This is a genomic window from Kitasatospora nipponensis (assembly GCF_039528135.1).
Classification (GTDB): Bacteria; Actinomycetota; Actinomycetes; order Streptomycetales; family Streptomycetaceae; genus Kitasatospora; species Kitasatospora nipponensis.
In genome coordinates this window covers 1-56,588 of the sequence record NZ_BAAALF010000022.1, presented here as the reverse complement: position 1 = coordinate 56,588, position 56,588 = coordinate 1, and the positions used below count along the sequence as shown (strand labels likewise).

Here is a 56,588-nt window from a genome sequence, read left to right as displayed (position 1 = left end):
TGGTGATCGCCCCCGGCCCGACCGCCAACGGCGACCTGCACCTGGGCCACCTGGCCGGCCCCTTCCTGGCCGCCGACATCTGCGCGCGCCACGCCCGCGCCGCCGGTCAGGACGTGCTCTTCGGCACCGGCGTGCACTTCACCCAGAACTACATCGTCACCACCGCGCGCCGCCTGGGCGTGCGACCGGAGGACCTGCGGGTGCGCGCCGGCGCCGAGGTCGAGCAGACGCTGGCGGCGATGGCCGTCACGCCCGACGGCTTCGTCCAGTTCGACGAGCGCTACGTCGCCACCGTGCGGGCCTTCTTCGAGCGGCTGCACGGGCGCGGCCTGCTGCGCCTGCGACCGGTGGCCTTCCCCTACGCGCCGCGCACCGGGGAGTTCCTGACCGACGCCTACGTGCGCGGCGGCTGCCCGGTCTGCCTGGCCGACGGCTGCGCCGGGCTCTGCGAGACCTGCGGGACCTGGATCGCCTCCGGTGAGCTGATCGACCCGCAGTCGACCCTGCACCCCGGGGACCCGGTCGAGCTGCGCGAGCGGCAGGTGCTGGTGCTGCCGCTGGAGGAGCACCGCGCGGCGCTGACGGAGTACTTCGCGGCCCAGCGCGCCACGATGCGCCCGCGGCTGGCGCAGCAGGTCGAGGAGGTGCTCGCCCGGCCGCTGCCGGACTACCCCGTCACGCTGCCGATCAGCTGGGGCATCCCCGCGCCGTTCCCCGAGGTCCAGGGCCAGGTGATCTACTCGGACGCCGAGACCATCGCCTGGAGCATGCACTGCACGGCGCTGGCCGCCGGGCGGCGCGGGCCGCGGAGCGCCGACGACGACGAGGAGTCGTGGCGCGCGGGCAGCGGCACCAGGGTCGCGTACTTCTTCGGTTCGGACGCCGGCTTCGCCTTCGCCGTGGTCGGGGTCGCGATGCTGCTCGCGCTCGGCGACCGGGTGCTGCCCGAGCAGTTCGTCACCAACGAGTTCTACGAGCTGGACAACGACAAGTTCTCCACCAGCCGCGGCCACGTGGTGACCGGGCGGCAGCTGGCCGCCGAGGTCCCCCGCGACCTGATCCGGTTCTACCTGGCCGCCACCAGCCCGGAGTTCCAGCGCACCAACTTCACCCGCGACTCGCTCGTGCGGGTCACCGGCTCGCGGCTCGTGCAGCCGTGGAACCGGGTGGTGGACAAGGTCGACGCCTGGGCCGGGCGCGGGCCGCTGCCGGTCTCCGCGCAGTCGCGGCAGGCGGCCACCCGGATCGTGGAGCGCTTCGCCGCGGCCTGCGAGCTGCGCCGCTTCAGCCTGAACGCGGCGGCCTTCACGCTCACCGAGCAACTGGCGCGCCTGGACGGGTGGCAGGTGACGCCCGAGCGGGCCGGCGACTTCTGCCACGAGGTGGACGTCTTCCTGCGCTGCGCGGCGCCGATCCTCGTCGACCTCGCCGACAAGGCGCTGCCCGACCTCGCGATCCCGGCCCGGCCGCAGGCCTTGACGGTGACCCCCGGATGGTTGCCGCGGCTGGCCGAGTCCGCGCGGTGAGCGGGCCGGCCGCCGGTCGAGGGGTTCGCCAGGTGGTGGTCGTGGGCGCGGGGGTCAGCGGCCTGCTGACCGCGCTGGAGTGCGCGCTCGCCGGTCACCGGGTGACCGTGCTGGACCGCGGCCCGATCCCCAACCCGGCCGCCGGCTCGTACGACCAGCACCGGGTGATGCGGGTGTTCGTGCCGGACGACCCGGTGGCGACCGGGCAGCGGCTGGCCGCGCACCACCGCTGGCTGGAGCTGGAGACCCTGCTGGGCACCGCCTTCTACCGGCGGGTCGGCGTGCTCACCGGCTGGCCCCGTGAGCGGGTCGCGCAGGTGTCGGCGCAGGCGGCCGCGGCGGGCGTGCCGCTGCGGGAGGCCGAACCGGCGCAGCTGGCGCAGCTCGAACTGCCGGCCGGCGTGGTGGGTCTGCGGGAGCCGGTCGCCGGCGTGCTGCTGGCGCAGCGGGTGCTGCGGGCGGCGGCGCGGTGGCTCGCCGGGCACGGCGCGGTGACGCTGCGGCCGGGCTGCGCGGTGACCGGGGTCGACACCGAGCGTGCGGCGGTCGTGCTGGCCGACGGCGAACGGCTCGGCGCCGACCTGGTGCTGGTCGCGGCCGGTGCCTGGGGCCGGGACCTGGTGGCGCACCCGGTGGTGCTGCACCGCCAGACGATGCTCTACCTGTGGCCGCCGGAGCAGCTGCTGCGCTGGTGGCGCGGTGCGCCGGCGGCCGGCGGGCTCGGCGCGGACGGGCGGGCCTGGGCGGTGCCGCCGGGCGACGGCACCTTCCTGAAGATCAGCTCCGACGCGGTCCGCCGCGAGGTGGCCGACGCCCGCAGCGAGGCCGAGAGCCAGGCGCCCTGGGTCGAGCAACTGCTCGGCGCGGCCGTGCTCGCCGGCATGGACCGCTACCGGGTGGCGGCGGTGAAGGCCTGCCACTACGTGACCGACGCGGCCACCGGCGGGGCGCTGCTCACCCGGGTGGGGCCGGCGGTCTGGTCGCGGGCGGCCTGCGGCGGCAGCGGGTTCGGCACGGCCCCGCTGGTCGCGCGAGAGATTGTCGATGCGTTGAGGGAGAGGGCGGCATGAACGACGATGACCCGATCGGGGTGTTCGCCACACTGAGGGCGACCCCGACTCCGGTGCGCTACCTGCTCGGTGGCGTGCTGATCAACCAACTGGGCGCGTTCGTCCAGACCTTCCTCCTGCTGTACCTGACCGTCCGGGGGCACTCGGTCACCGCGGCGGGCCTGTGCCTGGTGGCGTACAGCGCGGGATCGGTGGTCGGCACGCTGCTGGGCGGGGAGTTCACCCAGCGGTTCGGCCCGCGCGGCACCATCGTGCTGGCCATGGGCACCTCGGCCCCGCTGGTGGCCTCCATCTCCTGGCTGAGCCGGCCGGGGCTGTTCGGGCTGCTGCTGGTGGTGGTCGCGCTCGCCGGCCTGTGCACCCAGGCGTACCGGCCGGCGGCCGCCGTGCTGCTCAGCGACCTGATGCCGGAGCGGTTCCAGGTCATGGCGTTCTCCATGATGCGGATCGCCCTGAACACCGGTGCCGCGCTGGCGCCACTGATCGCGGCGGGGCTGATCCTGCTCGACTGGAACGCGCTCTTCTGGGTCGACGGCGCCACCGCGCTGCTCTACGCGGCGCTGGCCTTCGCGCTGCTGCCGCGCGCGCACGGGCCGGCGCAGGACGAGGCGGCGCAGGACGAGGCGGCGCAGGACGAGGCGCAGGCCGGTGGGGCCGCTCGGGACGGCGGGGCGGTGAGCGGGCGCGCGGTGTACGCCGCGATGCTGCGCGACCGGCGGTTCCTCTTCTTCCTGACCTCCGTGCTGATCGGCACGATCACCTACACGCAGTCCACCATCGCGCTGCCGCTGGAGGTGGTCGCGGACAAGTACCCGACCGGCCTGTACAGCGCCGTGCTGACGCTCTCGTCCGTCGTGCTGATCACCTGCGAGCTGAAGATCACCACGTACATCACCCGGATGCCGACGCATCTGGCGGTGATCATCGGCCACGTGGTCAACGCGCTCGGCTTCGTGGTCTACGCGCTCGCCGCCCGCTCCGGGGCGTTCGTGCTGATCGGCGCGGTGCTCGCGGTGAGCGGGCTGATGATCGCCGGGCCCAGCATGTTCGCCCACCCCGCGACCTTCCCGGCCGCCCGCAAGGCCCGCTACATCGGCACCATGCAGGCGGTGGCCGGCCTGGCCTCGGCGATCGGGCCGCTCTTCGGGGTGTACGCCTGGAGCCGGCTCGGCAGCGGCTTCTGGGTGCTCTGCGGGGCGCTCACCGGTGTCGCCGGGCTGCTCGCCTGGGCGGGTCTGAAGCGGGCGGTCGAGGTGGACCCGGGCGCGGCGGCGGACCCGAGCGCCGAGGGGGAGCCGGAGCCGGTCGGGGGCCGGGCGTGAGCGGGCAACCGGTGGGCGCGACGTCGAGGGACGGCCAACCGGCGCCCGGGCGTCCGGTGTTGGTGGTCGGCTTCGTGGGCGTCACGCTCGCGGCGATCGGCACCTTCCAGCCGGATGACTCGGTGATCTACATCGAGGAGCCGGACGTCGTGCGCAAGCGACACGTCCGCGAGGCGCTCGAAAAGGTGCCGTTCGCCCGCGAGTTGATCGAGTGGGAGTACCACCTGGAGGGCCGGGCCGACGAGTTCTACCTGGCCCACCGGGACCTCGACCCCCTCGCGGTGGTGCCGGCCATCGAGTACGCGACGCCGTTCGCCGCCCGGCTCGCGGAGCGCTACGGCCTGCCCGGCGCGACGCTGGGCGCCGCGCGGATCCTGCGGGACAAGGCGCTGTTGCGGCAGGTCAGCGCCGCCGCCGGGATCGCCAACCCGGCCAGCGTCCGGGTGCGCGACGCCGAGGAGGTACGGGAGTTCCTGGCCCGCGGGACCGGGCCGATCGTGCTCAAGCCGGCCAACCGCCAGGCGTCGGTGGGCACCCAGGTGATCCACCACGCGGCCGAGGTCGAGTCGGCCTGGTCGGCCTGCCTCGCCCAGGACGAGGGCGTCTTCGTCCCCGACCGGCCCATCGAGCTGTCCATGCTGGCCGAGGAGTACGTGGCGGGCGAGGAGTTCAGCGTCGAGATGCTGGTGCGGGCCGGCGGCGCGCTCTTCGTCAACGTCACCGGCAAGCAACTGGTGCCCGGGGCGCGGCCGGTGGAGCTGGCGCACATCGTGCCCGCCGACATCCCCGGAGAGTTGGCGACGCTGCTCGGCCGGCAGACCGCCCAGGTGGTCGAGGCGGTCGGTTTCCGCGACGGGATCGTGCACTGCGAGTGGATCGTCTCGCACGGCGTGCCCCACCTGGTGGAGTGCGCGGGGCGGCTGGCCGGCGACGGCATCGTCGACATCATCGAACTGGCCTATCCGGTGGAACTCCTGCGCTGCTACTACGCGGTGATGCAGGGCCGGGAGCTGCCGGGGGAGCTGCCCCGGCAGGCCGCCGGCGGTGCGGCGGTGCGCTTCCTGACCACCGAGCCGGGCGTCGTCGAGGGCGTGCGGGGCCTCGAGGAGGCCCGCCGGGCGGCCGGGGTGGTGCTGGTCGACGTCGCGCTCGCGCCCGGTGACAGCTTCGCCGGGCTGCGCAGCTCGTGGGACCGGGTGGGCATCGTGATGGTCACCGCCGACAGTCCGGCCGAGGCGCTGCGGCGCGCCGAGGCCGCCGCCGGCCTGGTCCGGATCGACCTGCGGGCGCCGCTGACGGGAACGGGAACGGAGATTCCCGGGCGATAGGGAACGGTTCCCCTATAGGACGGGAATAGCCACTCTCTAGCCTGATGGCGCTGCGTCCGGCGGGCCGGAAAAGGCCCGCCGGTGCGACCGGTTCGACGTATTCCGCTGTTGTCCGCGCACGGTGTCGCTCTCATCGAGGGGGAAATGTGGCTGACCGAGAGGTCGGAGTTCTGGCGATCGGCGCGGGTCCGGCGAACCTGGCGCTGGCAGCGGCCGTCGAGGAGTCGGGGTCGGACGAACTGGCTGATGAAACACTGCTGTTGGAGCAGTTCCCGGACACCAAGTGGCAGCGCAACCTGCTGATGCCCTGGGCCCGCAGCCAGGTGTCCTTCCTCAAGGACCTGGTGACGCTGCGCAATCCGCGCAGCCGGTTCTCGTTCCTGAGTTTCCTGCACGGGCAGGGCCGGCTCGACCAGTTCGTGAACCTGGGGACCTTCCACCCGTTCCGCTGGGAGTTCTCGGAATACCTGCAATGGGTGGCCGGATCGCTGGAGCGGGTGGGAATCCGCTACGGCGCCCAGGCGGTGCGGATCGACCCCGTGCGGGACGCGCAGGGGGTGGTCACCGGCTGGACCGTGCTCCTCGCGGACGGCGACACCGTGCGCTGCCGCGACCTGGTGGTCGGCGGCGGGCGCGACCCGCGCGTGCCGGAGGTGTTCGCCGGCCTGCCCGCCGAGCGGGTGATCCACAGCGCGCACTACCTCACCCGGATCGCGCAGCTGCCCAAGGAGGCGCCGACCAGGGCCGTGGTGATCGGCGGGGCGCAGAGCGCCGCGGAGATCTTCTTCGCGCTGCACGAGGACCTGCCCGCCAGCCGGCTGACCATGGTGGTGCGGTCGGTGGCCCTGCAGAACTACCAGACCAGCAAGTTCATGAACGAGCTGTTCTTCCCCTCGTACGTGGACGAGTTCTACGACAGTCCGGCCGAGGTCCGCGCGCAGATCCTGGACGACATGCGCTTCACCAACTACGCCGGGCTCGCCCCGCCGTTCCTGGACGAGCTGTACACCATGCTCTACCGCCAGCGGATGCTCGGCCCGCAGCGCTCCAGCGTGCGGGCGATGACCGAGGTGGTGGCCGCCCGGGTCGAGGGCGAGGGCGCGGGGGAGGAGATCGTGCTGGACCTGCGTGACGGCAGGAGTGGCAAAGTCGAGCCGCTGGCCTGCGACCTGGTCCTGCTCGGTACCGGCTATGACTCCCAGATGCCGACCCTGGTACGGGAGTTGGCCCAGCGGATGGCGCTGGAGGAGATCGCGGTCAGCCGCTCCTACCGGGTCGACCTCGGCGCGTCGGCCCGCGGCGCGCTCTACCTCCAGGGCGTCAACGAGCAGACCCACGGCATCGCCGACTCGCTGATCAGCGTGCTCGCCCACCGCTCGCACGACATCGTCACCGACCTGCTGGCCCGCCGCGCCGTCCCGAGCAGAGGAGCCCTCTGATGCCCCACCAGTCGCAAGCCCCGGGAGGAGAGGCATGAGCACCGGCAACGGTGTGCTGCTGGTGATCGGCAGCGGGCTGAAGGTCTACCGCGAGTACCTGGTCGCACCGATCCACCGCCGGGCCCGCGCGGCCGGCCTGGACCTGGTGCTGGTCAACAACCTCAAACCCACCTGGCAGCGCGAGTACTTCGACGAGGTCGTGGTGGCCAACGTCTTCGACACCGAGGTGATGGGCGCCGCGGTGCGCGAGGTGGCCGGGCGCCGCACGGTCGTGGGCCTGCTCTGCTGGGACGAGCCGCTGGTGCTGGACGCCGGCCTGCTGGCCGCCGAGCTGGGCGTGCCGGGCCTGTCCGCGTCCGGCGTGCGCGGCTGCCGGGACAAGGAGCGCACCCGGGCCGAGCTCACCGCCGCGGGCCTGCACCAGCCGGGTTTCGAGCTGACCACCACCGTCGAGCAGGCCAGGGCGGCGGCCGCCCGGATCGGCTACCCGGTGGTCATCAAGCCCCGCGCGATGGGCGCCAGCATCGGCGTCGTCTTCGCGGCCGACGAGGCCGAACTGGACCGCGCCTTCGAGGTCGCGCTCGCCGCCAGCCGGGTCGACCCGGGGCCCTACCGCGCCAGCGCCATCGTGGAGGCGTACGCGCCCGGCCCGGAGATCAGCGTGGACGGCGCGGTGTACAAGGGCGAGTACCTGCCGATGTTCCTGGCCCGCAAGCAGAGCAGCGACCACCCCTACTTCGAGGAGGTCGGGCACCTGGTGGACGCGGGCGACCCGCTGCTGGAGGACCACGAGCTGATGAGCACCGTGGCCCGGGCGCACCGGGCGCTGGGCATCGAGGACGGCATCACCCACAGCGAGGTCCGGTTGACCGACCGCGGGCCGCTGATCATCGAGATCAACGGCCGGCTCGGCGGCGACCTGATCCCCTTCCTCGGACGGACCGCCACCGGCATCGAGCCCGGCGAGGTGCTCTTCGACGTGGCCACCGGGCAGCGCCCGGACACCACTGCGACCCGGCGCGCGGTGGCCGGCATCCGCTTCGGGTACCCCGAGCAGGACTGCCTGCTGCGCTCGGTCGTGGTGCCGACCGCGGCACCGGGCCTGGTCGCGGCGGCGCCGATGGCCGAGCCCGGCACCACGCTGCGGCTGCCGCCGCGCGGCTACCTGGCCCGGCACTCGTTCGTGGTGTGCGAGGCCGAGGACACCGGGAGCTGCCTGGACCGGCTGGCGGTGGCCGCCGCCCTGGTGACGGTGGAGGCCGAGCCGGTCGGGCCGCCCGCGCCGGACGCGCCCTTCGCGATGCCGGCCGGGCTGCTGGACGTGGACGAGTGAGCGGCGCGGACGTCGAGTCGAAGGGCGCGGAGATGACGATGGAGCAGCAGGAGGCGGCCGCGATGCCGCAGAACGCGGCGGAGCTGCTGGCCCGGGCCAGGGCGCTCGCCCCGGTGCTGCGCGAGCGGGCCGAGTCCATCGAGCAGGCGCGCCGGCTGCCGGCGGACCTGGTCGAGCTGCTGCGCGAGGCCGGGGTCTTCCGGACCAGCGTGGACCGCGCCGACGGCGGCCTGGAGCTGACCTCGGTGGAGCAGGTCGAGGTCGTCGAGGCGCTGGCCCACGGCGACGCCTCCGCCGCCTGGTGCGCGGCGATCGGCGCGAACACCGGGATCTACCGGGCCTTCCTGGACCCGGCGGTGGCCGGCAAGCTCTTCCCCGGTCCCGACCTGATCACCGCCGGGGCGCTGCAGCCGGCCGGCCGCGCCGAGTGGGTGCCCGACGGCAGCGGCTTCCGGCTCACCGGCCGCTGGTCGTTCGGCAGCGGGATCGCCCACAGCGACTGGGTGACCTCGGGGGCCTTCGTCTACCGGGACGGGCGGCCCTACGCGAGCCCGGACGGCAGCAACCCGCACGAGTCGCGGCAGTTCCTGGTGCCCCGCGCGCAGGTCGAGGTGGTCGACAACTGGCGGACCACCGGCCTGTGCGGGACCGGCAGCAGCGACTACACGATCACCGACGTGTTCGTGCCCGAGGAGCACACCTTCACCTTCGACGCCGTGCGCGGCCGGCCGGGCCCGCTCGCCCAGCCGGACGCCTTCCTGCGCACCCTGTGCGGCGTGCCGCTGGGCGTGGCCCGCGCCGCGCTGGACCACGCGCGCGAGGTCGCGCTCACCCGGGTGGACGGGATGACCGGGGTGGCCTGGGCGGACAGCTACCGGGTGCAGGTCACCCTCGCCCAGTGCGAGGCGGACTTCGCCGCCACCCGCAACGGGGTGTACGGGGCCATGCGCCGCCAGTGGGAGGTGCTGGCCGCCGGCGGGACGCTGGACGACCTCACCGTGCACGAGCGCGCCGCCTCCCCGCTGGCCTGGCTGCACGCCTTCCGCACCGCGCGCTCGATCGTCGACCGGCTCTACGACCTGCTCCAGACCTGGTCCATCAACCGGCCCTCGCCGATGGACCGTTGGCTGCGGGACACGGCCACCATGTGCCAGAACCTCAGCGCCCAGGACGCCGTCCTCGAGACGGTCGGCGCCTACCTGCTGGACCGCACCCCCAAGCTCCGGATCTGCCTCGGCATCGTCGACTAGCGCCTCTCGTACAGCCCTGACCCGCTCCCACCCGTTCCCGGCCACAGGAGAAGATCCCGATGAGCAGAGGTCTAGTGCTGCTGGTCAACCCCAACAAGGTGCACCCGCCGATCGCGCCGTACGCGCTCGACGTGCTCACCACCTCACTGGAGGCCGCCGGCTTCGAGGTCGAGGTCCTCGACCTCACCTTCCACCGGGAGGACTGGAAGTCGCACGTCAGCGAGTACTTCGCGCTGCGCAGACCGGTGCTCGTCGGCGTCACCATCCGCAACACCGACACGGTGTACGCCTTCGAGCAGCGCCCGTTCGTCGGCGAGCACAAGGAGATCATCACCGAGATCATGCGGCTGACCGACGCGCCGATCGTCGGTGGCGGCATCGGCTTCTCCACCATGCCCTTCGCCCTGGTCGACTACTTCGGCATCGACTTCGGCGTCAAGGGACCGGGTGAGCTGATCATCTGCGACCTGGCCGACGCGCTGGTCACCGGGCGCGACACCGCCACCGTGGCCGGCCTGATCCGCAACCTGCCGCAGGGGATCAGCCGGGTGGCACCCGCGGCCCTGACCGTTCCCGCGGGCGCGGAGGGGACCGGTGTCGGGGCGGGCGCCCGTACCGCGCTGCCGCTGGCCGGCGGGCAGCACGAGGACCGGGTCTGGCAGGTCGACCGGACCGGCAGCTACCTGCGCCGTTCCGGCGTGCCGTACAAGGTGGACAACCTGCTCTACTACCAACGCGGCGGCCTGGCCGGCATCCTGACGAAGAACGGCTGCGCCTACCGCTGCGCGCACTGCGTGGAGCCGGACGCCAAGGGCATCCGGTTCGGTCGCCGCGACGTGGCCGCGGTGGTCGACGAGATGCAGTCGCTGGCCGCCCAGGGCATCCTCGACCAGCACACCACGGACAGCGAGTTCAACCTCTCCATCGCGCACGCGAAGAACCTGCTGCGCGAGATCGTCCGGCGCAAGCACGCCGACGCCGACAACCCGCTGAACGCGTTGCGGCTCTGGGTCTACTGCCAACCCACCCCGTTCGACGAGGAGTTCGCCGAGTTGCTGGCCGCCGCCGGCTGCCGCGGGGTGAACGTCGGCTCCGACCACGTGCGCGCGGACCTGCTGCGGGACTGGAAGGTCACCGGCAAGGGCACGAGCTACTACACGTTCGCCGACACCGAGAAGCTGGTCCGGCTCTGCCACCAGCACGGCATGCTGACCATGGTCGAGGCGCTCTTCGGGATGCCCGGCGAGACGCCGCAGAGCATCCGCGAGTGCGTCGCCGCGTTCATGGCGCTCGACGCCACCGTGACCGGATTCTCGCTGGGGCTGCGGCTGTTCCCCTACACCCCGATGGGCGCCGCGATGGCGGAGCAGTGCGACGGCGTCCGCACGATGCCCGGCCTGCAGTCCAACACCGCCACCGGGCCGATCGTGCTCAAGCCGTTGGCCAAGTGCTCCGGACCGGTGGAGTACGAGCGGCAGTTCATGTTCGACGAGCAGGGCAACTTCCGCCTGGTCTGCTACTTCTCGCCGGAGCTGGCCGAGGACGCCGCGACGCTCGACGAGCCGACCGGGCGGTGGAGCCGCACGGTGGACCTGCTCTGGGAGCTGATCGACCCCGCCGACCACCACCGGGTGATGCTGCCGACGCTGTCGGGCTCCAGCGAGCACGACAACAACTACGCGGACAACCCGTTCCTGACCAGCCTCAGCGGGCTGGGCTACACCGGGGCCTTCTGGGCGCACTGGCAGGACCGGGCGGCGATCCTGCGCCAGGCCCAGCAGGTCGGCATGATCGAGACCGCGGGCTCCTGAGACACCGCGAAGGGCGCCTGCCGGTGCGCCGCCGACCTGCGCGGCAGGTGCGTTCGAGTGCTCGCGCGACTACAGACAGGGCTGCCCGGTGCCCGATAACATGTCCGCACCAAGCGCCACTTGATGGTCCATGCGACGCATTCCACGCCGATCGACTCAGCGCTTCCCGCAGTGTCCCGTACCCCGAAGAGCACCGCTGTTCACGGCGGTCGGCTGATCCCTGGACCTTCCTGGTGGCGATTGCCCTGACCCACCAAGAACGACCGAGTTGGAGGCGCTCTTTCTCGAGGAGAAACACGTGAGCCAGAAGGCAAGCATCAAGGGGTTACTCCGGCCGTTGCCCTCGGAGACCGACCGGCAACGCGAGAGAGCCGGCCGCCGACCCGACCGCGACCTCCCGTCGGTGCACCGCGTCCAGGCCACGCTGACCGTGCTCCTCGCCGACGCCCAACCCGCGATCCGGCACGGCGTGCGCTCGATGCTGGAGCGCTCCGCCGACATCCAGGTGGTCGGCGAGGCCGCCACGACCGACGAGGCGGTCGCCGAGACGTCCCGCTGCCGCCCCGACGTGGTGGTGGTGGACCCCCTGATGGACGAGCCCGGCGGTGCCCGGGTGATCACCCAGGTGCTGCGGGTCGCGCCGGAGACGGGTGTGCTGGTCTTCAGTTCGGTCGACGACGACAAGGCCATCACCTCGGCGATCCACGCCGGCGCCCGCGGCTACCTGATCAAGCGGGCCGGCGCGGACCAGATCCTGCGCGGCATCCAGGCGGTGGCGGCCGGCGAGGGGATCGTCGACCGGGCGATCGCCGACCGGCTCAGCGCGCTGATCCGCCCGGCGGCCGTGCAGCGCGGCTACCCCTTCCCCCAACTCAGCAACAGGGAACGGGACGTCCTCGAATGCATCGCCGCGGGGAAGTCGAACACCACCATCGCCCGTGAGCTCGCGCTCGCCTCCAAGACCATCAGCAACCGGGTCTCGGCGATCTTCGGCAAGCTCGGGGTGGCCGACCGCGCGCAGGCCATCGTGCTGGCCCGTGACGCGGGGCTGGGCAACGGCTGACCGGCGGTCCGGCGGTCGGCCGTCCGGTGGCCCAGCGGTTCAGCGGTCCAGCGGTTCGGCTGGTCGGTGGGCCGCAGTCGCCGCCCGCCCCGGGTGCCGGCGGCAGGTTCCCTTGCCGCCGGGAATAGTTCCCCTGTCGAGAGGGAGCCGCCGGCTCCTAGCCTGATGGTCGTCGCCCGGCCGCCGAACCGAAGACCTCGATCGGAGTGGGACGTTGACTGAGCAAGTGGGTGCCGGCATCACCGTGCGCCGCACGGAACCGGCGAACCTCACCCGGGCCCACGGCCTGGACCTCAAGCTGCTGCAGCCGTGGCCCGGCCTGCGGGCCCCGTTCCTCGGCGCCTGGTGCGTGCTGCGTCCCGGCGACGTGACGGACGCGCACGACCACCGCGAGCGCGAGATCTTCATCGTGATGTCCGGCCGCGGCACGGTGGTCAGCGGCGGGCAGCGCTACGAGTTGGCGGCCGGGGACCTGGCGACGGTCGGTCCGGACACCGGGCACCACATCGTCAACGAGTACGACGAGGACTTCACCTACTACGCCATCTGGTGGGACCGGATCCTGGCCTCGGCGTTCCTCGCCGACACCTCGGCCGCCGCCCCCGACGCGGCCCCCGCCCCCGACGCGGCCCCCGCCCCCGACGCGGCCCCCGCCGCCTGCGTCACCACCCCCGGCACGGCGGGCCCGGTCGCGTGATCGACTACGACGGGCGCAGGTTCCGCAAGCCGGAGGGCGACAGCGCGACGGTCGCCGTGTACCACCAGCAGGGCGAGACCGTCTGGGCGGAGTTCGGCGGCGGCGAGGTGCGCCTGGGCTGGACCGTCGGTACCCGGGAGCCCGACGGCACCCTGCGGATGGGCTACACCATGGTGTTCGTCTCCGGCGAGGTGGTCTGCGGCCACACGGTGAACACCCCCGAACTGACCGCCGACGGCCGGGTCCGGCTGCGGGAGGCCTGGGAGCGCTACGGCCCGCACGCGGCCAGCGGGATCTCCTACATCGAAGAGGTGGCGTGAGGCTCGTGAACGGCGCATCCGAAGCGGACTGGCAGCGGCTGGCGAAGGCGGTGACGGGCCGCGTGCTGCGGCCCGGCGAGGGCGGCTTCCACGCCGCCGGCACACCGTTCAACCGGCGGTTCGCCGCGGCGGCACCCAGCGGTGTGGTCCAGGTGGCCGACGTCGAGGACGTGCGCCGCGCGATCCTGTGGGCCCGCGAGACGGGCACCGCCCTGGCGGCCCGCGGCGGCGGCCACAGCTACGCGGGGTTCTCGGCCACCAGCGGCCTGGTCGTCGACCTCAGCGCTCTGAACTCCGTGCACGCCGACGGCTCCACCGGCCTGGTGACGGCCGCCGGCGGCGCCAGGATGGCGGACCTGAACGCCGCGATCCAGCCGCACGCGATGGCCTTCGCGCTGGGCAACGGCGACTCGGTCGGCATCGGCGGCCTCACGCTGGGCGGCGGCTCCGCGGCCACCTCGCGCGCGTTCGGCCTCACCGCGGACGCCCTGCTGGCCACCACCCTGGTGACCGCCGACGGGCAGCTGCTGACCTGCGACGCCGAGCAGAACCGGGACCTCTACTGGGCCTGCCGCGGCGGTGGCGGCGGCAACTTCGGCATCAACGTCTCCTTCACCTTCCGGGCCACCGAGGTGTCCGACGTCTCCACCTGCCTGCTGCTGTGGGACCGGGCCGACGCGCCCCGGGTGCTGCCCGTCCTGCAGCAGATCATGCTCGCGGCGCCGGACGAGTTCTCCGCCAGGATCGGCGTCAGCACCGCCGGCGGCGCGGGCGCGCTGGTCTCCGCCGTCGCCCTGCACCTGGGCCCGGTGCACGAGCTGCGGGAGATCATCGCCCCGGCCCTGGCCGCGGCCCGCCCGCGCCGCGAGGACCTCGTGGACCGTACCTTCTGGCAGGCCCAGGAGTACCTGCGGCACGAGACCTCCGCCGGCGCCTTCGCGGTCCGCACCAACTTCGCCACCGAACCGCTGCCGGCCCAGGCCCTGGCCGCCGCCCTGGCCCTGATCGACACCCCGCCGCCGGGCGACAACCCCGACGGCTGCGGCCTGGCCCTCTTCGGCTGGGGCGGCGCGATCAACCGGGTGGCCCCCCAGGACACCGCGTTCGTCCACCGGGACGCGCGGTTCCTGCTCAGCCTGGACGCCTCCTGGGCCGAGCACGACGCCCCCGCCACGGTGGCCGCCAACCTGCGCTGGCTGGCCGACCTGCGCGAGGCGTTGGCGCCGTACGTCTCGCAGTCCGCCTACCAGAACTTCATCGACCCCGACCTGCCGAACTGGCGCACCGCCTACTACGGCGCCAACTACCCGCGCCTGGTGGAGATCAAGAAGCAGGTCGACCCGGACGGCCTCTTCGCCTTCCCGCAGTCCATCGGATCCTGACCGGGGGGCGGGATCGGCTCACGCGGGCAGGAAGAACCCGGTGATGTCGGCGAGCCGGCCGTCGCGGTGCAGCGCGGTGCTCACGCCGCTCATGGCGCTCTCACCCTGCTCGCCGACCTGGGTCCAGCGCGCGAGCGACCGGTCGTGGTGCTCCAGCACCTCGTCGATCCGGAACCGGTGACCGGGGAAGGCCCCGGCGAACCCGGCCATGTAGGCGGCGAGTTCGGTCAGGCCGGCGACCTCCGTCCCCGGGTCCCGGTAGGCGACCTCGTCGACGGCGACCGCACCGAGCGCCGCGAGCCGCTGATCGGCGTCGGCCGACCAGCATGCCGCGTAGTCCATCCAGAGCTGCTGTGAGTCACTCATCGCTGTTCCTCTTCCTGGGCGCCGATCGACGCGAGCGCGCCGTCGGTGACGGTGTGCAGTTTGCTGAGCGGCGTGCCGGCCCGGACGAGCACCAGCAGGCCCTGATAGAGCGCCAGCAGGTGGGCGGCCGCGGTCTCGACCTCCAGGTCCGCGGCCAGCAGGCCGAGCCCGCGGGCCCGCGTCAGGGCGTCGGCGAACCCGGACTCGATCGTCTCCAGCCCCCGGCGCACCCCCGCCCCGGCCTGCGGCAGGGTGAAGGACTCCACCGCCGTGTTGGTGAGCAGGCACCCCGGATCACGGTCGAGACCGGTCTCGAACGCCGAGGTGAAGAACGACCGGATCCCCGCCACGGGATCCGCGGGCTCCAGCAGGTGGACCCGGACCCGCCCCTGCACGACCTGGTCGTTGTAAGCCTCCAACGCGGCCTGGAACAGCCCTTCCTTGCTGTCGAAAGCCCGGTACAGACTCCCCGGGTGCAATCCCGTGGCTTCCTCGATGTCCCGCAACGAGGCCCCCAGATACCCCCGGTACCGGAACAGCCGCATGGCCGACGCCAGCACCTCCCCCTGGTCCCAGAGCTGTCTGCGCCCCATCCGGCACCTCCGTAGTTGAGCGACTGCTCACAAAAAATAGCACACCTGTACCGGGGGCGGGAGGCGACGTGATCAGTGCGCGGGCTGCCGGGAGGCGGCGCTCGAGCTGTCCCGGTAGAGCATGGTCCGGAAGATCCCGGAGACCGTCGTGCCCACCAGGACTGCGGACATCAGCAGCAGGAGCGCGACCAGCCCCCCGGCCAGGGCGCCCCGGGCGTCATCGGACTCCACGCCGATCATGAACGCGATGAAGCCCGCGATCACCGAGACGACCAGGGGCAGCGCTATCCACAGCGAGCCGAACACCTGCCGGGTGAAGGTCTCGCGGACCAGCCGCGCGGACCGGCGGGTGGCCTCCAGCACCCCGAGGCCGTCGACCATCATGGCCGGCAGAGCCAGGTAGGTGGCCAGCTCCCATCCTGCGCTGAACAGCTCGCGCAGGACCGGGCCGACCACCGGGAGCCGCTCCAACTGTCGGACGAGCAGCAGGACCGTCGTGCTGAGCAGACTCCAGATCAGGAGTGCCCGCCAGTACCGCATCGCCCGCCGGCAGCTCGCGCCGAACCGGACGGGTTCGCCGCGCAGCACGTCGTGGACCGCGCAGATCATCGCGGCGTTGCAGCAGGTCACCACGAACCCCAGTGCGAGGTAGGAGACGCCCATGGCGACCGCCTCCGAGGCGGACGGCGAGGGCCCGGACCCGTGCAGGAGGTAGAGAGGCACCGCGACGCCGGCGGTGGTCAGAGCCAGCGCGGCGGCGGTCACCAGCGGGAAGACCAGCAGCCGCCGGTTCTGCCTCAGGACCCCGAAGGACGCACGAACGGGCTGGACGGTGCTCATGGTGGTTCCCCCGGACGATCCCTCGGCGCGGCTGATCAGCCGGTCCGCCGCAGGCTACGCCAACCGCCGCGCGGCCGGTGCCCCGGCCCCGGGTGACCGGAGGGCCCTCTCCCGGGCTCCTCCCGGGGCGTCCTGACATCCGGTCAGGGCCGGTGCGACGAATGGCGGACGGACTGGAAGCCCGGGTCCCGCCATGTCGCGAGTGCGGAGAGTGACGAGCCGGGTACCTTGTGGTGACCCGCTGTTGTGATCGTCGGGCCGCTCCGTGCCGCTTGCGGCCACGGGCGAGCCGCCAGGGCCGAAAGGGTCGCCCATGCACGTCGTCTCCCACCGCACTCGTCTCGGCAGGGCCGTCCTGGCCGCCTGCGGAGTGTCGGTGCTGCTCGCCTCGCACGCGATGCTCGGTTCGAGTGCCGCTGCCGCCGGGTCGCGCGCACCCGACCCCGCCGCCCACGGTGGGGGCGCGGTCATCACCGTGACGACCGCCAAGGTCGGTGCGCCCGGCAACCCGGCGGTGGGTGTCGTCCCGTTCACGGACGCCGTCTACCGCACGTGCGCCGACGCCCCGCCGACGTCGAGCGACTGCCTGATGGTCGGCGCCGTCCGGGACCCCTACGAGATCGGGCAGTTGGAGGTCACGGTCGGCCAGTGGGTGGCCTTCCTGAACACGGTCGACCCCACGGGCCGTGACCCCCACGGTCTCTACGACAGGACCGAGAGCTCGTCGGCGTGGCCGAAGTACGGCTCGGTCGACTTCTCCGCCGACGCCGGCGACGGCTGCCACTACTCCGTGGCGTATCCGCAGTGGGCGGACAAGCCCTACGGTTTCGCGGACTTCCTGAAGGCCGCGCGCTTCGTCAACGCGCTGTACAACGGCCGGCTGATCTCCAAGCAGGACAGCGGCGACCAGGGCTTCCACTACGTCACCTACCAGGTCGAACTGTCGCCACAGACCGAGCGCGGGATGTACGACCTCGCCCGCCCGGACGCGACCCGAACCCATGACTCCGGCTTCGTCGTGCCGAGCCAGGACGAGTGGATCAAGGCGGCCTACTACGACCCGAACGGCGGCGGCACCTACTCCTACTGGAAGTACCCGACCAATCCCGGAGTCTTCGGCGACGGCGACGCGACCGCCCCCGCCCCCACGGTCCTCGACCCCAGCACCGGCGACGTCGTCAACGCGGCGACCCAGCCCCTCGCCTCGTACCACGCCACCGGCCAGCCGGCGCCGAGCTGGTGCCCCGGCCAGGTGCGGCCCGATGTCTGCGCCACCGTCAACCCGTTCGGACTCGATCCCGTCAGCTACGCGAGCGCCTACCAGGGCAGCCTCAGCACGGTCGGCCAGGCACGGACCACCTCCCCGTGGGGCACCCTCGACCAGGGCGGCAACGCGGTCGAGTGGACCGACACGATCACGCCGCCCCCGACCGGCGGCGACTCCGCACGGGTCTGGCGCCGCGCGCACGGCGGGGTGTCCAACGCCGGCGCGTATCAGATGTGGCCCTCCGCGGTCGGACTCCAGCCCCAGGACAACGTGTTCTTCAGCCATACCTATCCGTGGCTCGGCATCCGGCTCGGAGTGATCGGCGACCTCGAGCCCGGCGGCGGCGATCGCTGAGCCACCGTCCACCGCCTGAGGGACAGTCACGCAGTCAGTCACGCAGAACGAGTCAGGGCCCTACCGGATCTCTCCGATAGGGCCCTGAACTCGTACTACTGGGTCGGGGTGGCGGGATTTGAACCCACGGCCTCTTCGTCCCGAACGAAGCGCGCTACCAAGCTGCGCCACACCCCGGTCCTGCGGTTGTTGCTCCTTTGTCCGGCGCAACGAGTAGAACTCTACCCGACGCAGGTCAGGAGACGAAATCCGGTTATCGGGGGCGGGCCACCAGGGTGAGCAGGGTGGCCTCGGGGGGGCAGGCGAAGCGGACGGGGGTGTAGCGGTTGGTGCCGCAGCCGGCCGAGACGTGCAGGTGGGCGAGGCGGCCGCCGGCGCGGTGGGTGGAGAGGCCCTTCACCCGCTTGGCGTCGAGATCGCAGTTGGTGACCAGGGCGCCGTAGAAGGGGACGCAGAGCTGGCCGCCGTGGGTGTGCCCGGCCAGGACCAGCGGGTAGCCGTCGGCGGTGAAGGCGTCCAGGCTGCGCAGGTAGGGGGCGTGCACCACGCCGATCGACAGGTCGGCGTCGGCGGAGGGGCCGCCGGCGACCTCGGCGTAGCGGTCGCGGCGGATGTGCGGGTCGTCGATCCCGGTGAACTCGACGTCCAGGCCGGCCAGGGACAGGCGGCCGCGGGCGTTGGTGAGGTCGAGCCAGCCGGCCGCGTCGAAGCCGTCGCGCAGCTTCTCCCAGGGGTTGTGGATCGCGCCGGTGATCCCCTTGCGGCCGGTGCCGTCGGCGTTGTTGAGGCCGTGGTTGCCGCTGGCCAGGGCCTTCAGGTAGCGGGTCGGGCTCTTGCGGGCGGGGCCGTAGTAGTCGTTCGAGCCGAAGACGTAGACCCCGGGGAACTCCATCAGCGGGCCGAGCGCGTCCAGGGTGGCGGGCACCGCGAGCGGGTCGGAGAGGTTGTCGCCGGTGTTCACCACCAGGTCGGGCCGCAGCCCGGCCAGGCTCTGCAGCCAGCGCTGCTTCTTGTGCTGGCCGGTCACCATGTGGATGTCGGAGACCTGGAGCACCCGGACCGGCTTGGCCCCGCGCGGCAGGACGGGGACGTCCACCCGGCGCAGCCGGAAGGAGCGGACCTCGTACCCGGCGGAGTAGGCGAGGCCGGCGGCGCCGGTGGCGGCGATTGCGAGCGGGACGGAGTACAGCTTGCGCATCGGTCCATCGTCGCAGACCGGGCCGATCTCGGTGAACCGGCCCGGGAGGGGAGGAGGGGGAGAGGAAGAAGGGGACGGTTAATCACGGGCGGTGCGGCCTGCCAGGTGTGAGGATTGGCGCATGACAACGCTGAAGAAGCGGCTGCAGGATGACCTGACGGCCGCGATCAGGGCCCGGGACGAGCTGCGCTCGGCCACGCTGCGACTGACGCTCTCCGCCGTCACCAGTGCCGAGGTGGCGGGCAAGGTGAAGCGCGAGCTCACCGACGACGAGGTGCTGCAGGTGCTGCAGGGCGAGGCGAAGAAGCGCCGGGACGCCGCCGAGGCGTTCGCGCAGGCCGGCCGGGCCCAGTCGGCCGAGCGGGAGCGGGCCGAGGGCGCGCTGCTGGCCGAGTACCTGCCGCAGCAGCTCACCGACGAGGAGTTGGCCGCGATCGTGGCCGCGGCGGTGGCCGAGAGCGGGGCGAGCGGGCCGCAGGGGATGGGCGCCGTGATGAAGATCGTCCGGCCGCAGGTGGACGGCGTCGCCGAGGGTGGCCGGGTGGCCGCCGCGGTGAAGGCCGCGCTGACGAGCGGTCAGTAGGGGTGGGGGCGCGCGGCAGGGGGGAGCGGTAGCCGGGGCGGCACCGCGAAGGCCGCACCGCGAAGGCCGCACCGCGAAGGCCGCGGCCCCACCACCCGGACGGGTGGTGGGGCCGCGGCCTTCGCGTCGTGCGGGGTGCCCGTGATCAGTGCTGGCTGGGCCGGCTCGGCCGGCCGGGCCCCGGGTTCTGGCCGCCGATGACGCCGCCCGGAGGCGCCGGGATCGGCAGCGAGGTGGGCGCCGGCGGGGCGGCCGGGGTGAGCAGCCCCGCGTTGGTGGCGCCCCCGGTGGGCTGGCCCGGGGCGGGGTTGTTCGGGTCGCCGCTCGCGTTCGGGGACGGGCTGGGGGTCGGCGGGGCGGGCAGGTCCACCAGGGTGAAGTTGTTCTGCGGGGTGCCCTTGACCGCCTCGCTCATCGCCTGCTGCCAGATCGGGCCGGGGCCCGTGGCGCCGTAGACGCCGTCGTCGCTCTGGAAGCCGCGCCCGCCGATCTTGATGTTGCGGTCCATCTTGACGTTGCCCTGCGGGCCGCCGAGCCAGACCACGCCGACCAGGTCGGGGGTGTAGCCGTCGAACCAGGCGGCCTGGCGCTTGTCGGTGGTACCGGTCTTACCGGCGATGACGCGGCCGTCGTCCAGGCTCAGCGCGGCGCCGGTGCCGCCCTTCTCGGTCACGCCCTTGAGCAGGGTGTTGATGCTGTCGGCGGTGTTCTGCTGCATGGCCGGGCCGCAGTTGGCCTGCGGGACCGCCAGCTTCTTGCCGTCGATGCCGACCACCGAGCTGATCGCGACCGGGTCGCAGTGGATGCCGCGCGAGGCGAAGGTGGCGTACACCCCGGCCATGTCGAGCGGGCTCATCTCCTCGACGCCCAGCGCCATGGCCGGGACCTCCTGCAGCGGGGCGCCGCTGGCCTTGGTCTTGATGCCGAGCTTGTTGGCCATCTGCTTGACCGCGCACAGGCCGATGTCCTGCTCCAGCTGCACGAAGTAGGTGTTGATGGAGCGGGCCATCGCCTCGGGCATCTGGAACGGCCCGACCTCGCTGGGGCTGTCGTTGTCGACGGTGTCGTGGTTGGTGTTCTTCCACGTCCCGGAGCACGCGCTCATGCTCGGGTAGGGCATGTGGGAGGGCGAGGGGTAGGCCTGGCCCAGCGTGGTGCCGCTGTCGATCGCGGCCGCGGCCACGATCGCCTTGAAGGTCGAGCCGGGCTGGAAGCCGTTGCCGCCGCCCATCGCCGCGTCCACGTTGAGGTTGACCACGGTCTGGTGCTTGGAGTCGTCCAGGCCGTAGGGCCGGGTCTGCGCCATCGCGAGGATCTCACCGGTGCCGGGCTTGACCATGGTCATCGCCGCCGAGACGGTGTCGGTGACGTAGACCTTGGTGGTGACCGCCTTGTTCGCGGCGGCCTGCTTGTCCGGGTCGATGGTGGTGTAGATCTTCAGGCCGCCCTGGCTCCACAGCTTGCTGCGGTCGGCCGCGGAGGCGCCGAAGGCGGGGTCGGTCTGCACCTCGTGCCGGACGTAGTCGCAGAAGAAGCCCATGCCGTTGCCGGCCGTGATGCAGCCGTTCTGCGGCTCGTGGTAGTTCAGCGTGAGCGGGGTGGCCAGTGCTTCCTTGGCCTGCTCGGGCGTGATGTGCTTCGCCTCGAGCATCTTGTTGATCACGGTGTCGCGGCGGGTCTGGGTGGCCTTGGGGTGCAGTATCGGGTCGTACGCGCTCGGGTTCTGCACGATGCCGGCGAGCGTCGCGGCCTCGGCGATGCTGAGGTCCTTGTTGCTCTTGCCGAAGTAGCGCTGCGAGGCCGCCTCGACGCCGTACGCCTGGTGCCCGAAGAACGTGATGTTCAGGTAGTTGGTGAGGATCTGCTGTTTGGGCAGCTCCTCCTCCAGCTTGATGGCGTACTTCAGTTCCTTGATCTTGCGGCCCAGGCTCTTCTCGGTCGCCGCCTTGAAGGCCGCCTGGTCGTCGCCGGCCTCTTCGATGAAGACGTTCTTCACGTACTGCTGGGTCAGCGTGGACGCGCCCTCGGAGGCGTTGTCGGAGGAGGCGTTCTTGCCGATCGCGCGCAGGATGCCCTTGGGGTCGATCGCGCCGTGCTGGAAGAACCGGGCGTCCTCGATGTCGACCTGGGCCTCGCGGGTGAGCGGCGACATCTGGTCCTGGGTCAGGATCGTGCGGTCCCGTGCGTAGACCTTGGCGATCAGGTTGTTCTTGGAGTCGTAGATGAACGACGCCTGCGAGAGGGTCGGGGTCTTGAAGTCGCCGGGGATGCTGTCGAAGCTCTCGACGCCGTCCTTGGCGCCGAGCCCGATCGCGCCCACCGCGGGCAGTGCCAGGCCGGCCAGCAGGACGCCGGAGAGGATGCTGACGCCCAGGAACTTCACCCCGTGACCGGCCAACTCCAGGGGGGAGGTGCGCCGTCGGCCGGGGCGCTGGGCTGCTGATGAGCGCTTCGGTGCCATAGGAGGACTCTACGTTGCCCATTCGGGCCCATGAGGGCAGGTGTTCGCCTAGGCTTGTCACAAGCTTGCGACAGCTTCGCTCCGTACAGGGCTGAGACTCTTGTGAGTGTTGAGAGTTGTCCGAATTGACGGGGTATGAGGTAGCTGGCACGGCCGGCAACCCCGAGTGTCGGCCCTTCGGGGCAGGTCCTTCGTGGCGCTGTGTCACGAAAGGGGCGATCGAGACGCCCGCAAGGCCCACGACCTGCGATCACTCCAACGAGTGATCTAACCAACACCCATAGTCCGATTGGGTCATTCTAGATTGGACCCCAAGGGGCTGTTGCGTACCGCCAATCTTCCGTAACGTCCTCAACTGGCAACGGTGAATATGCCGTTGCCGCCGTGGGGGAGCCTCGATGATTCGGGAGAGGACGGCGCCGGGATGGGCTGGGTAGATGACTGGAGTGCGCAGGCCGCCTGTCGCACGAGTGATCCGGACGAGTTGTTCGTCCAGGGGGCGGCGCAGAATCGGGCAAAAGCCGTGTGCAGCGGCTGTCCGGTCCGCACCGAGTGCCTGGCGGACGCACTCGACAACCGGGTGGAGTTCGGGGTCTGGGGCGGGATGACGGAGCGCGAACGACGCGCGCTGCTGCGTCGCCGTCCGACGGTGCTCTCCTGGCGCCGGCTGCTGGAGACCGCCCGCACGGAGTACGAGGAGTCGCTGGCGACCGGCGTGATCCTCTCGGACTACGCGCAGGCCGGCTGATCCGACCGGGGCCACCGGCCCCGGGCCGTTCGTCACCGCACGGCCCTGTCGCCGCGGGCCGTGGTCACCGTGTCCGTCCGGTTGCCGTGCCTGCTCCGCCGCCGGGCCCGCGCCGTCACCGGGCCTGCTCCGGAGCCCCCGCGAGCTGATGGCCGATCAGGCGCAGCCCGTCCAGATCGTGCACGTCGCCCGCCAGGGCCGGGACCTCGACCATGGGCACATCGGGATAGACCGACACGAAACGGTCCCTGGTGCGCCGCTCGCGGGCCATCACCTCGACCCGCTCGGCGTGCAGCCGCAGCAGTCCGGCGGCCAGGGCCTCCGCGTGCGCCTGACCCGGTTCGTGCTCCGCCCCGTTCTCCTCCAGCGCCTGCGCCGCCGCCTGCGCCCGCTCGGCGGTCAGCTGCGGCGCCCCGGAGCTGTGCACCCGGTTGAGGACCAGGCCGGCCAGCGGCATCTCGTCGGCGGCCAGCCGGTCCACGAAGTACGCGGCCTCGCGCAGCGCGTCCCGCTCCGGCGCGGCGACCACCAGGAAGGCCGTGCCCTGCGCCTTGAGCAGCTGGTAGGTGCGGTCGGCCCGCTCGCGGAAGCCCCCGAACATCGAGTCCATCGCGGCCACGAAGGTCTGCAGGTCGGTCAGCAGCTGGGCGCCGAAGATCTTGCCGAGGGTGCCGGTGAGCAGGCCCATCCCGACGTTGAGGAACTTCATCGCGCTGCGCCCGCCGACCTTGGCGGGGGCGGTCAGCAGCCGGATGAGCCGGCCGTCCAGGAACGAGCCGAGCCGGTTGGGCGCGTCCAGGAAGTCCAGCGCCGAGCGCGAGGGCGGGGTGTCCACCACGATCAGGTCCCACTCGCCGGCGTCGCGCAGCTGGCCGAGCTTCTCCATCGCCATGTACTCCTGCGTGCCGGCGAAGCCCGCGGAGAGCGACTGGTAGAAGGGGTTCTCCAGGATCGCCCGGGCCCGCTCGGGGTCCGCGTGGGTCAGCACGACCTCGTCGAAGGTCCGCTTCATGTCGAGCATCATGGCGTGCAGCTCGCCGGGGCCGTCGGGGCCGGCCGCGCCCTTGACCGGGCGCGGGGTGTTGTCCAGCTCGGTCAGGCCCATCGACTGGGCGAGCCGGCGGGCCGGGTCGATGGTCAGGACGACCGTGCGGCGGCCGCGCTCGGCGGCCCGCAGGCCGATCGCGGCCGCCGTGGTGGTCTTGCCGACCCCGCCGGAGCCGCAGCACACCACGATCCGGGTGGCCGGGTCGTCGATCAGCCGGTCGATGTCGAGCCCCCTCGCGCCCTGCTCGTCCGTGGCGTCGGTGCGCCCGCTCATGCCGCCCCCTGCCTCTTCAGCTCGCCGGCCAGTCGGTACAGCCCGCCGAGGTCCACGCCCCCGCTGAGCAGCGGGAGCTCGTAGGTGGGGCGCGCGAGCGCGGCCAGGTCGGCGCGCTGCTCGTGCTCCAGCGCGACCCGTTCGGCGTGCTCGCGGGCCTGGGCGAGCAGCGGGCCCAGCAGCGGCTCCACCGCCGCCCGCCGGGTGGCCGCGGTGCGCGAGCGGCCGCCGAGGCCGGCCTCCACCAGGGCCAGCGCGATCTCCTCGCGGTGGTCGTCGTGGGCGGCGGTCACCGCCGCCTCGTCCAGCACCGGCGGGCGGACCATGTTGACCAGCACGCCGCCGGTCGGCAGCTTGGCCTCGCGCAGTTCGGCGAAGCCGTCCACGGTCTCCTGGACCGGCATCTCCTCCAGCAGGGTGACCAGGTGCACCGCGGTCTCCGGCGACTTCAGCACGCCCATCACGGCCTGGGCCTGACTGTGTATCGGCCCGAACCTGGCCAGGCCCGCCACCTCGGAGTTGACGTTCAGGAACCGGGTGAGCCGGCCGGTGGGCGGCGCGTCCATCACCACCGCGTCGTACGCCCGGCGCCCGTCGGGGCCCTTGCGCCGGGCGGCCTCGCAGGCCTTCCCGGTCAGCAGCACGTCGCGCACGCCGGGCGCGATGGTGGTGGCGAAGTCGACGAAGCCGACCTTCTGCAGCGCCTTCCCGGCCCGGCCGAGCTTGTAGAACATGTCGAGGTACTCGAGCAGCGCCTGCTCGGTGTCGATGGCGAGCGCGAAGAGCTCCCCGGCGCCGCTGCCACCCCCACTGCCGCCACCACCCCTGCCGGTGCCCCGCGCGCCGGCGGGCAGGCCCAGCTGGGCGGCCGAGACGGTGGCCACCTTGCGCTCCTCGTACGGCAGCGCGGCCAGGCCGAAGAGCTCGGCGATCCCCTGCCGGCCCTCCACCTCGATCAGCAGGGTGCGCCGCCCCTCGGCGGCGAGCGCCAGGGCGAGCGCGGCCGCGACCGTGGTCTTCCCGGTGCCGCCCTTGCCGCTGACGACGTGCAGCCGCACGCCCTCCCAGTCCGGGCCGCCGGGCGTGTCGCCGGACGGGTCCAGGGACCGATGGGTTCCTGCCACGCTCCGTCTCCCTCTGCTGGGGTGCCTCCCGCGAGCGTAACCAGCGGCCGCTCCCGATGCCGGGAGCATCCGGTCGCGGATCCGGATTGGAGGCCGCTTTGTGTCCCACCTCACATCGGACCGGGCCGTCGTCGGACGGTCTAGAGTCAGCCCCATGACCAAGTGGGAATACGTAACCGTGCCGCTGCTCGTGCACGCCACCAAGCAGATCCTGGACACCTGGGGCGAGGACGGCTGGGAGCTGGTCCAGGTCGTGCCGGGGCCGAACAACCCCGAGCAGCTGGTGGCCTACCTCAAGCGGGAGAAGAACTGATGAGCGGTGTCGAGAGCCGGCTGGCCGAGCTGGGCCTGACCCTGCCGGAGGTGGCCGCCCCGGTCGCCGCCTACGTCCCGGCGGTTCGCTCCGGCGACCACGTCTTCACCTCCGGCCAGCTGCCGATGGTGGCGGGCAAGCTGCAGAACTCGGGCAAGGTGGGCGCGGAGGTCACCCCCGAGGAGGCCAAGGCGCTGGCGCAGATCTGCGCGCTGAACGCGCTGGCCGCCGTGAAGTCGGTGATCGGTGACCTGGACCTGATCGAGCAGGTCGTCAAGGTGGTCGGCTTCGTCGCCTCCGCCCCCGACTTCACCGGTCAGCCCGCCGTCATCAACGGTGCCAGCGAGCTGCTCGGCCAGGCGCTCGGCGCGGCCGGCGTGCACGCGCGCAGCGCGGTGGGCGTCGCGGTGCTGCCGCTGGACGCCCCGGTCGAGGTCGAGATCCAGGTCCGCGTGCGGGCCTGAGCAGCCGTCGACGGCCCGGATGACCAGCCGGGTCTTCTCAGCGCCGTGCCCGGGTGCATAGCATCCGGGCATGGCTGTGAAATCCCCTGATCCGGTCCCGGTCCCGCCCGCGGCGGCGCCCGGCGCCCTGGCGCCCACGATGCCGCCCGGCTGGCCCGCCCGGATCCGGGCGCTGGCCGCCGGTGAGCTGACCGTGCCGGTGCCCCGGCAGGCCGCGACCGTGGTGCTGCTGCGCGACACGCCCGGCGACGGCGACGGTCCGCAGGCCTACCTGCTGCGCCGGCGCAGCTCGATGGCGTTCGCGGCCGGCATGTACGCCTATCCGGGTGGCGGGGTCGATCCGCGCGACGCCGAGGCGGCGCCCGACTGGGCCGGCCCGAGCCCGCAGGAGTGGGCGGCGCGGCTGGGGGTGGACCGGGCGACGGCGCAGGCGGTGGTCTGCGCGGCGGTCCGCGAGACCTTCGAGGAGGCCGGCGTGCTGCTGGCCGGCCCGGACGCCGCGACCATCGCGCCGGACCGGGACTGGAGCGCCGAGCGGGCCGCCCTGGAGGCGCACGAGCTCTCCTTCGCCGACTTCCTGCGCCGGCACCGGCTGGTGCTGCGCAGCGACCTGCTGGGCGGCTGGGCCCGCTGGGTGACCCCGGCCTTCGAGGAGCGGCGCTACGACACCTGGTTCTTCGTCGCCGCGATGCCGCCCGGCCAGCGGGCCGCGCGCGAGGTCGGCGAGGCGGACCGGGTGGCCTGGCTGACGCCGGCCGAGGCGGTGCGGGGCCACGCCGAGGGCCGCTACGGGATGCTGCCGCCGACCGTCTCGGTGCTGCGCGAGCTGCGGCCGGTGCGCAGCGCGGCCCAGGCGCTGGAGGCGTCCCGGGGGCGCACACTGACTCCCGTGCTCGGCGAGGCCGAGCTGACGGGTGATCGAATGACCGTCCGATGGTCGGGGTATGAGGAGCTGACCATCGACGGCCACTTTCCCGAGGAAGGACCCCCTGCCGATGATCCACAATGACGTGGCTCGCCGCACCGTGCGTGAGTTCCCCAGCCGCAGCCTGGGCGCCCGCCGCTCGCCGGCGCGCACCCTGGCCTGCGACGGCCCGGCGGTGCTGAACCTGCGCCCGCCGCGCGCCCTGGTCCGCACCCTGGGGGCGCGCCCGCTGGGCCGGCTCGCCGAGGGCGGCCGGCTCGAACCCCTCCCGCCCCACACTCCCTGAGGACCACGGTGACCGGTCTGCTGCCCGGGGACCCCGCCGACACCGTCGGCGGGGCCGCCGGCCCGCGCGCGTTCTGCGTGCTCGCCCCCAACCCGTCCCCGATGACCCTGGACGGCACCAACACCTGGCTGCTGGCCGAGCCCGGCTCGGAGCTGGCCGTGGTGGTCGACCCCGGTCCGCTGGACGAGGGGCACCTGCGCGCGGTGATCGACGCCGCCGAGAGCCAGGGCCGGCGGATCGCGCTCACCCTGCTGACCCACGGCCACCACGACCACGCCGCGGGCGCCGCCCGGTTCGCCGAACTGACCGGCACCCGGGTGCGCGCGCTGGACCCGGCGCTGCGGCTGGGCGAGGAGGGGCTGCACGGCGGTCAGGTGCTGGAGGTCGGCGGGCTGGAGCTGCGGGTGGTGGCCACGCCCGGGCACACCGCGGACTCGCTCACCTTCCACCTGCCGGCCGACGGCGCGATCCTGACCGGCGACACCGTGCTCGGCCGGGGCACCACGATGGTCGCGCACCCGGACGGGGTGCTCGGCGACTACCTCGACTCGCTGCGCCGGCTGCGCTCGCTGGCCGCCGAGCACGGGGTGCGCACCGTGCTGCCGGGCCACGGACCGGTGCTGGCGGACGCGCTCGGCACGGTGGAGTACTACCTGGCGCACCGCGCGGCGCGGCTCGCGCAGGTGGAGACGGCGGTGGAGGCCGGCTACCGCACGGCCGAGCAGGTGGTCGCGCGGGTCTACGCGGACGTGGACCGGGCGCTCTGGCCGGCTGCCGAGCTCTCGGTGCTGGCCCAGCTGCGCTACCTCGAGGACCACGGACTCATCTGACGAGGAGTCCGTGGTCCCGGGGCGGCGGCGCGTGCGGGGCTTGAGAGGGGCCCGGGTCAGCGCGAGCGGCGCGAGAGGCGCTCGACGTCCATCAGGACCACCGCGCGGGCCTCCAGCTTGAGCCAACCGCGCCCGGCGAAGTCCGCGAGCGCCTTGTTGACGGTCTCGCGCGAGGCGCCGACCAGCTGGGCCAGCTCCTCCTGGGTGAGGTCGTGCGCGACGTGGATGCCCTCGTCGGACTGCACGCCGAAGCGGCGCGAGAGGTCGAGCAGCGCCTTGGCGACCCGGCCGGGGACGTCGGAGAAGACCAGGTCGGACATCACGTCGTTGGTCCGCCGCAGCCGGCGCGCGATGGCGCGCAGCAGCGCGATGGAGACCTCGGGGCGCGCGTGCAGCCAGGGCTGCAGGTCGCCGTGGCCCAGGCCCAGCAGCTTGACCTCGGTCAGCGCGCTGGCGGTCGCGGTGCGCGGGCCGGGGTCGAAGAGCGAGAGCTCGCCGATCATCTCGCTGGGGCCGAGCACCGCGAGCATGTTCTCGCGGCCGTCCGGCGAGGCGCGGTGCAGCTTGACCTTGCCCTCGGCGACCACGTAGAGCCGGTCGCCCGGGTCGCCCTCGTGGAAGAGCGACTCTCCACGGGCGAGGGTCACCTCGGTCATGGAAGCGCGCAGCTCGCCGGCCTGTTCGTCGTCGAGAGCCGCGAAGAGCGCGGCGCGCCGCAGAACGTCGTCCACGTGCTTCCTCCTTCTCGGCCGTCCGAGGGGGGCCACGGGCGGCTCACGTGCTGGTGCTCCGCCACGTCGGAGAGGCGGGGTAAAGAGTGCTCTACCTCACCCAGCATGGCGCATGTCGCTCCGATCATATGAGGAGGGGGTGCGCTGTGGAGCCCGGTACGGGGCCATCCGTACGCACGGGTTACCGATCGGTCACCGGGCCGCCGCCCTGGTCGGCCGGGGCCGGGCGGTGCGAGGACCGCTCCCGGGCGGGCTCGGGGGCCCGCTGCGGGTCGGGCTCGGAGCCGGGCCCGGGGGCGCCGGCGTCGGCCCGGTCGGCGAGCAGCCGGTGGGCCGCCCAGAGCAGCGCGCCGCGGATCGCGGGATCGCCCGGGTCGGTGCCGGTGAGCTCCCGGCAGCGCTCCAGTCGGTGCTTGATGGTGTTCACGTGCACGTGGCGCTGCCGGGCGGCCAGGTCGAGCCGGGCCCCGAGGTCGAGGTAGCTCGCCAGCGTGCGCAGGATCTCGGCGTGGTCGGGGCGCTCGGGGTGCAGGCCGGCCAGCAGGGTGCGGCCGAGCAGCCGGCCGAGCTCCGGCTGGTCGGCCCGCACCACCTCCTGCGCCACCCGTGGCAGCGGGACCAGGCCGGGTTCGTCGGCCAGCCCCAGCGCGACGGCGAGCAACTGGTTGAGCCGCACCAGGTCGGCGGCCGGCGCCGGGCCCGCCGTCACGATCCGCCGCCCGGCGGGCGCGGTGAGCACCGGGCGGGCGGTGACCAGCAGCACCGAGCCGTCCAGCACCCCGCTGAGCACCGGGCCGCCCAGGGTGGCGGTCAGCGCGCTCTCGGCGGCCCAGGCGGCCTCGTGCGGGTGCGGGCGGAAGCGGGCCAGGTGCAGCCGCCCCGGGGGCAGGTAGCGCTCGCGCAGCGCGGCGACGGCCGAGGCGGCGCCGGTCACCAGCAGCTCGCGCAGCAGGGCGTTGTCCCGGTCGCGGCCCGTGCGGGCCAGCCGCAGCTCGGCCGTCCGGTGGACGGTGAGGATGTGCCGGCGGACCTGTTCCACCCACTCCTGGCCGAAGAACATCAGCTGCGCCACCTCGGCGCCGGACAGCGGCGGCCGGCAGTCGGCGAGCAGCCGGGCGACCACCAACCGGGCGCCGCGGTGCAGGCCGCCGAGCACCTGGTCCACCGGCACGCCGAGCTCGGCCCGCTGCTCGATGTAGGGGTCCAGCCGGTGCAGCTGTTCGGGGGTCGGCGCCGCCGCGCGGCCCATGCCCTCGGCGGCGGTGCCCAGCAGCAGGAGTAGGAAGGAGTCCACCGCCCGGGCCGGCAGGACGGCCAGCGCGGCGACGTCCTCGCGGACCTCGCGGGCCAGCAGCGGGGCCAGCTCCGGCAGGGCGGCGCCCAGCCGGGCGGCGGCGGCCACGGCGCTCGGCGGCAGTTCCACGGCGTCGACCCGGCCTTCCTGAACAGCCGGCGGACGGTGCGGCCCGCGGTGTGGGCCGTCGACAACGCGCGCCGGTGACGGTGTGGGCGGCCGACCTGGGAAAGCCGTCCGCACCCCGGCACGCTGGAGCCCGGCCCCGACCGGCGCGCCGGTGACGGCGCGGTGCCCGGTCCGCCGACCCTACTGCGAGCCCCGGACGGAGTGCCATGACCCTGCGCACCGAAGACGCCCCCACCGATCCGCGGATCGCTGCCGCCGCTGCTGCTGCCGTGGGCGCCGAGGGGAGCGGGCGCGGGCCGGAGCTGAGGCCGGCGCTGCCCCCGACCTTCGCGACGGCCGCCGAGGAGCGCGAGCACCGCAAGGTCCAGCTCGCCGCGGCCTTCCGGATGTTCAGCCGGGCCGGCCTGGACGAGGGGGTGGCCGGGCACATCACGGTCCGCGACCCGGAGCACACCGACTCCTACTGGGTGAACCCGTTCGGCCTGCACTTCAGTCTGATCCGGCAGTCCGACCTGGTCCGGGTGGACCACACCGGCGCGGTGGTCGAGGGCGAGGGCCCGGTCAACGCCGCCGCGGTCGCCATCCACTGCGCGGTGCACGCCGCCCGCCCCGACGTGGTGGCCGCCGCGCACGCCCACGGCCCGTACGGCAAGACGCTCAGCAGCCTGCCGATGGGCATCGAGCCGCTCACCCAGGACGCCTGCGCCTTCTACGAGGACTTCGGCGTGCACGCCACCTACAACGGCGTGGTCACCGGCGCCGAGGAGGGGCGGGCGATCGGCGCCGCGCTGGGCAACCACAAGGCGGTGATCCTGCGCAACCACGGGATGCTCACCGTCGGTGGCAGCGTGGAGAGCGCGGCCTGGTGGTTCCTCACCCTGGAGCGCACCGCGCAGGCCCAGTTGATGGCCTACAGCGCGGCGGCCGGCCTGGGGGCCGGCCCGCTGCTGATCGACCCCGAGCAGGCCCGGCAGACCCAGGGCGAGATCGGCTTCGAGCTGGCCGGCTGGTTCCAGTGGCAGCCGATCTGGCAGCGGATCAGCCGGGACAACCCGGACATCTACGCGTAGGCCCGTCGGCAACTTCCTCAGTCCAGCTGGGACTTCACCTGATCGGCGATCAGTTCCAGGTGGTCGAGGTCGTCCAGGTCGAGGATCTGCAGGTAGATCCGCCGGCTGCCGGCCTCCCGGTAGCGGCCGATCTTCTCCACCACCTCGGCCGGCGAGCCGGCCAGGCCGTTGGCCTTCAGCTCCTCGACCTCGCGGCCGATCGCCGCCGCCCGGCGCGCCACCTGCGCGTCGTCGCTCCCGACGCAGGCCACCAGCACGTTGGAGTAGACCAGGTCGTCGCCGGGCCGGCCGCGCTCCTCGGCTGCGGCCCGGGTGCGGGCGAAGGCCTCCCGGCTCTGCTCGGGCGAGGTGAAGGGCAGGTTGAACTCGCTGGCGTAGCGGGCCGCGAGGGCCGGCGTGCGGGTCGGACCGGTGCCGCCGACGAGCACCGGGATGCGCTGCTGGACCGGCTTGGGCAGCGCGGGCGAGTCGGTCAGCTGGTAGTACGTCCCGGCGAAGTCGAACCGCTCGCCGACCTTGGTCTCCCACAGCCCGGTGATGACGGCGAGCTGCTCCTCCAGCCGGTCGATCCGGTGGCCGGGGAAGGGGATCCCGTAGGCCGCGTGCTCCTGGGCGAACCAGCCCGCGCCCAGGCCGAGTTCGACCCGGCCGCCGCTCATCGCGTCGACCTGCGCGACCTGGATGGCCAGCACCCCGGGCAGCCGGAAGGTGCCCGCCGTCATCAGGGTCCCCAGCCGGATCCGCGAGGTCTCCCGGGCCAGGCCCGCCAGCGTGATCCAGGCGTCGGTGGGGCCGGGCAGGCCGTCCCCGTCGCCCATCCGCAGGTAGTGGTCGGAGCGGAAGAAGGCGTTGTAGTCGAGCTGTTCGGCGGCCTGCGCGACGCGCAGCAGGGTGTCGTAGGAGGCGCCCTGCTGCGGCTCGGTGAAGATACGAAGATCCATGGCTCTCATCATGCCCCGGGGGCAGCTGCTTTCTCTGTGGCGGCGGCGAAGTGTCGTGCGGCGGCGGCGGGTCCGCCGGTGGCGGGTGGCCCGGTGGCCGCGAGGTCGTGCCAGCGGACCGGGCCGGTGCAGTGCAACGGCCGGGCCAGCGCGGCCCGTTCGGCGGCGGAGGGCAGGACCAGGTCCCGTACGGTCCAGCCGGGCGGCCCCTGCGGGGGCTCGCCGGGCAGGCCGACCGGGACCGGGCCGTACCGGGTGGGGTGCACCGGCAGCCGGTGCGGCGCGGTGCCGCGCGGCAGGGCGGCGGCCTTCATCAGCGCCTCCTTGCGGGTCCAGGCCCGCAGGAAGGCGTCGCCGCGCTCGGCGGCGGGCAGCGAGTTGACGCGCCGCCGCTCCTCGGGGGCCAGGCAGCGCTCGATCAGGCCCGCGGTGTCGAAGTCGCGCAGGTGCTCCAGGTCGACCCCCACCGGGTCGCCGACCGCCAGCGCCAGCAGCCAGCGCCCCTCCGAGCGGGCCACGCTGATCCGCAGCGCGGCCCCCTCGCCGGTGCGCAGGTACGGCTGGCGGCGCTGCTCGCCGCCCTCGAACGGTCCGTGGTGCTCGAACCGCAGGGCGGCCGGCGAGCCGCCCAGGTAGCCGGCCAGCACCCGGCGCACGCCGGCCCAGGCGGCCGCGTAGCGGGCCCGGTCGGCGCGGCCGGAGAACCGGGCGCAGCGGTGCCGCTCGTCGGCCGAGAGCACCTCCAGGTCCCGGTGCGGCTCGGCGCCGGGCTCGTCGTGGCCGCCGTACCAGAGGTGGGTCTCCCCCCGCGCGGGGAGGCAGCGTGCCGGGTCCACGGCGTCCGCCCTTCTCGTCCGCGCGCCTCAGGCGCTCTGGCCGACCGGCTCCAGGACCGGCTCGGCGAGCGCCGCGGGGGCCGGGCGGCGGGCGCCGGCCAGGCTGAAGACCGCGGCGCCGGCGGCGACGGCCGCCACCACGTACCAGTTCAGGCCGGGGATGCCGGTGGTGCGGGCGAGGTCGTACAGGGTGCCGGCGGCCAGCGTGCCGACCATGTTCCCGAAGCTGCGGAAGAAGTGCATCGAGCCCATCGCGCGCGACAGGTTCTCGCGCGGGATCTGCTTGGCCACCCAGAGGTCGAAGGAGGGGGTGAAGAGGATGTCGCCGAAGACCACCACCAGGCAGCCCACCACCACCCACGCGGCGCTGCGGCCGGCGCCGAAGAGCAGGTAGGCCGCGGTCATCGCGGCGAAGCCCACCGCCATCACCTGGCCCGGCTGCAGGTGGCGGCTCAGGAAGCGCAGCACCGGGTACTGCAGCACCAGCAGGGTGGCGCCGGTGATCCAGAACGGCATCGAGATCGGCAGGCCGTGGACGTACTCCTGCATGTGCAGCGGGATGCCCACCAGGAAGCTGATCGACAGCAGCCAGAAGACGCTCGACAGCAGGAAGTAGCGTCCGCCGCCGCCCAGGGTGATGCCGCGCAGGACGGCGAGACTGAAGAGCGGGGCCTTGGGCGCGGGGGTGGCGGCGGTGTCGCCGGGGGCCGCGGTGGCGGGGGCCGGGTCGTCGGCGGGGATCACGAAGAGCGCGGCCAGGCAGTAGAGCGCGAAGAGCCCGAAGACGGTGCCGAACAGGACCCGCAGGTCGACGCCGGCGAACAGGCCGCCGGCCAGCGCGCCGCCGATCGCGCCCAGTTGGCAGGACATCTGGAAGGACGAGAAGGCCTTGGGCCGGTGCGCCTCGGGGAAGGTGGAGAGGATGTTCTTCAGCCCGGGGAAGGAGACGCCCGAGCCGAAGCCCACGAAGAAGGCCAGCACGCTGTAGAGCGCGACCCCGTGCACGAAGCCCATCCCGAGCAGCGCGAACGCCTCCAGCGCGACGCCGGCGATGATCCCGTTGCGGATCCCCAGCCGGGCCGAGACGCCCTCGTAGGTGAACGTCGAGGCCAGCCGGCCGACGTAGGTCAGGAACATCACGAAGCCTGCCCAGAAGCCGCTGTACGCGACGCCCAGGGTGGAGACGAGCAGCGGGAAGTAGATGTAGTTCCCGACGTGGGCCAGCGCGATGCCGAAGTCGATCCCCCAGAGGGTGCGCCTCAGTTGGGTGTTCACAGGACGACCTTTCCATTCGATGCCGAGGCGCGCAGGGCGCGGATCTCCCGGGCGAGGGCCGGCCGGTCGATCGTGGTGCCGCGCACCACGGTGGTGTCCGGCAGGACGGAGAGCGGCGCGTGCGCGGTCGCGGGCGCCGAGAAGAGGTTGAAGGTGGCCGGGTCGCCCACCGTGAGCGGGTGACCGGTGGCCGGGCGGCCCGCCAGCTCCTGGAAGAAGCGCCAGTTCTCCACCGTGGCGGCCCGTCGCAGCTCCTCGCGCAGCGCGCCGCCGGTCTCGGGAGCCGCGGCCAGCAGGTCGAGCTCGCCCAGCAGGCTGTAGCCGTGGAACGCTCCGGTGTTGCCGCAGTCGGTGCCCACCAGCAGCTGTCCGCGGCGCAGCGCCGCCAGGTTGTTGGCCCGCATGGTGGCGAGCGCCGCGGTGCGGGTGTCCTGGCAGCCGTAGCGGATCCCGAACGGCTCCTCGACCGCTTGGACGAAGTCCAGGTTGGCGCCGTCCTGGGTCTCCCGGAAGCCCGGGCGGCCGTACTCCCGCAGGAACTCCGCGCGGTCCATCACCATCGGGCGCAGGCCGCCGAGCGTGGAGACGAAGCGTGCGCCGGCCAGTTCGTGCCAGTCCCGCTCGCTGAGCTCCACGTCGCGCACCGGGTGGGCGAAGAGCCTGAAGCCCAGCGCGTAGGCGGCCAGCACCTCCTCGCGGGTGTTGCAGTCGAGCACGGCCGGCACGCCCTGCTCCCGGGTCACCCGCGCGGTGTGCGCGAGCACCTCGGGCGCCAGCCGGGCGAACCGCACCGCCATCTCGGGCTGTTCGGTCCCGTCGGTGAACATCACCTTCAGGAAGCTGCCGCCGCGCTCGCGGTTGGCGTGCAGCACCGCGGCGAGGTCCTCCCCGGTGCCGAGCATGAAGACCGGGGAGGGGAACTCGACGCCGTGGCCGGTCCGCCCGGAGCTGTCCCGCACGGCGGTGGCCGCGTAGCCGCAGTGCACCAACTCCGGATAGGGGAAGGCGGACTGGGCCCGGCCGGCGTCCCAGCGGGACTGCACCAGCGGGAAGCCGAAGAGGTCCGCCAGGTGGGTCACGCCGTGGTACAGGTACTGCAGGGCGATCAGGCGCGGGTCGTCCAGCGAGTCGTCGAAGTTGGCCGGCAGCGCGAGGTGCGCGTGCGCCTCGACGTAGCCGGGCCAGAGCTCCACGGCGGGCTCTCCCGCGGTGCGCGGGGCGACCGGCTCGATCCGCCGGAAGCGGCCGTGCGCCACCTCGACGTCGAAGAGCGACTCCGGGTCCAGGGCGGGGACGGCGACCCGGCGCAGGGCCAGGTCGCCGGCCGGCTCGCCGGTCGGGGTGGTCATCGGGCGACCTTGACGGCGATCTCGACGCCGATCCGGTCCAGCGCCGCCTCGGCCCGCTCGGCGGCCTCGTCGCGGCCGGTGCCGGTGAAGATCAGGTGGCCCAGCCAGTCGAAGTTGCTGGTGGAGAGCCGGGAGACCTGACGGCCGGGCGCGCGGTAGCTCAGCGCTTCGACGTAGCCGGGCAGTTCGGTCAGCGCGGAGAAGTCGACGGACGTGAGCTCGCCCTCCACCGGGGAGCCGAACCAGCGGCCGGTGGCGGTCAGTTCGCCGGGGAAGGGCAGCTCCGGGGTCTCGCCCAGGGCCTGCCGGATCACCTCGAGGTAGGGGTCGACGCCGGTGGAGATCTTCATCAGCGCCGGCACGATCCCGCCGACCAGGCGCCCGTTGACCTCGCAGAGCACCGGGCCGTCCGCGCCGAGGATGAACTCGGTGTGCATGAAACCGAAGTCGATGCCCAGCCCGCGCAGGACCGCCTCGTTGGCGGCGAACAGCTCCGCCTCCAGCGGGTGGCCGCGGAAGAAGGTGGCGCCCATCTCGATGAAGTACGGGAAGCCGCTCATGGTGCGGTCGGTGATGCCGAGGTTGACGATCCGGCCGTCGGCCAGCACGCAGGACTCCACCGAGACGATCTCGCCGGTGACGAACTCCTCCACCAGGATGTCGGGGATCCGGGTGACGCCGCGCCCGTAGTCGGTGACCTGGGCGAGCTGGGCCAGGTAGTCCTGCAGCTCCTGCTCGTCGGTCAGGTGCAGCACGTGCAGGCTGGCGGTGCCGTCCGAGGGCTTGACCACGCAGGGGAAGCCGATCTCGCGGATCGCGGCCTCGATCCGGTCCGGCTCCTGGACGTGCGCGAAGCGCGGCTGGCGGACCTCGGCGTGGCCCTGCAGGGTCAGCCGGGTGCGGTGCTTGTGGCGGGCGTTGAGCGCGCCCTCCACGCTGACGCCCGGCAGGCCCAGCGCGCGGGCCACCGAGGCGGCGTGCACGGTGTGGTACTCGCTGTAGGTCATCACGCCGTCCACCGGGTCGGCCGCGTGCACTTCCTTGACCAGCTGCTCCAGCACCTCGATCGAGAAGGCCGTCTCGCTCTTCAGCACGTGGCAGGAGGGGTGCGCGTAGGCGGCCTCGGCCAGCGGGGAGGCGGCCAGGTAGAAGTCGGGGTCGGCCGTGACCAGGGTGACCCGGTGGCCCAGCTCCAGGGCGTTGGCGATGCCGGCGATGCCGTTGGGGTTGCACTCCACCATGACGATGTGCATGGGAATTCCTTTCGGTGCTGCGCCAGGTCGACTGCGGCGCAGGGGAGTTGGATGTCCGGGTGTGGCCGGACGGATCAGCGGGGCGGCAGTGCGGCGAGGACCGCGGGCAGGTCCAGGCCGAGCTGGCCGAGCACCTCGTGGTGGTCGCCGCCCTGGGTGGGCCAGCCGTGGCCGGCGTTGACGCCGACGACCTCGCAGCCGGGCAGCAGCAGAGCCAGCGCCTCGGCCGCGCCGCCCTCCTGGCGGTGCTCCTCGATCACCGTGAAGCGGCGGTGTCCGGCGGCCAACTCGGCGGCCGAGGCCGCCAGGTGGACGTGGTCGAGGTAGCCGAGGTGGGCGTGCGCCAGCTCCGGGCGCAGGGCCCGCGCCTCCAGTGCCAGCCGGGTGCCCTCCTCGCCCACCGAGACCAGGCAGCTCGCGCCCGGCTCGCCGTGGAACTCCCAGGTGACGGGCGGGAGTTCGGTGCCCTCGGTGGGCAGGCTGCGGTAGCCGGCGTTGCGTCCGGTGCGGATGTAGTGCGGCTGCCCGGAGGCCGCCGCGGCCCGCACCACCGCGCGGGTCTCCTGCTCGCCGTAGGGTGCGGCCACCGCCACGCCGGGGATCGAGCGGAGCACCGCGAGGTCCTCCAGACAGTGGTGCGTGGTGCCGAACCAGGCGCCGGAGACCCCGGCGTAGGGCGCCACCACGGTGACGCCGGCGGCCAGGTAGCCGAGGGTGAGCTTGAGGCTCTCGGCGGCCCGCAGCGCGGCGAACGGCGCGAAGGTGGAGACGAAGGGCTTGTAGCCCGCCACCGCCAGGCCCGCCGCCATGTCGATCATCGCGCCCTCGGCGATGCCGAGGTTGAAGAACCGGTCGGGGTGGGCGGCCTGGAACGGGTGGCCCTTGCCGCCGAGGTCGGCCTCCAGGCAGACGATGGCGGGGTCCTCGGCGGCCAGCCGGGTCAGCTCGTCGCGGTAGGCGTCCCGGCCCGAGAGCGGGGGCGCGGGGGCGGTGGCAGTCGTCATCGGATCATCCGCTTCCACTTGGCGGCGCGCGCGGCGTCGATGGTCACGTAGTGGGAGCCCGCCTTGCCCTCGACGGCCGGCACGCCCTTGCCCTTGACGGTGTCGGCGATCACCGCGAGCGGCCGCCGGGCCCCGGCGCGGTCGGGCTCGAGGACCGCGCCGAGCGCGGCCAGGTCGTGCCCGTCCACCTCGCGGGTCTCGAAGCCGAAGGCGGCGAACCGGGCCGCCAGGTTCGGCAGCGGGGAGATGTCCCGCACCAGGCCGTCGTTCTGGCCGCCGTTGCGGTCCACCACCAGCACGAAGTTGCCCAACTCCTGGGCCGCGGCGACCTGGCAGGTCTCCCAGACCAGGCCCTCCTGCAGCTCGCCGTCGCCGGCCACCGCGATGCCCAGCCCCGGCAGCCGGCCCAGCCTGCGGGCCAGCGCCCAGCCCGCCGCGTACGGCACGCCGTGGCCCAGGCTCCCGGTGGGGAAGCGCACGCCGGGCACCTTCGGACCGGGGTGGCCGGTGAAGGGGTGGCCGAGCTGCCCGTAGACGGGCGCCGGGTTCTGCGCCAGGACGCCGCTGACGTGCAGCGCCGCGTACAGGCCGGCGGCCGCGTGGCCCTTGCTCAGCACCACCTCGGTGCCGTCGCCGCGGGCGGCGCGGTGCAGCGCGGCGATCAGGATGTCCAGCACCGACAGGCTGCCGCCGAGGTGGCAGCCGCGCGGACTGGCGGCCATGTCGATGACCAGCCGGCGGGCCTGGCGGGCCCGTTCGGCGAGGTCGGCGCTGATGACCGGGTGGTCGGTGGTGACGGCGTGGTCGGTGGTGACCGGGTGGCCGGTGGGGCCGTCCAGCAGGGCGGTCACGATCGGCTCCCGTCGGTGAGGGCGAACCAGCGCCGCACGGCGTCGGCCAGCACCCCGCGCGCCAGCCGGTGCTCCTCGGCGCTCAGGTGCTCGATGTCGGTGTGGTCGAGCGCGGAGTCACCCGGCCCGTAGGCGACCATCGGGACGCCGTGCCAGGTGGTGGCGAGGGTGTTCATGTCCGAGGTGCCCTTCTTCACGACGTAGGTGGGACGGATGTCGGCCTGCCCGAAGGCCCGGGTGAAGGCCTTGACCAGCGGGCCCGAGCGTCCCCCGCTGTGCCCCGGGGTGGCCCGCAGCACCTCGACGGTCAGACCGTCGGCGGCGTGCTCCAGGGCGGCGGTGCGCAGCACGGCCAGGTCGGCGCCGGGCGGGATGCGGAAGTTGAGGATCCCGATCGCTCGGTGGCTGCGGTGGCCCGGCTCGCAGCGCACGTCGATCACTGCGCTGAGCGCCTCGGAGGCCTCCTTCTCCACCGCGGTGCGGATCGACTCCAGCGCGCGGAAGAGCGCGTCCGGTGCCGAGACGGCGTCCATGCCCGCGGAGTGGCCGCTGGCCACCGAGGCGGTGACCCGCAGCTTGAAGAGGCCGAAGTAGCCGAGCGTCAGCTTGGCCGCGCCGCTGGGCTCCCCGATCACCACCGCGTCGGCTGGGTAGTGGTCGCGGGCGTGGAAGGCCCCCTTGGAGGAGGAGATCTCCTCCTCGACCGCGCCCACCACCCGCAGTTGCCCGTCGGCGGGGACCTCGGCGGTGGCCAGCACTTCCAGGAAGGCGGCCAGGCTGCCCTTGGCGTCCACGCTGCCCCGGCCGTGCAGCGCGCCCTCGCGCCACTCGACCGGCCAGCGGTAGGGGACGGTGTCCAGGTGGCCGAGCAGCAGCAGCCGGCGCGGGCCCCGGCCGCGGGTGGCGACCAGGTTGCCGACCGGGTCGATCTCGGCGGTGATGCCGCGCTCGTGGCACCAGTGGAGCAGGTAGGCCGCCAGCTCCCGCTCGTCGCCGGAGACGGACGGCACGCCGACCGTGCGGCCGACCAGTGCCAGGTCCTCGGCGGGGGCCTCGGTGCGCCAGAACCGGGTCCACCCGGTGGGCTCGGCCATCGTGTGCGGGCCGGTGATGGCCACGTCCGCGGCCGAGGCCAGGGCCAGTTCGGCGGCCCGGACCTTCTGCCGCATCCGGCCGCCGGCGTAGCGGGCCGCCTCGCCCGGGTGGGCGTGGCGCAGCGTGCTGGCGGGGTCCTGCGGGTCGGTGAGCAGTCCGGCGGTGCCGGTCACCAGCCGCAGGTGGTCGGCGTCCAGCGCGGTGCAGAGCGCGGCGGCGAGCACGTCGGCGTCGACGTTCAGCGGCGTGCCGCCGTCCTGGTCGCGCACCGGCGGGCTGAGGCAGACCACGTCGTAGGCGTCCAGCAGGGCGTGCAGGCGCACGGTGTCGACGTGCTCGGGCAGGCCGACCCGGTGGTCGCGCACCACGGTGGCCTTCCCGGCCGCGGTCAGCGCCTTGAGCGGGCGGTTTGCCCGGCCGCTGACCAGCGCGCCGCGGGCGGCGACCGCGGTGAAGACGCTCAGCCCGTGCGCGCGCAGGCCCTCCTCGACGGCCGGCAGGGTGACCCGCTCGTAGGCGTCGACCAGGTGCGACATCTCCTGCGGCGGGCAGTAGCGCACCGCGTCGCCGTTCGCCAGCCGCAGCTCGGGCATCGGGCGGCCGATCGCGCGGTAGTGCCGCTCGATGCCGACCGCGCCGCCGGCCACCAGCAGCACCCGCGCGCCGCGCCGCACCAGCTCGGCGATCTCGCCGTGCACGGCGCCCCGGTCCAGGGTGGCGCTGCCGACCTTGACCACGTACAGCGGCTTCACGGCGACACCGCCGTGCGCGGCAGCCCGGTGGTCTCGGCGAATCCGCTGACCAGGTTCATCGCCTGGATGGCCTGGCCCGCCGCGCCCTTGATCAGGTTGTCCAGCGCGGTGACCGCGACGCACTGGTCGTCCTTGACGGCGATCGCCACCTCGGCGACGTTGGAGCCGTTGACGGCCTTGAGCATCGGGAAGTCCTGCGGCGCCTTGGGGGCCGGGCGGACCCGGACGAACGGCTTGCCGACGTACGCCTTGGCGTACGCCCGCTTGACGTCCAGTGCGCTGGTGCCCTCCCGCAGCCTGCTGTAGGCGGTGACCATGATCCCGCGCGGCACGTCCAGGCTGTGCGTGGAGAAGCGCAACTCCGGTGCGGAACCGGTGAACTCGGCCAGCGCCTGGCGGATCTCGGGGGTGTGCCGGTGGCCGTGCAGCTTGTGCACCCGGAAGTTGCCGGCCCGCTCGGCCACCGGCTCGGTGCTGCCGCGCCCGCCGCCGCTGGAGCCGGTCTTGGCGTCGACCACCACCTGCGGCAGCACCAGCGACTCGGCGAAGAGCGGGTAGAGCGCGTAGATGGTCGCCACCGCCATGCAGCCGGGCAGGTTGATGAACCGGCCCTGCGGCACGACCGGCGACAACTCCGGGACGTAGTAGGCGAACTCCTCCTGCGGCGGGTTGGCGGCGGTCTTCGGGTAGTACGCGCCGACCTCGGCCGCGTCCCGCAGCCGGAAGTCGCCGGCCAGGTTCAGCACCCGCTTCGCCCGTTCGGCGAGCAGCGGCAGCCGGGCCGGCAGGGCGCCGGTGGGCAGACAGCCGAAGACCACGTCGACCTCCTCCAGCTCGGCCAGCGGACGGAACTTCAGGCCGGCCGCCCCCGGGTGGTTGCGCAGCCAGGGGTGCACGGCGCCGATCGGGGTGCCGGCGCTGCGCTCGGCGGAGAGGAAGGCGAGCTCGACCTGCGGGTGGTCCAGCAGCAGCCGGATCACCTCGCCGCCGGTGTAGCCGCTGGCCCCGGCGACCGCGACGCGGATGGTGTCAGCCAAGGCGGGCCGCCTTCTCGTACGGGCGGCGGTAGTCGCCGTCCGCGACGAGCTTGCGGATCGCGTCGGGGCGCCGGGCCACCTTGGCGAAGGCGTCGGCGTAGCGCAGCGCGCGCTCGTACTCGACCGGGGCGCGCAGCTCGCGGCAGAGCACCAGGGTGGAGTCCAGCATGCCGAGGGTGACCGGGAAGTCCTGCGGCCGGTGGTCGCGCACCGCACCGGGGTTGAGCGTGAAGGGGTAGCCGCCGCCGAAGCCCGCGCGGTGCTGGAAGGGCAGGTGGCAGGGGATCGGGGTGTTCTGCCACTCGCGGGCCGGCACGCCCTCGGCGACCAGCAGCTCGTGCACCGCCTCCTTGACGGCGTGCACCGGCAGGTCCCCCAGGCCCACCGCCTCGGGGGTCAGCGTGATCCGGTACATGTTGTAGGCGTGGGTGTGACCCGGCGGCACGTACGGCGCGTGGAAGAGCCCGGTGCCGGCCAGCGCCTCGCCCAGCAGGGTGGCGTTGCGGGCGCGGACCTCGTCGTAGTACGGCAGGCGCTTGAGCTGGCTGGCGCCGAACGCGGCCGCCACCCAGGACATCTGGTAGTCGATGCCGTGCCGCTCGAGGTAGTCGACGGCGCGCCGGTGGGCCTGCTCGGTGGCGAAGAAGGCGATGCCGCCCTCGCCGCCGAGCGGGAAGTTCTTGTCGGCCATCAGGCTCTGGCCCGCCGCGTCGCCGAACGAGCCGGCCACCTGGCCGTCGATCGTCGCGGAGTGGGCGTGCGAGGCGTCCTCCACCAGGGCGATGCCGTGGCGGTCGGCCAGCGCCCGCAGGGCCGGTACGTCGGCCGGCAGGCCGTGCACGTGCACCGGCATGATGGCGCGGGTCCGCTCGGTGACCGCGGCCGCGGCGGCCTGCGGGTCCATGCAGTAGGTGCGCGGGTCGATGTCGACGAAGACCGGGACGGCGTGCGCGGCGACCACGGCCTGCGCGGTGGCGATGAAGGTGAAGGCCGGCACGATCACCTCGTCGCCGGGCTGCACCCCCGCGCCGACCAGCGCCAGGTGCAGGCTGGAGGTGCCGCTGGCCGTGGGCAGCGCGAACTCGGCTCCCACGTAACGGCGGTAGGCCTCGGCGAAGTCGGCCACCACCCGCTCGGGGGTGGCCCGCTGGGCCAGCATCAGGTTGAAGACGTCCTCCTTGGTGATGACCGGGAAGATCGTCCGGCGCAGCTCCTTGGGGATGAGTGCGTCGCCGCCGAACGCGGCCAGCTCGGCGTCGAGTTCGGCGGGGTCGGGCAGCGGCAGGGGCTTGCTGGGGAAGTCGGTGATCACGTGGTTGCTCCGGTGGTGGTGAGGGGCCGGGCGGCCTGGCCGAGCGCCATCCGGACGCAGGCGGCGACCAGCGGGCTGAGCCGGTAGTTGAACTGGACGCCGGGCACCAGGTCGGCGGAGTCCTCCTGCTGGGTCCACATCGTGCGCAGGTCGTAGGCGCCGAAGATCTTCAGTCGCTCGGCGCGGGCCCACAGCGTCGGGTCGTCGGTCAGGACCGCGGCGGCCGGGCCGAAGCCCAGACCGGTCAGGTCGACGACCAGCGCCGGTGCGCTCGACGCGCTCGCCAACTCGCCCAGGGCGTGGGCGTTCGCCGCCTCGAGGGCGATCCGGTCGAAGGCCGGCGCGCCGTCGTCCTCGCGCACCGTGACGCCCAGCCAGGCCAGGAACGCCCGGTCCCGCTCGCCGAGCCCGGGCCGGCTGATCGTGTCGCCGTGCCCGATCCCCTGGCCGGCCAGCGCGGCGTGCACCGCCGCGCTGCGGCTGTTCAGCAGGACCGCCTTGGAGCGGCCGCTCTGCTTGGTCAAAAGCCTTTCCAGACCGGGCAGTTCCCGGTCGCTCTTCTCGATGCTCATGACCACGCCCGAGGTCAGGACCCGGGTCAGTACGGTGGCCGTGTCGAACAGCTCCATCGTTGTGTCTCTCCGTCTCAGGCGGCCGCGCGGCTCAGGTTGGCCTGGTAGGTCTGCGCCACCTGGGCGGCCAGCAGGCCGGCCACGTCGACGCCGTGCTGGGCGCTGGAGCGCGCGAACTCGGGGTTGGCGTTGACCTCCAGGACCATCAGCTCGCCGGTGGAGCGGTCCTCCACCAGGTCGACCCCGTAGAAGCCCTCGCCCAGCGCGTCCACCACCTGCGCGCAGCGCTTGTGGATCTCGTCGGTGATCTCGACCCGCCGCACCTGCGCGCCCAGGTGGGTGTTGGTGCGCCAGTCGTCGGAGACCCGCTGGATGGCGACCACCGGGGTGCGCCCGACCACCACGACCCGCAGGTCGTGACCGGGCTTGTCGATGTACTCCTGGACCAGGACGGGGAAGAGCTTGCCGCCGGCGTCGGCGGACTCGCGCCCGCCCACCCAGGCGTCCACGCAGGCCTCGTCGGTCATCCGGGTGACGCCGCGTCCCCAGGAGCCGCTGACCGGCTTGAGGACGGCCGGCCAGCCCAGCGCGTCGACCGCCGCGCGGACCTGGGCGTAGCTGTACGCGTGCCGCGAGACGGGGTGCGGGATCCCGTGCTGGGCGAAGAGCAGGGCCTGCAGGCCCTTGTCGTTGCAGGTCTCGATGGTGGCGGTGCGGTTCAGCGTCTCCACCCCGACGAACTCCAGCCGCCGGGCGACGCCGATCGCCTCCCGGTGGGACAGGTTCCTGATCAGGGCGAGGCCGGGCGGGGCCGTGTGCCCCGCCACCACCTCCGCCAGGTCCTCCAGCAGGACCGGACGGGCCGGCAGCCCCTGGGCGCGCAGCGCCTGCAGGAGCAGCTTCTCGTCCGGTCGCAGCATGGTGACCGAGAGCAGGACCTCAGGCTCCGAGGAGGTCACTCGCCCCAGTCCTCCTCGACCTCGGGGGCCAGCTCGACCCGGACGGTGGCGTCGGTCTTCTCGACCACCTCGTGCTCCTGCCCGCAGGCACCGCACTCGGCGATCTCGCCCTTCTCCCAGTCCGCCTGGACCTCGAAGTCGGTGTCGCACACGAGGCACTTGGGCGTGTCGACGGCAGTGGTCATTGTCACGTTTCCCTTCTGGGGTGTTTCTGCGGTGTTTCCGGGGTTCTGCGACCCGATCGGGGATTTCTGCGAGAACGCCCATTTGGGGCGTTCGAGTACCCCGGGCAGCGCGGCCCGATCCGGCCCGCGGCCGACCGCGCAGGTGTGTGATCCGCCCGACGGGTGCCGAAACTGATGGCCCATCGGATATGGCGGAGGGGAATAAAAAGCGGGACCCGGGTGGCCCGGGGAGCCGCTACGAGAGGGTGGTTATAATCCGGAAGGTTGTCGGTGGCCGGCCCCCTGGCCGGGCCACCGAGTCCTTGTCTCTCGCTTGTTTCCGAGTCGCCGGAGAGTACGACATGCGCCGAGCAGACGTCTCAGAGTGCCGCTGTGCGAGGCCGGGCGCGGCCCGCCGCCCGGCCAGACGTCCTGCTAGTGCCAGATGACGTCACCGAGGGCGTCGGGGGCGACCGCGACGGTCGGCGCGTCGGCAGCCACCCGGACGGTGGAATTCCGCTGAGCGGTGGCCGGCGCGGCATTCGCCGCGACAAGGAAACCGCCCAGCGCAAAGATGGAAATGAGCGACAGTGCGGCGGCCTTGAGCTTCATGGTGTTCCCCCTGCGAGATGGTGACTTCTACCGGAAGCCAGCGGTTTCTCTCTCGGGGACAACCGTGCCCGAGGCGACCCGCTGCGCGCCACCCCCGCCCGGTGATGACAACTAGCAAGTGACAACCACTCAGCAGTGAAGGGCACAGAGGATGCGCACGACCGATTCCCCGGACGGCCTCCCGAACAGCTCGCCGGACAGTTCGCCGAACGGCCTGGGGAACGGCCTGGGGAACGGCTTCCCGGGCGGCTTCCCGGGCGATCGGGCACCCGGCCCCCCGGACGACGCACCGGCCCTGGGGGAGCTCCACGTGGCCCTCTACCGGTGGGCGCTGGAGCAGGGCTGGCTGGACCCGGCGAAGGCGGCGATGCGGTTGGGCGTCCCGATGGCCGAGGTGGACGCGGCCGTGCGCGACCTGGCCCGGCTGCACCTGCTGCACAGCGGCTCGCAGCGGCCCGGCGCAGCGCGGTCCGGGGCCGCGGGGGAGCCGGACGGCGCCGAGAGCGCCGGGTACCTCCCGTTCAGCCCGAACGCGGCCGCCGCCCACCTGGCCGGCCCGATCGAGGCCGAGATCCAGCGCCGCTACCGGGAGGCCGAGCGGCTGCGCGGCCACGTGATGAGCATGAAGCCGGTCTTCGAGGAGTCCTGGCAGGGGCAGTCCACCCAGCACCAGATCGAGCACCTGACGCTGCTGGACACCGTCCGCTCCACGCTGGAGCACCTCTCCGAGGCCACCCGGGTGGAGGTCGCGGCCGCGCATCCGCTGCTGCCGCCGCCGGAGGTGCTGGAGGAGGGGCTGGCGCGCACCACCGACCTGATCGCCCGCGGGGTGTCGATGCGCACGCTCTACCCGCACTCGGTGCTGGCGCACCGCTACATGCAGCAGCACCTGGTCCGGATGAGCGCGATCGGCTCAGAAGTACGGACGATCGGTCACATTCCCAACCGCATCATCTTCTTCGACTGGTCGACCGCGGTGATCGCCGACGACCAGGACAGCGGTGGCGCGGGCGCGATGGTCATCCGCGAGCCGCTGCTGGTGCGCCACCTCCAGCGGGCCTGGGAGAGCGGCTGGGACTCCGCGCTGCCGTTCAGCTCGGCGCCCAGCGGGCTGGGCTACGGCTCGGCCAAGGACGAGCTGCGCCGCTCGGTGCTGCAACTGCTGGAGTCGGGGCTGAAGGACGAGATGGCCGCCCGCCGGCTCTCCATGTCGACCAGCACCTACCGCCGCCATGTCACGGACCTGATGAGCGAGTTGGGCGCCGAGAGCCGCTTCCAGGCGGGCAGCTACGCCCGCCGCAACGGGTGGTTCGACGCGTAGGACCGGTAGCCCGTCCTGTCGCGGTGTGCCCGTGCTCGCGCCGGTGGCACCGGGCGGCCGCCGGACCGTCCGATGCCACCGGCGCGAGCACGGGCGGGGGCGCGAGCACGGGGCCGCGACGGTTTCCCCAGTCCGTCGCGGCCCCGGCTACCGATGGGCTACTGCCCTGCCTCAGGGCCCATCGGGCTCATCAGCAGGCGCCCTGGTCCGACCAGACGGCCCAGGAGGCCGGCGCGCCCGGGGTGGCGCCGGTGGAGTACCAGGTCGACAGCCACTTGTGGCCGTTGTACGAGACCTGGTCGCCCGGCACGTAGGAGGTGCTGACGCTCCAGGCCGGTACGCCGCTGCAGCCGCCACCCCCACCGGAGGTGATGGTCCAGCTGAAGGTGGTGCTGCCGGAGGCGGTGCCGGAGGTGGCGGTGACGGTGACGCTGCTGGTGCCGGCGGCGCTGGGGGTGCCGGTGATCAGGCCGGTGGTGGAGATGCTCAGGCCCGCGGGCAGGCCGCCGGCGCTGTAGCTGAGCGCGTTGCCGGCCGAGTCACTGGCGCTGACCTGCAGCGAGACGGCGGTCCCGACCGTGCCGCTCTGGCTGCCCGGGTTGCCGACCGTCACGGTCTCGACCCCACCGGAGGTGATGGTCCAGCCGAAGGTGGTGCTGCCGGAGGCGGTGCCGGAGGTGGCGGTGACGGTGACGCTGCTGGTGCCGGCGGCGCTGGGGGTGCCGGTGATCAGGCCGGCGGTGGAGATGCTCAGGCCCGCGGGCAGGCCGCTGGCGCTGTAGCTGAGCGCGTTGCCGGCCGAGTCACTGCCGTTGACCTGCAGCGAGACGGCGGTCCCGACGCTGCCGCTCTGGCTGCCCGGGTTGCGCAGCGTGACGGTCTCGCCGGTGCCACCGGAGCCGACGGTCCAGCTGAAGGTGGTGCTGCCGGAGGCGGTGCCGGAGGTGGCGGTGACGGTGACGCTGCTGGTGCCGGCCGTGTTCGGGGTGCCGGTGATCAGGCCGGCGGTGGAGATGCTCAGGCCCGCCGGGAGCCCGCTGGCGCTGTAGGTCAGCGACTTGCCCGCCGAGTCGGTGGCGGAGATCTGCAGGGAGACCGCGCTGCCGCCCTTGGTGCTCTGGCTGCCCGGGTTGGTGACGGTCACCGTCTCGCTGCTGGTGGTCCCGGCGGCGAAGCCGCTGGTGCCGTTCGGGGTGCCCCAGCCGGTCGGGCCGTCGTAGCCCGCGCCGGCGTTGCAGAAGTACGACACCGAGCACGAGCCGTTGCTGCCCGAGGTGACGTCGTTGAAGCTGCCGGTGTGGTTGTACGGGTACTGGGCGGCCCGGTCACCCGCGGTCGGTGCGCCCGCCAGGGCCCAGACCGAGGCGATGATCGGCGAGGCCGCGCTGGTCCCGCCGTAGACGGCCCAGCCGTTGCCGCCGTAGGTCTGGTAGACCGCGACACCGGTGGCCGGGTCGGCGACCGCCGAGACGTCCGCCTCCATCCGGCGCGAGCAGCCGGTGTCGTGCTGCCAGGAGGGCTTGGCGATGTAGGCCGAGCAGCCCGAGCCGGTGCCCTCGGAGGAACTGGTCTTCCAGACCGTCTCGTTCCAGCCGCGGGCGTTGGAGGAGCGGCTGAGCGCCGTGCCGCCGACCGCGGTGACGTACTGCGAGGTGGCGGGGTACTCGGCGCCGGTGTCCGAGTCGCCGGTGCTGACGGTGATCGCCACGCCCGGGTGGTTGAAGTACGAGGAGTCCGAGGAGGCGACCGAGGAGTCCTCGGAACCGCCGTAGCTGTTCGAGACGAACTTCGCGCCCTGGGCGACGGCCTGGTTCACCGCGGTGCCCAGGTCGCTGACGTTGGCCGAGGCGGCCTCCACCAGCAGGATGTGGCAGGAGGGGCAGACGGCGCTGACCATGTCGACGTCCAGCGAGATCTCGCCGGCCCAGCCGGAGTCCGGCGTCGGGTAGCTGGTGCCGCCGTGCTCGTCGATCTTGCGGAAGCAGCCGTTCGCCGTGGTGCAGGCGGGCAGTCCGTAGCTGGAGCGGTAGGTGGCCAGGTCGGACTCGGCGTTCGGGTCGTCCTGGGCGTCGACGATCGCCACGGTCTGGCCGGAGCCGCCGGCCGGCAGGTTGTAGGCGCTGGCCAGGTCGCTGGGGCCGTAGCCGGAGGGCGCCGCCGGGGCGAGTTGCGCGCGCAGGTCGGTGCGCCGCAGGGCGAGGCAGGCCAACTCGCCCGGGTGGGTCGGGACGGCGCAGGAGCGGGCCACCGTGACGCCGCTCGGGGCGGCGGCCGGTGCCGTGGGGGCGGCGACGGCGCTGCCGGCGAAGGCACCGGACATCATGGTGACGAGCAGCCCCATGACGCTGAGCGGGGCGAGGAGGGCGGACCGTGCGCGGCGTTCCGAATGGTGCGTGTCCACTCGGACTCCTTTCCAGAGCATGGCCCCTGGGTGGGGGCGGACCAGGCTCGCCGGGCGGGTCGCCCGCGAGCACATCCCGCGCGGACCGGCGCTGATCGCGGGCACGGCGAACCGGCCCCTTGTGCCGGGGCGTCGAAGGATGGGAGTGCGCGGCGCGGGGGTTGTGGGGGTGGTAACTCGACCCGCGCCGTGCGGAAACGTAGCCTGCACCCCGGGTACGGTCAATGAATCAAAGACGTAATGGCACCCTTGACCTTCGCTTGCAAAGTCGAGGGGGGACCCTTGCCGGGGCCCGGGCACCGTGGGGCCGGGCCGCGGGGGGTCCGCGGCCCGGGTGGGGCAGGGCAGGGCGGCGCGGTGCGGGGCGGGGCGGGGTGGGGCGGGGTGGGGTGACCGTGGGTCGGCCGGTGGGTCAGCCGGTGATGCGGTGTACGGCCAGTTCGGTGCGGTCGCGCACCCCGAAGCGCCGGAAGAGCCGGGTGAGACTGCCCTCCACCGACTTGACCGAGATGTGCAGGGCGGTGGCGATCTGCCGGTTGGTGGCGCCGCCCTGCACCAGCTCGACGATCTGCCGCTCCTGCTCGCTCAGCGCCCCCGGCGGCGCGTCCAGCCGGGCCAGCCGCTCGCGGGTGAGGGCCAGCCAGGGCAGGCACTGCGCGGTGGCGAAGGCCCGGGCCGCGGCGCGCAGCGCGGTGCGGGCCGCGGCCCTGCGCCGGGCCCGGCGTTCGAGGTCGCCCAGGACCAGCAGCGCCCGGGCGCTCTCCAGCGGGTAGGGGTGGCTGGCGGGCAGCGCCGCGCGCAGCTGCTCGGCGGCGCCGTGCGGGCCGCCGTCCAGCCCGACCAGCAGCGCGCGGGCCCGGGTCAGCCCGAGCCCGACCACCTGGCGCTCCAGCCGGGCGGCCTCCCGGACCGCCTCGTCCAGCACCCGGCGGGCCTGCGCGGTCTCGCCCGAGCGGGCCAGCGCCTCGATCAGGTCGGCGTCCACCAGGAAGAGCGCGGGATCGGTGAAGCCCAGGCCGCGCAGCATCGCCCGGCAGCGGCCCAGGTGCTGGGCCGCCTGCGGCAGCCGGTCGGCGAGCAGGTCGGCGCGCCCGCGCATGCCCAGCGCGTAGGCGGACCACTCGGTGTCGCCCGCCAGCTCGCCGGCCCGGATCGCGGCGTCGGCCAACTCCGTGGCCTGCTCGGCGCTGCCACCGTTGAGCTCGGCGGCCGCGCTCAGCACCAGCCCGGGGCCGGCGGTGGGCCCCAGCTCCACCCGCATCCGCCCGCCGAGCCGGCCCGCCTGGTACGCCTGGCCGCAGAGCCCGGCGCGCTCGTGCACCGAGGCGACCAGGTGCAGCACGTCGCCCAGGTCCTTGACCCGGCCGGCGTTCTCGACGTCGGTGCGCAGCTGGTTCACCGCCTCGATCGCCTCGGCGACCTCCCCGCAGCGCAGCAGCCAGACCACCAGGCAGCAGCGGATCTGGATGGCCGCGGCACTGAGCGCCGCGCCCGGCCGCCCGACGGCCAGCGCGCCGGCCCGGCGCAGCGAGGGCAGCACCGCCGCCGGGCGCAGCTGCATCTCGATCGGCGCCCGCAGCGCGATCACGTCGATCTGCTGGTCGACGTCGCCGCACTCCTGCGCGTGCCGCTCGGCGGCGGCCAGCTCGGCCAGGCCGAACTCGGTCGCACCGGTGCTGATCGCGTGGTCGGCCCGGTAGCGGCGGACCCCGGCGCGCAGCCGCGGGTCGTCCCCGGCGTCGGCCTGTGCGGCGTCGAGCAGGGCCGGGGTGCCGGAGCGGTCACCGCCGGCCAGGTCGATCAGCAGCAGCCGGGCGCCCACCCGGGCCGCCCGGTTGGGGCCGCGCAGCACCGCCGCGCAGGCCTCCTTGGCCTGATCGACCAGCCCGGCGTCATAGGCGTGCCGGGCGCCGGCGAGCAGCCGCTCGGCGGCCAGCGCCGGATCGTCCGGGGTCCGTTCGGCGGCCAGCCGGGAGAGCTCGGCGGCCAGTGCCGGCGCGCCGCGGGTCACCGCGATCCGGGCCGCGTCCGCCAACTCCCGGGCCAGCTCGGCGCCGGGGGCCGCGGTGGCCAGCGCCCGGTGCCTGGCCCGCTCCAGCGGGTCGTCCAGCAGGCCGGCCAGGGTGGCGTGGCAGGCCTGGCGCTGCGCGAGGGTGGCGTCGGCGTAGATGATCTCCCGCAGCAGCGGATGGGTGAAGCGCAGTTCGGGGCCCGGCCCGCTGGCGACCACCCCGGCGGCCAGCGCCGCGGCCAGCGCCTGGTCGTCCTGGGCCGGGTGGCGGCGGTGCGGGCGGGCGGCAGCGGCCACCAGCAGCAGGGCGTCGACCGCCTCGCGGGGCAGCGCGGCCAGCCGGTCGGCGAGCAGGCCGCGCAGGCGCTGCGGCACCGGCAGCGGTTCGTCGGTGCTCACCGGGGCCCGCGAACGCAGCGCGGCCTGGGCGAGCTCCAGGGCGTAGAAGGGGTTGCCGCCGCTGGCGCTCTGGATCCGCTCGGAGAGCCGGTCGGCCGGCGGCAAGCCGAGCCGGGTGCGCAGCAGTTCGCCGATCACCGGCCCGGGCAGCGTGCCGACCGCCAGTTCGGTGCGCGGCTCGGGCAGCAGGTCGAGACAGGCCGGCTCGCCGCCGGACTCGACCCGTTCGGCGGCGGCCACCTTGACCCGGTGCCCCTGCAGCCGGCGTGCCGCGAATCCCAGCACCTGCGCGCTGGCGGGGTCCAGGCAGTGCGCGTCGTCCAGGACCAGCAGCACCGGGCGGTCCGCGGCCAGTGCCCGCAGCAGCTCCAGGACCGCCACCCGGATGGCCAGTTGCTCGGTGGGGGCGCCGTCGCCGGGGGCGCGCAGCAGCGCCACGTCGAGGACCGCGCGCAGGTGGGGGGCGATCAGGCCGTCCTGCTCGGCGATCGGGCGCGCGAGCAGGTCGTAGAGCGCCAGGTAGGGCAGCGAGGCCTCGATCGCCGAGGAGTTGCTGCGCAGGACCAGCACGCCGGCCTCGGTCGCCTCGTCGTCGAGGGTGTCCAGGATCGCGGACTTCCCGATGCCGGCGGGGCCGGTCAGCAGGACCCCGCCGCCGTCCGCGAGGCCCGCCCGGCAGCGGACCAGCACCTCGTCGCGACCCAGCAGGACCGTCGCGTCGCTCATGGCGAAAGTCTCCACCCGGACATCCGAATTGGTCTAGTCCTTAAACGGACCTCGCTGCGGTGCCCGGATGCGGGTCTGACGGGTGGTCGGCGGCCGGCGCGGTGGCGGGGGCCTGGCTGGGGTGGCGGTCAGCAGGTACGGGGTGGCCAGGATCGCGCGCAGCGACAACCCACGCCCAAGGTTCCGTTCGGGCAGCGGGCCGCCGGTGCCCGAATTCGACCGCTTCACCGCCAATCGAGCGACTCTTGCGGGTAGTTCGGGCGGATCGGCTACGGTGTGCGCCATGACCTCAGTCCTAGTCATCGAAGACGACCCGGTCATCCGAACCGCGCTGATCGAGATCCTCACCGCGCACGGGCTGCTGGTGCGCAGCGCCCCCGACGGGTTCGGCGGCCTGCGCGAGGTGACCCGGTGGCAGCCGGACGCGGTCGTGCTGGACCTGGGCCTGCCCGATCTGGACGGCGCCGACGCGCTGCGCATGATCCGCGGCCTGTCCCAGGTCCCGGTCCTGGTGGCCACCGCGCGCGACGACGACCGGGAGATCATCAGACTGCTCAACGCGGGTGCTGACGACTATCTCGTCAAGCCGTTCTCCGGTGGTCAGTTGGTCGCCCGGCTGGCGGCCGTGCTGCGCCGGGGCGGCCCGCCCGGTGCCGCGGCGCCCGGTCGCCCCGGGGGAGGGCGGCCCGGTCCCGGTCCCGATCCGGGTACCGCCCCGGTGACCGTCGGCGAGCTGCGACTCGACCCGCTGGCCCGCACCGTCCACCTGGCCGGCCGGGAAGTGCTGCTGACCCGGCGCGAGTTCGACCTGCTGATGTTCCTGACCCGGCACGCCGGCACGGTGGTCTCCAAGAAGCAGCTGCTGGAGGAGGTGTGGCGCCGCCCGTACGTGGACGAGCAGACGGTCGACGTCCACCTCTCGTGCCTGCGCCGCAAGTTGGGCGAGCGCGCGGTGCGGCCGCGGTTCCTGCACACGGTCCGAGGGGTGGGGGTCAAGCTGGTCTGCCCGTCGTGAGGGCCACCCTCGCGCTGGTGGCGCTGACCGTCACCTCGATGGTCGCGCTCTCCTTCGTGGTCCCACTGGCCCTGCTGCTCGGAAGCCAGGCCCGCACGGCGGCCACCGACGCCGCGCAGCGCCGGGCCGCCGCCGTCGCGCCGCTGCTGGCGCTCGCCGCCGGGGACACCGGTGAGAGCGAGGTCGACCAGGCCGCCGAGGTGCGGGCGGCGGTGCGCGGCGCCGACTTCGCCGACCGGCTCTGCGTCCACCTGCCGACCGGCGAGTTGATCGGATCCCCGCACGCCCCGGCGGTGTTGCTGGACCGGGCAATCCAGCGCCGGGAGGCGGTCGGGGCCGACGCCGCGGGCGGCTGGGACTACCTGCAACCGGTGCTGCTGGACCGTGGCCGGGTCGCGGTCGTCGAGGAGTTCGTCCCGCAGGCGGAGTTGAGCCGTGGGGTGGCCACCGGCCGCGCGGTGCTGGCGCTGCTGGTCCTCGGCCTGGTGCTCGGATCGGTGCTGGTGGCCGACCGGTTGGGCGCCCGGATGGTGCGCGCCTCGCGGGGCCTGTCCTCGGCCGCGAACGCGCTGGGGGCGGGGGACCTGGAGATCCGGGTGACGCCCGCGGGCCCGCGCGAACTGCACGAGGCCGGTGCGGCGTTCAACGCGATGGCGGACCGGATCACCCGGCTGATGGCCGCGGAACGCGAGTTGATCGCCGACCTGTCGCACCGGTTGCGCACCCCGCTCACCGCGCTGCGACTGGCCGGCGAGCAGATCGGCCCGGTGCGGGGCGCGGACCGGCTGGCGGCGGCGGTGCACCAGATCGAGTCCGAGGTGGACTCGATCATCGTGGCCGCCCGGGCCCCGCAGGGCGGCTCGCCGAGCACCCCGCGCAGCGCCTCGCCGTTCGACCCGTGGCCCCTGCCGCCGAGCGGCGCCGCGGGCGAACCGGTGTGCGAGGTCGCCGAGGCGACCCGCCGCCGGGTCGGCTTCTGGTCCGTGCTCGCCGCCCAGCAGGGCCGCGACTGCCGGTTCAGCGCGACCGACGAGCCGACGCCGGTCCCGGTGTCGCAGGACGACCTCGCGGCCGTGGTGGACGCGCTGGTCGGCAACGTCTTCCGGCACACCCCGCAGGGCACCGGATTCGCGGTCGGCGTGCAACGGACCGCGCAGAGCGTGGTCCTGGTGGTCGAGGACGCCGGCGCGGGCATCGCGGACCCGCACGGCGCACCGGCCCGCGCGATGGGCGTCGGCGGATCCACCGGCCTGGGGCTGGACATCGCGCGGCGCACCGCCGCCTCGACCCGCGGCCACCTGAGCGTGCTGCGCAGCGAGTTGGGCGGCGCCCGGATCCAGGTCGTGTTCGGCCTCGCCGAGCCGCCCCGCCGCGGCCTCGGCGCGCCCTGGCGCCACCGGCGCCGCCGCCCGGCCGAGACCCTGCTCCGCGGCCGGTCCTAGCCCTTCACCGACCCCGGTCCGTACCAGCGGGTGAGCGCAACCTTAGGCGTTCGTTAAGCACCCCGGCAGGCCGGTTGCGCGGTCCCAACGGCTCGTACGATCAGGGCAGTCGGGCCCCTGGCGACCGGGGAAGGCGGGTCGGCCCGGGTGCCCTCCGTCGGCCGCGCCCTGCTCGCGCGAAGCGACCACGCAAGGAATCCAGCCCATGATCACTGACGCACCGGCTCCGGCCGCAGGCCACACCGCGCGGGCACCGAAACGCCGCCCGGGAGCACGACCGCCGGTGCGCTGCGCGGTCCTGCTGGTCCTGGTGCTGCTCCTGCTGCTGGCCTGCGCGCTGCTCGGGCCGCAGGCCGCCGCCGCGCCCATCCCCGGTTCGCCGCTGGACGCCTACGACCGGCGGGTGCCCTACGACCCGGGCGTGCACCGGATCGCCCGGCTGGCCGCGCTGCTCGCCTACGCCCTGATGGTGGCCACCGTGCTGCTCGGGGTCGTGCTGCGCCTGCGGTACTTCCAGCGGGTGGTCAACCGGGCGACGGTGCACGGCGCGCACACCACCCTCGCCCTGAGCGCCCTGATCTTCGGGGCCGTGCACGGTTCCTCCTTCCTGTACCAGCCGATCTGGCGGATCGGCGCGCGTGAGCTGGTCGTCCCGTTCGTCGGTGGCGAGCAGCGGATCCCGGTCGGCTTCGGCATCCTCGGCCTGGAACTGGCCGTGGTGGTCGCCTGTGCGCTCTGGCTGCAGCGGCGCCTGGGCTACCACCGCTGGCTGCGCGTGCACCAGTGCGCGTACGCCGCCTTCGCGCTGATCTGGCTGCACATCTTCACCGTGCACCCGGAGCCGCGCCATCTCAACGCCGTCGCGATCGGGGTCGCCGGTGGTGCGGGCCTGTGCCTGCTGGCCTTCCTGATCAGGGTGCTGCCCTCGCCGACCCGGCTGCGCCGACGCGCTTTCACCCATCTCTCGGAAACGGTGCGATGACCTCTCTCGACTACGGGCCGCCCGCAGTGCGGTGGCCGTGTGCCCAGCCCGAGCAGCCGATCCTGCCGCAGGGCTCCCCGCCGGCGCCCTGGCCCGCGCCGGTGCTCCCGCCCGCACCGATGCACCCGCCCGCGCCGGTGGCCCGGGTGCCCGCGCTGGGGGAGCGGATGGAGATCGTCGAGGGCTCGCTGCGCGCCGAGCGGTTCGCCGCCTACCGGCGCGACACCGTGCACGCGAGTCAACTGGTCGCCGCGGTGGCCTTCGACATGCCCGTGGAACTCCTCGACCACCGCGACCGGATCGGCCTGACCGGCCCCCAGCCGCGGACCAGGACCGCGCGTCGCCGGAGCGCCCGATGAGCCGCCGGACGAGCGGCGCGAACCGTTCGGGTCGCGGGCGCGCGGCCGGTCGGCGGGCGGCCCGTGGCGTGGGCCGCCGCCGGCGCGGCGGTGGCCGGTCGCCCGCCGGTCTGCCGGAGTGGGCACTGAGCCTGCCGGCCCGGCTGGGCATCCGCTGGCCCTTCATCGCGGTGGTGATGCTCGCCACCATGGGGGCCTACCTGCACCTGCTGCTGACCGCGCCGCCGATGCCGCCCGGCCAGGTGCCGGCCTCCGACACCGCCGTCGTCCGGGCCGCCCCGGACCGGTCGGCGCCGGATCCACCAGGGGCCGGTGGTCGGTGAGGAAGGCGACGTGATGACTGCTCGACCCGCTCGACTCGCACGTTCCACCTGCGGTGCCCGATCCGCTCGCGCCGCGGCGTCCGCCCGAACGGCCCGGCCCGGGCGAACGGTCCGGCCCGCGCGGCTGCGGGCGGCGCCACCACCGGGCGGCCGGCGTGG

52 protein-coding genes and 1 tRNA gene (1 of these 53 running past the window's edge) are annotated in these 56,588 nt (G+C 73.7%); 27 read left to right on the top strand and 26 right to left on the bottom strand.

Translation table 11 applies throughout. The features are described 5' to 3' along the window. The 12 genes from ABD323_RS09560 to ABD323_RS09505 form a co-directional block, all read left to right on the top strand. Positions 1–1,526, top strand: partial view of a class I tRNA ligase family protein gene (locus ABD323_RS09560; RefSeq protein ID WP_344440824.1) — the 3' portion only. Its footprint begins 1 nt before the window's first position; the window shows 1,526 of its 1,527 coding nt (coding positions 2–1,527); its start codon straddles the left edge of the window (only 2 of its three bases are visible, at positions 1–2); it ends in the stop codon at positions 1,524–1,526. Between the two features lie 41 nt (positions 1,527–1,567). Further along, positions 1,568–2,596 carry an NAD(P)/FAD-dependent oxidoreductase gene (locus ABD323_RS09555; protein ID WP_344440823.1) on the top strand — a complete coding sequence of 343 codons (1,029 nt, stop codon included), beginning with the start codon at positions 1,568–1,570 and terminating at the stop codon, positions 2,594–2,596. After that, complete coding sequence (locus ABD323_RS09550) at positions 2,593–3,918, top strand: MFS transporter (RefSeq protein WP_344440822.1); 1,326 nt, start codon at positions 2,593–2,595, stop codon at positions 3,916–3,918. Before ABD323_RS09555 ends, ABD323_RS09550 begins: the two co-directional genes overlap by 4 nt. After that, positions 3,915–5,246: an ATP-grasp domain-containing protein gene (locus ABD323_RS09545; RefSeq protein ID WP_344440821.1), complete on the top strand. Its 1,332-nt coding sequence runs from the start codon at positions 3,915–3,917 to the stop codon at positions 5,244–5,246. The genes ABD323_RS09550 and ABD323_RS09545 overlap by 4 nt, the downstream gene beginning before the upstream one ends. A 146-nt stretch (positions 5,247–5,392) precedes the next feature. After that, positions 5,393–6,685, top strand: a complete 1,293-nt coding sequence (locus ABD323_RS09540) for a lysine N(6)-hydroxylase/L-ornithine N(5)-oxygenase family protein (protein ID WP_344440820.1) — start codon at positions 5,393–5,395, stop codon at positions 6,683–6,685. Between the two features lie 34 nt (positions 6,686–6,719). After that, positions 6,720–8,018, top strand: coding sequence for an ATP-grasp domain-containing protein (locus tag ABD323_RS09535; RefSeq protein WP_344440819.1), 1,299 nt, complete (start codon positions 6,720–6,722; stop codon positions 8,016–8,018). Further along, positions 8,015–9,268: an acyl-CoA dehydrogenase family protein gene (locus ABD323_RS09530; protein WP_344440818.1), complete on the top strand. Its 1,254-nt coding sequence runs from the start codon at positions 8,015–8,017 to the stop codon at positions 9,266–9,268. Before ABD323_RS09535 ends, ABD323_RS09530 begins: the two co-directional genes overlap by 4 nt. 59 nt (positions 9,269–9,327) lie before the next feature. Continuing rightward, complete coding sequence (tsrT, locus tag ABD323_RS09525; RefSeq protein WP_344440817.1) at positions 9,328–11,079, top strand: tryptophan 2-C-methyltransferase; 1,752 nt, start codon at positions 9,328–9,330, stop codon at positions 11,077–11,079. 298 nt (positions 11,080–11,377) lie between these two features. Beyond that, the gene (locus tag ABD323_RS09520; RefSeq protein WP_344440816.1) at positions 11,378–12,142 is read left to right on the top strand and encodes a LuxR C-terminal-related transcriptional regulator; all 765 of its coding nucleotides are present in this window, start codon (positions 11,378–11,380) and stop codon (positions 12,140–12,142) included. 214 nt (positions 12,143–12,356) lie between these two features. Continuing rightward, on the top strand, positions 12,357–12,839 hold the full coding sequence (locus ABD323_RS09515; protein WP_344440815.1) for a cupin domain-containing protein: 483 nt from the start codon (positions 12,357–12,359) through the stop codon (positions 12,837–12,839). Continuing rightward, on the top strand, positions 12,836–13,159 hold the full coding sequence (locus tag ABD323_RS09510) for an avidin-fold protein (RefSeq protein WP_344440814.1): 324 nt from the start codon (positions 12,836–12,838) through the stop codon (positions 13,157–13,159). The genes ABD323_RS09515 and ABD323_RS09510 overlap by 4 nt, the downstream gene beginning before the upstream one ends. 5 nt (positions 13,160–13,164) lie before the next feature. Next, complete coding sequence (locus ABD323_RS09505; protein ID WP_344440813.1) at positions 13,165–14,541, top strand: FAD-binding oxidoreductase; 1,377 nt, start codon at positions 13,165–13,167, stop codon at positions 14,539–14,541. Between the two features lie 18 nt (positions 14,542–14,559). Here the strand turns inward: ABD323_RS09505 and ABD323_RS09500 are convergent, their stop codons facing one another. From ABD323_RS09500 to ABD323_RS09490, 3 genes are all read right to left on the bottom strand, one after another. Continuing rightward, complete coding sequence (locus tag ABD323_RS09500) at positions 14,560–14,907, bottom strand: nuclear transport factor 2 family protein (protein ID WP_344440812.1); 348 nt, start codon at positions 14,905–14,907, stop codon at positions 14,560–14,562. Then, positions 14,904–15,467 (bottom strand): TetR/AcrR family transcriptional regulator, encoded by a 564-nt coding sequence (locus ABD323_RS09495; RefSeq protein WP_344440811.1) that lies wholly within the window; start codon positions 15,465–15,467, stop codon positions 14,904–14,906. Before ABD323_RS09495 ends, ABD323_RS09500 begins: the two co-directional genes overlap by 4 nt. A 105-nt stretch (positions 15,468–15,572) precedes the next feature. Continuing rightward, entirely contained in the window at positions 15,573–16,340 is a 768-nt protein-coding gene (locus tag ABD323_RS09490) for a DUF6159 family protein (protein ID WP_344440810.1), read from the bottom strand. Positions 16,341–16,653: 313 nt separating this feature from the next. Here ABD323_RS09490 and ABD323_RS09485 point away from each other — a divergent pair, with 313 nt between their 5' ends. After that, positions 16,654–17,961, top strand: coding sequence for a hypothetical protein (locus tag ABD323_RS09485; RefSeq protein WP_344440809.1), 1,308 nt, complete (start codon positions 16,654–16,656; stop codon positions 17,959–17,961). Positions 17,962–18,064: 103 nt separating this feature from the next. Here the strand turns inward: ABD323_RS09485 and ABD323_RS09480 are convergent. Further along, a tRNA-Pro gene (locus tag ABD323_RS09480) sits at positions 18,065–18,138 on the bottom strand. A gap of 76 nt (positions 18,139–18,214) precedes the next feature. Then, complete coding sequence (locus ABD323_RS09475; protein ID WP_344440808.1) at positions 18,215–19,159, bottom strand: metallophosphoesterase; 945 nt, start codon at positions 19,157–19,159, stop codon at positions 18,215–18,217. Between the two features lie 121 nt (positions 19,160–19,280). Here ABD323_RS09475 and ABD323_RS09470 point away from each other — a divergent pair, with 121 nt between their 5' ends. Next, complete coding sequence (locus tag ABD323_RS09470) at positions 19,281–19,742, top strand: GatB/YqeY domain-containing protein (RefSeq protein ID WP_344440807.1); 462 nt, start codon at positions 19,281–19,283, stop codon at positions 19,740–19,742. Between the two features lie 145 nt (positions 19,743–19,887). Here the strand turns inward: ABD323_RS09470 and ABD323_RS09465 are convergent, their stop codons facing one another. Next, complete coding sequence (locus tag ABD323_RS09465; protein ID WP_344440806.1) at positions 19,888–22,203, bottom strand: transglycosylase domain-containing protein; 2,316 nt, start codon at positions 22,201–22,203, stop codon at positions 19,888–19,890. A gap of 424 nt (positions 22,204–22,627) precedes the next feature. Between ABD323_RS09465 and ABD323_RS09460 the strand changes: the two genes are divergently transcribed. Beyond that, positions 22,628–22,951 carry a WhiB family transcriptional regulator gene (locus tag ABD323_RS09460; RefSeq protein ID WP_101380974.1) on the top strand — a complete coding sequence of 108 codons (324 nt, stop codon included), beginning with the start codon at positions 22,628–22,630 and terminating at the stop codon, positions 22,949–22,951. Positions 22,952–23,066: 115 nt separating this feature from the next. Here the strand turns inward: ABD323_RS09460 and bagB are convergent, their stop codons facing one another. After that, positions 23,067–24,272 (bottom strand): ATPase BagB, encoded by a 1,206-nt coding sequence (gene bagB / locus ABD323_RS09455; RefSeq protein ID WP_344440805.1) that lies wholly within the window; start codon positions 24,270–24,272, stop codon positions 23,067–23,069. Continuing rightward, positions 24,269–25,396: an ATPase BagA gene (gene bagA / locus ABD323_RS09450; RefSeq protein WP_425555925.1), complete on the bottom strand. Its 1,128-nt coding sequence runs from the start codon at positions 25,394–25,396 to the stop codon at positions 24,269–24,271. Before bagA ends, bagB begins: the two co-directional genes overlap by 4 nt. Before the next feature lie 154 nt (positions 25,397–25,550). Between bagA and sp36 the strand changes: the two genes are divergently transcribed. The 5 genes from sp36 to ABD323_RS09425 all read left to right on the top strand — a co-directional run bounded on the left by sp36 (position 25,551) and on the right by ABD323_RS09425 (position 28,214). After that, complete coding sequence (gene sp36, locus ABD323_RS09445; protein ID WP_100889483.1) at positions 25,551–25,709, top strand: Sp36 family protein; 159 nt, start codon at positions 25,551–25,553, stop codon at positions 25,707–25,709. After that, the gene (locus ABD323_RS09440; RefSeq protein WP_344440804.1) at positions 25,709–26,173 is read left to right on the top strand and encodes a RidA family protein; all 465 of its coding nucleotides are present in this window, start codon (positions 25,709–25,711) and stop codon (positions 26,171–26,173) included. The genes sp36 and ABD323_RS09440 overlap by 1 nt, the downstream gene beginning before the upstream one ends. 139 nt (positions 26,174–26,312) lie before the next feature. Beyond that, complete coding sequence (locus tag ABD323_RS09435) at positions 26,313–27,182, top strand: NUDIX hydrolase (protein WP_344440831.1); 870 nt, start codon at positions 26,313–26,315, stop codon at positions 27,180–27,182. Beyond that, positions 27,169–27,384, top strand: coding sequence for a hypothetical protein (locus ABD323_RS09430; RefSeq protein WP_344440803.1), 216 nt, complete (start codon positions 27,169–27,171; stop codon positions 27,382–27,384). The genes ABD323_RS09435 and ABD323_RS09430 overlap by 14 nt, the downstream gene beginning before the upstream one ends. Before the next feature lie 8 nt (positions 27,385–27,392). Beyond that, positions 27,393–28,214 carry an MBL fold metallo-hydrolase gene (locus tag ABD323_RS09425; RefSeq protein WP_344440802.1) on the top strand — a complete coding sequence of 274 codons (822 nt, stop codon included), beginning with the start codon at positions 27,393–27,395 and terminating at the stop codon, positions 28,212–28,214. Between the two features lie 56 nt (positions 28,215–28,270). Here ABD323_RS09425 and ABD323_RS09420 read toward each other — a convergent pair whose 3' ends face one another. Next, a complete protein-coding gene (locus tag ABD323_RS09420) occupies positions 28,271–28,945 on the bottom strand; it encodes a Crp/Fnr family transcriptional regulator (RefSeq protein ID WP_030392646.1) in 675 nt (224 codons plus the stop codon). A gap of 181 nt (positions 28,946–29,126) precedes the next feature. Further along, the gene (locus ABD323_RS09415; RefSeq protein ID WP_344440801.1) at positions 29,127–30,368 is read right to left on the bottom strand and encodes a helix-turn-helix domain-containing protein; all 1,242 of its coding nucleotides are present in this window, start codon (positions 30,366–30,368) and stop codon (positions 29,127–29,129) included. 206 nt (positions 30,369–30,574) lie between these two features. On the opposite strand from ABD323_RS09415, the gene ABD323_RS09410 reads away from it, so the two are divergent. After that, the gene (locus tag ABD323_RS09410) at positions 30,575–31,438 is read left to right on the top strand and encodes a class II aldolase/adducin family protein (RefSeq protein ID WP_344440800.1); all 864 of its coding nucleotides are present in this window, start codon (positions 30,575–30,577) and stop codon (positions 31,436–31,438) included. Positions 31,439–31,455: 17 nt separating this feature from the next. On the opposite strand, the gene ABD323_RS09405 is transcribed toward ABD323_RS09410, so the two are convergent. The 14 genes from ABD323_RS09405 to ABD323_RS09340 form a co-directional block, all read right to left on the bottom strand. Next, positions 31,456–32,379, bottom strand: coding sequence for an LLM class F420-dependent oxidoreductase (locus ABD323_RS09405; RefSeq protein WP_344440799.1), 924 nt, complete (start codon positions 32,377–32,379; stop codon positions 31,456–31,458). 8 nt (positions 32,380–32,387) lie between these two features. Continuing rightward, positions 32,388–33,215 (bottom strand): 4'-phosphopantetheinyl transferase family protein, encoded by an 828-nt coding sequence (locus ABD323_RS09400; RefSeq protein ID WP_344440798.1) that lies wholly within the window; start codon positions 33,213–33,215, stop codon positions 32,388–32,390. Positions 33,216–33,242: 27 nt separating this feature from the next. Continuing rightward, positions 33,243–34,490, bottom strand: coding sequence for an MFS transporter (locus ABD323_RS09395; RefSeq protein WP_344440797.1), 1,248 nt, complete (start codon positions 34,488–34,490; stop codon positions 33,243–33,245). Continuing rightward, complete coding sequence (locus ABD323_RS09390) at positions 34,487–35,839, bottom strand: hydrolase (protein ID WP_344440796.1); 1,353 nt, start codon at positions 35,837–35,839, stop codon at positions 34,487–34,489. Before ABD323_RS09390 ends, ABD323_RS09395 begins: the two co-directional genes overlap by 4 nt. Further along, positions 35,836–37,092 carry an ATP-grasp domain-containing protein gene (locus ABD323_RS09385; RefSeq protein WP_344440795.1) on the bottom strand — a complete coding sequence of 419 codons (1,257 nt, stop codon included), beginning with the start codon at positions 37,090–37,092 and terminating at the stop codon, positions 35,836–35,838. Before ABD323_RS09385 ends, ABD323_RS09390 begins: the two co-directional genes overlap by 4 nt. A 74-nt stretch (positions 37,093–37,166) precedes the next feature. After that, positions 37,167–38,096, bottom strand: coding sequence for a transketolase family protein (locus ABD323_RS09380; RefSeq protein ID WP_344440794.1), 930 nt, complete (start codon positions 38,094–38,096; stop codon positions 37,167–37,169). After that, positions 38,093–38,947 carry a transketolase gene (locus tag ABD323_RS09375; RefSeq protein WP_344440793.1) on the bottom strand — a complete coding sequence of 285 codons (855 nt, stop codon included), beginning with the start codon at positions 38,945–38,947 and terminating at the stop codon, positions 38,093–38,095. Before ABD323_RS09375 ends, ABD323_RS09380 begins: the two co-directional genes overlap by 4 nt. Beyond that, positions 38,944–40,794, bottom strand: coding sequence for a M20/M25/M40 family metallo-hydrolase (locus ABD323_RS09370; protein ID WP_344440792.1), 1,851 nt, complete (start codon positions 40,792–40,794; stop codon positions 38,944–38,946). Before ABD323_RS09370 ends, ABD323_RS09375 begins: the two co-directional genes overlap by 4 nt. Beyond that, the gene (gene argC / locus ABD323_RS09365) at positions 40,791–41,831 is read right to left on the bottom strand and encodes an N-acetyl-gamma-glutamyl-phosphate reductase (RefSeq protein ID WP_344440791.1); all 1,041 of its coding nucleotides are present in this window, start codon (positions 41,829–41,831) and stop codon (positions 40,791–40,793) included. Before argC ends, ABD323_RS09370 begins: the two co-directional genes overlap by 4 nt. Beyond that, complete coding sequence (locus ABD323_RS09360) at positions 41,824–43,143, bottom strand: aminotransferase class I/II-fold pyridoxal phosphate-dependent enzyme (protein WP_344440790.1); 1,320 nt, start codon at positions 43,141–43,143, stop codon at positions 41,824–41,826. Before ABD323_RS09360 ends, argC begins: the two co-directional genes overlap by 8 nt. Then, positions 43,140–43,772 (bottom strand): PLP-dependent aminotransferase family protein, encoded by a 633-nt coding sequence (locus tag ABD323_RS09355; protein WP_344440789.1) that lies wholly within the window; start codon positions 43,770–43,772, stop codon positions 43,140–43,142. The genes ABD323_RS09360 and ABD323_RS09355 overlap by 4 nt, the downstream gene beginning before the upstream one ends. Before the next feature lie 17 nt (positions 43,773–43,789). Beyond that, positions 43,790–44,674: a RimK family alpha-L-glutamate ligase gene (locus ABD323_RS09350; protein WP_344440788.1), complete on the bottom strand. Its 885-nt coding sequence runs from the start codon at positions 44,672–44,674 to the stop codon at positions 43,790–43,792. After that, entirely contained in the window at positions 44,671–44,859 is a 189-nt protein-coding gene (locus ABD323_RS09345) for a lysine biosynthesis protein LysW (protein ID WP_344440787.1), read from the bottom strand. Before ABD323_RS09345 ends, ABD323_RS09350 begins: the two co-directional genes overlap by 4 nt. Before the next feature lie 414 nt (positions 44,860–45,273). Then, positions 45,274–45,450, bottom strand: a complete 177-nt coding sequence (locus ABD323_RS09340; RefSeq protein ID WP_344440786.1) for a hypothetical protein — start codon at positions 45,448–45,450, stop codon at positions 45,274–45,276. Between the two features lie 151 nt (positions 45,451–45,601). Between ABD323_RS09340 and ABD323_RS09335 the strand changes: the two genes are divergently transcribed. Beyond that, complete coding sequence (locus tag ABD323_RS09335) at positions 45,602–46,771, top strand: helix-turn-helix transcriptional regulator (protein ID WP_344440785.1); 1,170 nt, start codon at positions 45,602–45,604, stop codon at positions 46,769–46,771. Positions 46,772–46,961: 190 nt separating this feature from the next. Here the strand turns inward: ABD323_RS09335 and ABD323_RS09330 are convergent, their stop codons facing one another. Continuing rightward, entirely contained in the window at positions 46,962–49,112 is a 2,151-nt protein-coding gene (locus tag ABD323_RS09330) for a putative Ig domain-containing protein (RefSeq protein WP_425555928.1), read from the bottom strand. A 472-nt stretch (positions 49,113–49,584) separates the two neighbouring features. Continuing rightward, positions 49,585–52,308, bottom strand: coding sequence for a helix-turn-helix transcriptional regulator (locus tag ABD323_RS09325; RefSeq protein WP_344440783.1), 2,724 nt, complete (start codon positions 52,306–52,308; stop codon positions 49,585–49,587). Positions 52,309–52,591: 283 nt separating this feature from the next. On the opposite strand from ABD323_RS09325, the gene ABD323_RS09320 reads away from it, so the two are divergent. The 5 genes from ABD323_RS09320 (at position 52,592) to ABD323_RS09300 (ending at position 56,429) form a co-directional block, all read left to right on the top strand. Continuing rightward, complete coding sequence (locus ABD323_RS09320; RefSeq protein ID WP_344440782.1) at positions 52,592–53,323, top strand: response regulator transcription factor; 732 nt, start codon at positions 52,592–52,594, stop codon at positions 53,321–53,323. Beyond that, positions 53,320–54,765 (top strand): sensor histidine kinase, encoded by a 1,446-nt coding sequence (locus tag ABD323_RS09315; RefSeq protein ID WP_344440781.1) that lies wholly within the window; start codon positions 53,320–53,322, stop codon positions 54,763–54,765. The genes ABD323_RS09320 and ABD323_RS09315 overlap by 4 nt, the downstream gene beginning before the upstream one ends. A gap of 205 nt (positions 54,766–54,970) precedes the next feature. Then, positions 54,971–55,747 (top strand): ferric reductase-like transmembrane domain-containing protein, encoded by a 777-nt coding sequence (locus ABD323_RS09310; RefSeq protein ID WP_344440780.1) that lies wholly within the window; start codon positions 54,971–54,973, stop codon positions 55,745–55,747. Further along, positions 55,744–56,106 (top strand): hypothetical protein, encoded by a 363-nt coding sequence (locus ABD323_RS09305; RefSeq protein ID WP_344440779.1) that lies wholly within the window; start codon positions 55,744–55,746, stop codon positions 56,104–56,106. The genes ABD323_RS09310 and ABD323_RS09305 overlap by 4 nt, the downstream gene beginning before the upstream one ends. Continuing rightward, the gene (locus ABD323_RS09300) at positions 56,103–56,429 is read left to right on the top strand and encodes a hypothetical protein (RefSeq protein WP_344440778.1); all 327 of its coding nucleotides are present in this window, start codon (positions 56,103–56,105) and stop codon (positions 56,427–56,429) included. Before ABD323_RS09305 ends, ABD323_RS09300 begins: the two co-directional genes overlap by 4 nt. Positions 56,430–56,588 lie beyond the last annotated feature (159 nt).

Coding starts and splice junctions, on each gene's coding strand:
- ABD323_RS09385 (WP_344440795.1), bottom strand. CDS start 37,092: ATGCACATCGTCATGGTGGAGTGCAACCCCAACGGCATCGCCGGCATC.
- sp36 (WP_100889483.1), top strand. CDS start 25,551: ATGACCAAGTGGGAATACGTAACCGTGCCGCTGCTCGTGCACGCCACC.
- ABD323_RS09500 (WP_344440812.1), bottom strand. CDS start 14,907: ATGAGTGACTCACAGCAGCTCTGGATGGACTACGCGGCATGCTGGTCG.
- ABD323_RS09440 (WP_344440804.1), top strand. CDS start 25,709: ATGAGCGGTGTCGAGAGCCGGCTGGCCGAGCTGGGCCTGACCCTGCCG.
- tsrT (WP_344440817.1), top strand. CDS start 9,328: ATGAGCAGAGGTCTAGTGCTGCTGGTCAACCCCAACAAGGTGCACCCG.
- bagB (WP_344440805.1), bottom strand. CDS start 24,272: ATGAGCGGGCGCACCGACGCCACGGACGAGCAGGGCGCGAGGGGGCTC.
- ABD323_RS09300 (WP_344440778.1), top strand. CDS start 56,103: ATGAGCCGCCGGACGAGCGGCGCGAACCGTTCGGGTCGCGGGCGCGCG.
- ABD323_RS09460 (WP_101380974.1), top strand. CDS start 22,628: ATGGGCTGGGTAGATGACTGGAGTGCGCAGGCCGCCTGTCGCACGAGT.
- ABD323_RS09435 (WP_344440831.1), top strand. CDS start 26,313: ATGCCGCCCGGCTGGCCCGCCCGGATCCGGGCGCTGGCCGCCGGTGAG.
- ABD323_RS09550 (WP_344440822.1), top strand. CDS start 2,593: ATGAACGACGATGACCCGATCGGGGTGTTCGCCACACTGAGGGCGACC.
- ABD323_RS09355 (WP_344440789.1), bottom strand. CDS start 43,772: ATGGAGCTGTTCGACACGGCCACCGTACTGACCCGGGTCCTGACCTCG.
- ABD323_RS09345 (WP_344440787.1), bottom strand. CDS start 44,859: ATGACCACTGCCGTCGACACGCCCAAGTGCCTCGTGTGCGACACCGAC.
- ABD323_RS09390 (WP_344440796.1), bottom strand. CDS start 35,839: ATGACCACCCCGACCGGCGAGCCGGCCGGCGACCTGGCCCTGCGCCGG.
- ABD323_RS09535 (WP_344440819.1), top strand. CDS start 6,720: ATGAGCACCGGCAACGGTGTGCTGCTGGTGATCGGCAGCGGGCTGAAG.
- ABD323_RS09465 (WP_344440806.1), bottom strand. CDS start 22,203: ATGGCACCGAAGCGCTCATCAGCAGCCCAGCGCCCCGGCCGACGGCGC.
- ABD323_RS09320 (WP_344440782.1), top strand. CDS start 52,592: ATGACCTCAGTCCTAGTCATCGAAGACGACCCGGTCATCCGAACCGCG.
- ABD323_RS09310 (WP_344440780.1), top strand. CDS start 54,971: ATGATCACTGACGCACCGGCTCCGGCCGCAGGCCACACCGCGCGGGCA.
- ABD323_RS09330 (WP_425555928.1), bottom strand. CDS start 49,112: ATGGGGCTGCTCGTCACCATGATGTCCGGTGCCTTCGCCGGCAGCGCC.
- ABD323_RS09470 (WP_344440807.1), top strand. CDS start 19,281: ATGACAACGCTGAAGAAGCGGCTGCAGGATGACCTGACGGCCGCGATC.
- ABD323_RS09340 (WP_344440786.1), bottom strand. CDS start 45,450: ATGAAGCTCAAGGCCGCCGCACTGTCGCTCATTTCCATCTTTGCGCTG.
- ABD323_RS09305 (WP_344440779.1), top strand. CDS start 55,744: ATGACCTCTCTCGACTACGGGCCGCCCGCAGTGCGGTGGCCGTGTGCC.
- ABD323_RS09410 (WP_344440800.1), top strand. CDS start 30,575: ATGACCCTGCGCACCGAAGACGCCCCCACCGATCCGCGGATCGCTGCC.
- ABD323_RS09430 (WP_344440803.1), top strand. CDS start 27,169: ATGATCCACAATGACGTGGCTCGCCGCACCGTGCGTGAGTTCCCCAGC.
- ABD323_RS09325 (WP_344440783.1), bottom strand. CDS start 52,308: ATGAGCGACGCGACGGTCCTGCTGGGTCGCGACGAGGTGCTGGTCCGC.
- ABD323_RS09490 (WP_344440810.1), bottom strand. CDS start 16,340: ATGAGCACCGTCCAGCCCGTTCGTGCGTCCTTCGGGGTCCTGAGGCAG.
- ABD323_RS09335 (WP_344440785.1), top strand. CDS start 45,602: ATGCGCACGACCGATTCCCCGGACGGCCTCCCGAACAGCTCGCCGGAC.
- ABD323_RS09405 (WP_344440799.1), bottom strand. CDS start 32,379: ATGGATCTTCGTATCTTCACCGAGCCGCAGCAGGGCGCCTCCTACGAC.
- ABD323_RS09485 (WP_344440809.1), top strand. CDS start 16,654: ATGCACGTCGTCTCCCACCGCACTCGTCTCGGCAGGGCCGTCCTGGCC.
- ABD323_RS09475 (WP_344440808.1), bottom strand. CDS start 19,159: ATGCGCAAGCTGTACTCCGTCCCGCTCGCAATCGCCGCCACCGGCGCC.
- ABD323_RS09380 (WP_344440794.1), bottom strand. CDS start 38,096: ATGACGACTGCCACCGCCCCCGCGCCCCCGCTCTCGGGCCGGGACGCC.